Origin of the sequence: Streptomyces sp. NPDC057617 (assembly GCF_042800555.1) — a bacterium.
Classification (GTDB): Bacteria; Actinomycetota; Actinomycetes; order Streptomycetales; family Streptomycetaceae; genus Streptomyces.
In genome coordinates this window covers 406626-463620 of sequence record NZ_JBHVGV010000008.1, presented here as the reverse complement: position 1 = coordinate 463620, position 56995 = coordinate 406626, and the positions used below count along the sequence as shown (strand labels likewise).

Annotated in this window: 48 protein-coding genes and 1 riboswitch (1 of these 49 running past the window's edge); of the genes, 17 read left to right on the top strand and 31 right to left on the bottom strand. The window is 71.9% G+C overall.

All coding sequences use genetic code 11. From position 1 onward, the window contains the following. Both ACFU9P_RS22290 and ACFU9P_RS22285 read right to left on the bottom strand, forming a co-directional pair. Positions 1-303, bottom strand: partial view of a hypothetical protein gene (locus ACFU9P_RS22290; RefSeq protein WP_376386109.1) — the beginning only. Its footprint begins 1212 nt before the window's first position; only the first 303 of its 1515 coding nucleotides appear in the window; the start codon lies at positions 301-303; its stop codon lies beyond the left edge, outside the window. A gap of 126 nt (positions 304-429) precedes the next feature. Further along, positions 430-1146 (bottom strand): GntR family transcriptional regulator, encoded by a 717-nt coding sequence (locus ACFU9P_RS22285; RefSeq protein ID WP_384083469.1) that lies wholly within the window; start codon positions 1144-1146, stop codon positions 430-432. Between the two features lie 155 nt (positions 1147-1301). Between ACFU9P_RS22285 and ACFU9P_RS22280 the strand changes: the two genes are divergently transcribed. Genes ACFU9P_RS22280 through ACFU9P_RS22265 form a run of 4 tightly spaced genes read left to right on the top strand, consistent with a single transcriptional unit; the run spans position 1302 to position 4870 of the window. After that, complete coding sequence (locus tag ACFU9P_RS22280; RefSeq protein WP_376386105.1) at positions 1302-2579, top strand: MFS transporter; 1278 nt, start codon at positions 1302-1304, stop codon at positions 2577-2579. Between the two features lie 34 nt (positions 2580-2613). Then, a complete protein-coding gene (locus ACFU9P_RS22275; protein WP_376386104.1) occupies positions 2614-3378 on the top strand; it encodes a LamB/YcsF family protein in 765 nt (254 codons plus the stop codon). Next, positions 3375-4007, top strand: a complete 633-nt coding sequence (gene pxpB / locus ACFU9P_RS22270; RefSeq protein ID WP_384083465.1) for a 5-oxoprolinase subunit PxpB — start codon at positions 3375-3377, stop codon at positions 4005-4007. Before ACFU9P_RS22275 ends, pxpB begins: the two co-directional genes overlap by 4 nt. Next, on the top strand, positions 4004-4870 hold the full coding sequence (locus tag ACFU9P_RS22265) for a biotin-dependent carboxyltransferase family protein (protein WP_384083462.1): 867 nt from the start codon (positions 4004-4006) through the stop codon (positions 4868-4870). Before pxpB ends, ACFU9P_RS22265 begins: the two co-directional genes overlap by 4 nt. Positions 4871-4932: 62 nt before the next feature. Here ACFU9P_RS22265 and ACFU9P_RS22260 read toward each other — a convergent pair whose 3' ends face one another. The 6 genes from ACFU9P_RS22260 to ACFU9P_RS22235 all read right to left on the bottom strand — a co-directional run bounded on the left by ACFU9P_RS22260 (position 4933) and on the right by ACFU9P_RS22235 (position 15218). Continuing rightward, positions 4933-8544, bottom strand: coding sequence for a hydantoinase B/oxoprolinase family protein (locus ACFU9P_RS22260; protein ID WP_384083459.1), 3612 nt, complete (start codon positions 8542-8544; stop codon positions 4933-4935). After that, positions 8541-10418: a GDSL-type esterase/lipase family protein gene (locus ACFU9P_RS22255; protein WP_384083456.1), complete on the bottom strand. Its 1878-nt coding sequence runs from the start codon at positions 10416-10418 to the stop codon at positions 8541-8543. Before ACFU9P_RS22255 ends, ACFU9P_RS22260 begins: the two co-directional genes overlap by 4 nt. Further along, a complete protein-coding gene (locus tag ACFU9P_RS22250; protein WP_376385288.1) occupies positions 10415-11587 on the bottom strand; it encodes a glycosyltransferase in 1173 nt (390 codons plus the stop codon). The genes ACFU9P_RS22255 and ACFU9P_RS22250 overlap by 4 nt, the downstream gene beginning before the upstream one ends. Then, the gene (locus tag ACFU9P_RS22245; protein ID WP_376385285.1) at positions 11584-12702 is read right to left on the bottom strand and encodes a glycosyltransferase family 4 protein; all 1119 of its coding nucleotides are present in this window, start codon (positions 12700-12702) and stop codon (positions 11584-11586) included. The genes ACFU9P_RS22250 and ACFU9P_RS22245 overlap by 4 nt, the downstream gene beginning before the upstream one ends. Before the next feature lie 440 nt (positions 12703-13142). Continuing rightward, positions 13143-14561, bottom strand: a complete 1419-nt coding sequence (locus ACFU9P_RS22240) for a HEAT repeat domain-containing protein (RefSeq protein WP_384083453.1) — start codon at positions 14559-14561, stop codon at positions 13143-13145. A gap of 264 nt (positions 14562-14825) precedes the next feature. Continuing rightward, on the bottom strand, positions 14826-15218 hold the full coding sequence (locus ACFU9P_RS22235) for an ankyrin repeat domain-containing protein (protein WP_384083450.1): 393 nt from the start codon (positions 15216-15218) through the stop codon (positions 14826-14828). Between the two features lie 214 nt (positions 15219-15432). On the opposite strand from ACFU9P_RS22235, the gene ACFU9P_RS22230 reads away from it, so the two are divergent. Then, positions 15433-15627 carry a hypothetical protein gene (locus ACFU9P_RS22230; RefSeq protein ID WP_046500734.1) on the top strand — a complete coding sequence of 65 codons (195 nt, stop codon included), beginning with the start codon at positions 15433-15435 and terminating at the stop codon, positions 15625-15627. Between the two features lie 40 nt (positions 15628-15667). Next, a complete protein-coding gene (locus tag ACFU9P_RS22225; RefSeq protein WP_384083447.1) occupies positions 15668-17341 on the top strand; it encodes a hypothetical protein in 1674 nt (557 codons plus the stop codon). Positions 17342-17363: 22 nt separating this feature from the next. On the opposite strand, the gene ACFU9P_RS22220 is transcribed toward ACFU9P_RS22225, so the two are convergent. Then, positions 17364-18863, bottom strand: a complete 1500-nt coding sequence (locus ACFU9P_RS22220) for a PLP-dependent aminotransferase family protein (RefSeq protein ID WP_384083445.1) — start codon at positions 18861-18863, stop codon at positions 17364-17366. A gap of 100 nt (positions 18864-18963) precedes the next feature. Between ACFU9P_RS22220 and ACFU9P_RS22215 the strand changes: the two genes are divergently transcribed. The 4 genes from ACFU9P_RS22215 (at position 18964) to ACFU9P_RS22200 (ending at position 22478) form a co-directional block, all read left to right on the top strand. After that, positions 18964-19659: a YitT family protein gene (locus tag ACFU9P_RS22215; protein WP_384083442.1), complete on the top strand. Its 696-nt coding sequence runs from the start codon at positions 18964-18966 to the stop codon at positions 19657-19659. Beyond that, on the top strand, positions 19656-20420 hold the full coding sequence (locus ACFU9P_RS22210) for a glycerophosphodiester phosphodiesterase (RefSeq protein ID WP_376385268.1): 765 nt from the start codon (positions 19656-19658) through the stop codon (positions 20418-20420). Before ACFU9P_RS22215 ends, ACFU9P_RS22210 begins: the two co-directional genes overlap by 4 nt. 53 nt (positions 20421-20473) lie before the next feature. Next, the gene (locus ACFU9P_RS22205) at positions 20474-21838 is read left to right on the top strand and encodes an MFS transporter (protein ID WP_384083438.1); all 1365 of its coding nucleotides are present in this window, start codon (positions 20474-20476) and stop codon (positions 21836-21838) included. Positions 21839-22103: 265 nt separating this feature from the next. Next, positions 22104-22478, top strand: a complete 375-nt coding sequence (locus tag ACFU9P_RS22200) for an RNA polymerase-binding protein RbpA (RefSeq protein WP_003959706.1) — start codon at positions 22104-22106, stop codon at positions 22476-22478. Positions 22479-22590: 112 nt separating this feature from the next. Here ACFU9P_RS22200 and fxsA read toward each other — a convergent pair whose 3' ends face one another. The 4 genes from fxsA to ACFU9P_RS22180 form a co-directional block, all read right to left on the bottom strand. Continuing rightward, complete coding sequence (gene fxsA / locus ACFU9P_RS22195) at positions 22591-23199, bottom strand: FxsA family membrane protein (protein ID WP_384083435.1); 609 nt, start codon at positions 23197-23199, stop codon at positions 22591-22593. 46 nt (positions 23200-23245) lie between these two features. Continuing rightward, positions 23246-24031 carry a polyprenol monophosphomannose synthase gene (locus ACFU9P_RS22190; protein WP_376385258.1) on the bottom strand — a complete coding sequence of 262 codons (786 nt, stop codon included), beginning with the start codon at positions 24029-24031 and terminating at the stop codon, positions 23246-23248. Positions 24032-24538: 507 nt separating this feature from the next. Beyond that, a complete protein-coding gene (locus tag ACFU9P_RS22185; RefSeq protein WP_384083432.1) occupies positions 24539-26155 on the bottom strand; it encodes an amidohydrolase in 1617 nt (538 codons plus the stop codon). Positions 26156-26308: 153 nt separating this feature from the next. Continuing rightward, on the bottom strand, positions 26309-26749 hold the full coding sequence (locus ACFU9P_RS22180) for an Lrp/AsnC family transcriptional regulator (protein ID WP_376385252.1): 441 nt from the start codon (positions 26747-26749) through the stop codon (positions 26309-26311). 204 nt (positions 26750-26953) lie between these two features. Here ACFU9P_RS22180 and ACFU9P_RS22175 point away from each other — a divergent pair, with 204 nt between their 5' ends. Next, a complete protein-coding gene (locus ACFU9P_RS22175) occupies positions 26954-27349 on the top strand; it encodes a hypothetical protein (RefSeq protein ID WP_384083430.1) in 396 nt (131 codons plus the stop codon). Positions 27350-27402: 53 nt separating this feature from the next. On the opposite strand, the gene ACFU9P_RS22170 is transcribed toward ACFU9P_RS22175, so the two are convergent. After that, on the bottom strand, positions 27403-28575 hold the full coding sequence (locus ACFU9P_RS22170) for an acyl-CoA dehydrogenase family protein (protein WP_384083427.1): 1173 nt from the start codon (positions 28573-28575) through the stop codon (positions 27403-27405). Positions 28576-28927: 352 nt separating this feature from the next. Here ACFU9P_RS22170 and ACFU9P_RS22165 point away from each other — a divergent pair, with 352 nt between their 5' ends. Beyond that, a complete protein-coding gene (locus ACFU9P_RS22165; RefSeq protein WP_384083424.1) occupies positions 28928-30175 on the top strand; it encodes a glycoside hydrolase family 18 protein in 1248 nt (415 codons plus the stop codon). 21 nt (positions 30176-30196) lie between these two features. Here the strand turns inward: ACFU9P_RS22165 and ACFU9P_RS22160 are convergent, their stop codons facing one another. After that, entirely contained in the window at positions 30197-30889 is a 693-nt protein-coding gene (locus ACFU9P_RS22160; protein ID WP_376385241.1) for a TetR/AcrR family transcriptional regulator, read from the bottom strand. Between the two features lie 143 nt (positions 30890-31032). After that, complete coding sequence (locus ACFU9P_RS22155) at positions 31033-32388, bottom strand: peptidase C39 family protein (RefSeq protein ID WP_384083421.1); 1356 nt, start codon at positions 32386-32388, stop codon at positions 31033-31035. A gap of 235 nt (positions 32389-32623) precedes the next feature. Here ACFU9P_RS22155 and ACFU9P_RS22150 point away from each other — a divergent pair, with 235 nt between their 5' ends. Both ACFU9P_RS22150 and ACFU9P_RS22145 read left to right on the top strand, forming a co-directional pair. Beyond that, entirely contained in the window at positions 32624-33253 is a 630-nt protein-coding gene (locus tag ACFU9P_RS22150; RefSeq protein ID WP_384083418.1) for a uridine kinase, read from the top strand. Positions 33254-33619: 366 nt separating this feature from the next. Then, positions 33620-35551, top strand: coding sequence for an AAA family ATPase (locus ACFU9P_RS22145; protein WP_384083415.1), 1932 nt, complete (start codon positions 33620-33622; stop codon positions 35549-35551). 104 nt (positions 35552-35655) lie between these two features. Here ACFU9P_RS22145 and ACFU9P_RS22140 read toward each other — a convergent pair whose 3' ends face one another. After that, on the bottom strand, positions 35656-38973 hold the full coding sequence (locus ACFU9P_RS22140) for a S8 family serine peptidase (protein WP_384083412.1): 3318 nt from the start codon (positions 38971-38973) through the stop codon (positions 35656-35658). 451 nt (positions 38974-39424) lie between these two features. Here ACFU9P_RS22140 and ACFU9P_RS22135 point away from each other — a divergent pair, with 451 nt between their 5' ends. Further along, on the top strand, positions 39425-40222 hold the full coding sequence (locus ACFU9P_RS22135) for a GPP34 family phosphoprotein (protein ID WP_384083410.1): 798 nt from the start codon (positions 39425-39427) through the stop codon (positions 40220-40222). 73 nt (positions 40223-40295) lie between these two features. Here the strand turns inward: ACFU9P_RS22135 and ACFU9P_RS22130 are convergent, their stop codons facing one another. The 11 genes from ACFU9P_RS22130 to ACFU9P_RS22080 form a co-directional block, all read right to left on the bottom strand. Next, entirely contained in the window at positions 40296-41396 is a 1101-nt protein-coding gene (locus tag ACFU9P_RS22130) for a hemolysin family protein (RefSeq protein ID WP_384083407.1), read from the bottom strand. Next, positions 41393-42937 (bottom strand): hemolysin family protein, encoded by a 1545-nt coding sequence (locus ACFU9P_RS22125; RefSeq protein ID WP_384083404.1) that lies wholly within the window; start codon positions 42935-42937, stop codon positions 41393-41395. The genes ACFU9P_RS22130 and ACFU9P_RS22125 overlap by 4 nt, the downstream gene beginning before the upstream one ends. Positions 42938-43180: 243 nt before the next feature. Continuing rightward, positions 43181-43654, bottom strand: a complete 474-nt coding sequence (locus ACFU9P_RS22120; RefSeq protein ID WP_384083401.1) for a PH domain-containing protein — start codon at positions 43652-43654, stop codon at positions 43181-43183. Positions 43655-43790: 136 nt separating this feature from the next. Then, the gene (gene hisG / locus ACFU9P_RS22115; protein WP_376385215.1) at positions 43791-44639 is read right to left on the bottom strand and encodes an ATP phosphoribosyltransferase; all 849 of its coding nucleotides are present in this window, start codon (positions 44637-44639) and stop codon (positions 43791-43793) included. 92 nt (positions 44640-44731) lie between these two features. Next, on the bottom strand, positions 44732-45004 hold the full coding sequence (locus ACFU9P_RS22110) for a phosphoribosyl-ATP diphosphatase (RefSeq protein WP_046501288.1): 273 nt from the start codon (positions 45002-45004) through the stop codon (positions 44732-44734). A gap of 34 nt (positions 45005-45038) precedes the next feature. Next, positions 45039-45524, bottom strand: a complete 486-nt coding sequence (gene ribH / locus ACFU9P_RS22105) for a 6,7-dimethyl-8-ribityllumazine synthase (protein WP_376385212.1) — start codon at positions 45522-45524, stop codon at positions 45039-45041. 64 nt (positions 45525-45588) lie between these two features. Beyond that, positions 45589-46905 carry a bifunctional 3,4-dihydroxy-2-butanone-4-phosphate synthase/GTP cyclohydrolase II gene (locus ACFU9P_RS22100; RefSeq protein WP_376385210.1) on the bottom strand — a complete coding sequence of 439 codons (1317 nt, stop codon included), beginning with the start codon at positions 46903-46905 and terminating at the stop codon, positions 45589-45591. Beyond that, the gene (locus tag ACFU9P_RS22095; protein WP_384083395.1) at positions 46902-47552 is read right to left on the bottom strand and encodes a nicotinamide riboside transporter PnuC; all 651 of its coding nucleotides are present in this window, start codon (positions 47550-47552) and stop codon (positions 46902-46904) included. Before ACFU9P_RS22095 ends, ACFU9P_RS22100 begins: the two co-directional genes overlap by 4 nt. After that, positions 47549-48211 carry a riboflavin synthase gene (locus ACFU9P_RS22090; RefSeq protein WP_384083392.1) on the bottom strand — a complete coding sequence of 221 codons (663 nt, stop codon included), beginning with the start codon at positions 48209-48211 and terminating at the stop codon, positions 47549-47551. The genes ACFU9P_RS22095 and ACFU9P_RS22090 overlap by 4 nt, the downstream gene beginning before the upstream one ends. After that, on the bottom strand, positions 48212-49357 hold the full coding sequence (ribD, locus tag ACFU9P_RS22085) for a bifunctional diaminohydroxyphosphoribosylaminopyrimidine deaminase/5-amino-6-(5-phosphoribosylamino)uracil reductase RibD (RefSeq protein WP_384083512.1): 1146 nt from the start codon (positions 49355-49357) through the stop codon (positions 48212-48214). 182 nt (positions 49358-49539) lie between these two features. Continuing rightward, positions 49540-49670, bottom strand: a riboswitch (FMN riboswitch). A gap of 86 nt (positions 49671-49756) precedes the next feature. Beyond that, a complete protein-coding gene (locus tag ACFU9P_RS22080; RefSeq protein ID WP_384083389.1) occupies positions 49757-50935 on the bottom strand; it encodes an ROK family transcriptional regulator in 1179 nt (392 codons plus the stop codon). Positions 50936-51072: 137 nt separating this feature from the next. Here ACFU9P_RS22080 and ACFU9P_RS22075 point away from each other — a divergent pair, with 137 nt between their 5' ends. Both ACFU9P_RS22075 and ACFU9P_RS22070 read left to right on the top strand, forming a co-directional pair. Then, a complete protein-coding gene (locus tag ACFU9P_RS22075; RefSeq protein ID WP_384083386.1) occupies positions 51073-52287 on the top strand; it encodes an MFS transporter in 1215 nt (404 codons plus the stop codon). A 186-nt stretch (positions 52288-52473) separates the two neighbouring features. Then, the gene (locus ACFU9P_RS22070) at positions 52474-53403 is read left to right on the top strand and encodes an LLM class F420-dependent oxidoreductase (protein ID WP_384083383.1); all 930 of its coding nucleotides are present in this window, start codon (positions 52474-52476) and stop codon (positions 53401-53403) included. A gap of 73 nt (positions 53404-53476) precedes the next feature. Here ACFU9P_RS22070 and ACFU9P_RS22065 read toward each other — a convergent pair whose 3' ends face one another. The 3 genes from ACFU9P_RS22065 to ACFU9P_RS22055 form a co-directional block, all read right to left on the bottom strand. Next, entirely contained in the window at positions 53477-55168 is a 1692-nt protein-coding gene (locus ACFU9P_RS22065) for a flavin monoamine oxidase family protein (protein WP_384083380.1), read from the bottom strand. A 58-nt stretch (positions 55169-55226) separates the two neighbouring features. Continuing rightward, positions 55227-56045 (bottom strand): carbon-nitrogen hydrolase family protein, encoded by an 819-nt coding sequence (locus tag ACFU9P_RS22060; protein WP_384083377.1) that lies wholly within the window; start codon positions 56043-56045, stop codon positions 55227-55229. A 203-nt stretch (positions 56046-56248) separates the two neighbouring features. After that, positions 56249-56710: an Lrp/AsnC family transcriptional regulator gene (locus tag ACFU9P_RS22055; RefSeq protein ID WP_384083374.1), complete on the bottom strand. Its 462-nt coding sequence runs from the start codon at positions 56708-56710 to the stop codon at positions 56249-56251. Positions 56711-56995 lie beyond the last annotated feature (285 nt).

The following is a 56995-nucleotide window of genomic DNA, read 5'->3' as shown; positions in this document are numbered from 1 at the left end:
CGGTGCCTGGGCGGCGATACGGGGCAGGAGCCTGCTCACTATCTGCTCGTGGTCGGCACCGGTGTCAAAGTCCATGTTCAGTGTGACCAGATCGATCGCGGCGAGCGCGACCTCCGCCATGCCGTATATCGCGTACTCCCCCGCGAGATTCGCCTTGCGGGTGTCCAGGTCGTGCAGCGGGGCGGTGCACGCGAGCGCGCGCAGCCGCCGCGCGAGCCCTTCGTCGGCGGCCGGGCCCTGCGCGGGCCGCGGCCCCGCGCTGAGCTGGGGCGGAACGGAGTCCGTCGAGGCGTGCGAAGTCACGTGGCACAGATTAGGTCCTCGCACTGACATCGGTCGAAACGGTGCGGAAGCGACCGCCGCCCGGGGTGCCGTAACCAGCCATACACCGGCCGCACGCACCAGCCACACGCACCGGCCACCCGCCCCCTAGCCGGACTCCGTCCCCTCGTCCGCCACCAGCCCCGCGTACACCGCCACCAGCCGTTCGCGCGAGTCGTCCAGATACTCCGCGAGCATCCGCTCCGTACCCTCCCTGTCCCCCGACTTGAGCGACTCCAGGAGCTGCCGGTTCCGTACGAGATACGGCTCGTGCAGGCCGCGCGGATCGTCCACCACGTGGAAGGCGAGCCGCAGTTCGGCCAGGACCCCGCGCATCAGCTCGTCCGTGCGCGCGCTGCCCGCCAGCGCGACCAGTTCGCGGTGGAAGTGGATGTTCGCCGTCGAGACGCCCTTCCAGATCTCCTCGCGCGCCGCCTGTTCGCCCTCGGAGACCGCCTTCTCCAGTCCGTCCACCGGGAACGGCGGCCCGTCCAGCCCCCGTACCACGGCGCATTCGATCAGCCGGCGGGTGCGGTAGATGTCCTCGACGTCCCCGACCGCGAGCACCCGGACGAAGACCCCGCGGTTGAGTTCGTGGACGAGCAGCCGCTCGTGCGTGAGCAGCCGGAACGCCTCGCGCAGGGTGTTGCGCGAAACGGCCAGGGCCTTGGCTATGGCGTCCTCGGAGAGCCGCTCCCCCGGCGGGAAGTAGCCCTCCGCGATCCGGGTCCGCAGGATGTCCGCGACCCGCTCCGCCGTGCTCGTACGGCCCAGCAGCGGGCGGTCGTCCGCCAGTTCGCCGAGTTCGGTCCCGCTCGTCCCCACAGCGCTCTCTCCCTGAGTCCGTCCGGTCTGGTCCCGTCCTGGACTCATCGTAGAAGCAAGAACGAAACAACATGAGTCTTGTCGGATCGTTGAACAATCCCCTACGGTGAAAACGGCTCACGGTCCCAGCACACTCACCCTCCTGCGAGGTGCAGATGAGCACGACCCAAGCACGTCTGGACAAGGACGAACTCCCCGACGACACCGGCGCGTTAGCGTGGCTGCGGGCTCTGGGACCGCAGGGGCGCCGCGCCTTCGCGGGCGCGTTCGGCGGCTACGGCCTGGACTCCTACGACTTCTTCACCCTGCCGCTGAGCATGGTGGCAATCGCCGCCTACTTCGGTCTCGACAGCGGCCAGACCGGACTTCTCACCACCGTCACGCTCGTGGTCTCCGCCGTGGGCGGCGCGGTCGCCGGGGTCCTCGCCGACCGGATCGGCCGGGTACGGGCCCTGATGATCACGGTCATCACCTACGCGGTCTTCACGGTCCTCTGCGGTTTCGCGCCCAACTACGAGACCCTGCTGGTCTTCCGCGCCCTCCAGGGCCTCGGCTTCGGCGGCGAGTGGGCCGTCGGCGCGATCCTGGTCGCCGAGTACGCCTCCGGCAAGCACCGCGGCCGTACGCTCGGCGCCGTCCAGAGCGCCTGGGCGGCCGGCTGGGCGCTCGCCGTCATCGTCTACACCCTGGTGTTCCAGTTCCTGGACGGGGACACGGCCTGGCGGGTGATGTTCTGGACGGGCGCGCTGCCCGCGCTGCTGATCGTGTACGTACGACGGAACGTCAGCGACGCCCCGGCGGCGGCCGAACAGCGCAGGACCAGCGCGGACAAGGGCTCGTTCGGCGCCATCTTCCGCGGGGACCTGCTCCGTACGACCTTCTTCGCGACCCTCCTGTCCACCGGTGTCCAGGGCGGTTATTACACGCTCGCCACCTGGGTGCCGACCTATCTGAAGTCCGAGCGGGGCCTCACGGTCATCGGCACCGGCGGCTATCTCACCTTCCTGATCACCGGTGCCTTCACCGGCTATCTGACCGGCGGGTATCTCACCGACCGGCTCGGCAGGAAGAAGAATGTCGCGATCTTCGCGGTGCTCTCCGGGCTCGCGATCCTCGCCTATGTCAATCTCCCGGCCACGGCGGACGGCTGGCTGCTGATCCTGGGATTCCCGCTCGGGTTCTGCATGTCGGCCATTTTCAGCGGCTTCGGCTCCTTCCTCAGTGAGCTGTATCCGACGGCGGTACGCGGTACGGGCCAGGGGTTCACGTACAACACGGGCCGGGCCGTGGGCGCGGTCTTCCCCACCGTGGTGGGTTTTCTGGCCACGAGCTGGGGTGTCGGCGGCGCGCTGGTCTTCGGCGCCGTCGGTTACGGTCTCGCCGTGGTCGCGCTGCTCGGACTGCCCGAGACGCGCGGACGCGAGCTGCTCTGACGAAACCGACTGGATCCGATCGGAAGGTGGCTTCATGACCTGGGCGTCCATCGATCTCAACGCCGACCTCGGCGAGGGCTTCGGCCGCTGGCGGCTGACCGAGGACGAGGCACTGCTCTCTGTCGTCACCAGCGCCAATGTGGCCTGCGGGTTCCACGCCGGGGACCCCGCGACCATGCGGCGGGTGTGCGACTGGGCGGTGGAGCGCGGGGTACGGATCGGCGCCCAGGTCTCGTACCGCGATCTGGCGGGGTTCGGCCGCCGGTCCATGGACGTGCCGGCGGACGAGCTGGCCGCCGAGGTCGCCTACCAGATCGGCGCGCTGGAGGTGTTCGCGAAGGCGGCGGGCGCCAGGGTCGCCTATGTCAAACCGCACGGCGCGCTCTACAACCGGGTCGTACGCGACGAGGAGCAGGCCGAGGCCGTCGTCGAGGGCGTCATGCTCAGCGGTGAGCGGCTGCCGGTGCTCGGGCTGCCGGGCTCGCGGCTGCACGAGCACGCGGAGAAGGCCGGACTGCCCGTCGTCACCGAGGCGTTCGCCGACCGGGCGTACACGCCGGAAGGCACGCTGGTGCCGCGCGGGCAGGACGGCGCGGTGATCACGGACGCCTCGGCCGTGGTCGAACGGTCCGTCTCCATGGCCCGGTTCGGGGTGGTCACCTCGCGGTGCGGGCAGTCCGTCGCGGTCCGGGCCCGGTCGCTGTGTCTGCACGGCGACACCCCGGGCGCGGTGGATCTGGCCCGGCGGGTGCGCGGCCAGCTGGAGGCCGCCGGCGTCCGGGTGGAGGCGTTCGTATGAGAGCGCTGCCGGTCGGCGAGCGGGCGCTGCTGGTCGAACTGGCCGACGGCGAGGCGACGGAGGCGTTCCACGCTGAGCTGCTGCGCCGCCGCGCCGAGGGCACCCTGCCGCCGGTCGGGGAGATAGTGCCCGCGGCCCGCACCGTCCTGCTCGACGGTCTCGACGATCCGGCCGGCTTCGCGGCGGGGCTCGACGGCTGGCGGAGCCGGGCACCGCTCGCGCGCGCGGGGGAGACCGTCGCGCTGCCGGTCCGGTACGACGGTCCCGATCTGGCGGATGTGGCGGCGCTGTGGGGGATGAAGGAGGACGAGGTCGTACGGATCCACTCGGCGGCCGAATTCCGGGTCGCCTTCTGCGGGTTCGCGCCCGGTTTCGGCTATCTGACCGGGCTCGGGGAGCGGTACGCCGTACCGCGCAGGGCCACGCCCCGTACGGCCGTGCCGGCGGGCTCCGTGGGGCTGGCGGGACCGTACACCGGGGTGTATCCGCGCTCGTCCCCCGGCGGCTGGCAGCTCATCGGTACGACGGACACGGTGCTGTGGGACCCGGAGCGCGCGCCCGCCGCGCTGCTCACGCCCGGGACCCGGGTCAGGTTCGTGCCGGTGGACCAGGACGTGGCGGCCCTGTGACGGACCGGGCCCTCGGGGTCGTGCGCGCCGGGGTGCTGACCACGGTGCAGGATCTGGGCCGGTACGGGCATGCCCATCTGGGCGTACCGCGCTCCGGGGCCCTCGATCTGCCCGCCCTGCGGCTGGCCAACCGGCTGGTCGGCAACCCCGCGGGCGCCGCCGCGCTGGAGACGACACTCACCGGATGCGCCGTACGGCCGCGCCGCCCGGCGGTCGTGGCGGTGACCGGCGCGCCGTGCGCGGTGTCCGTCGACGGGCGGCCGGTGGCCTGGGGCGTGGCCGTACGGGTCCCCGCGGGCGCGGTCCTCGACATCGGCCCCGCGGTCCAGGGGGTGCGCGCCTATGTGGCGTTCGGCGGCGGGATCGCGGTGGAACCGGTGCTGGGCAGCCGGTCCACGGATCTGCTGTCGGGCCTCGGACCGGCGCCGCTGCGGGACGGCGAGGCCGTACCGCTGGGTCCGCCGGCGGGCCGGGCGGTGCCGGTGGACTGGGCGCCCGCTCCGGCGCCGCCTGCCGAACTGGTCCTGCGGATACGGCTCGGCCCCCGCGACGACTGGTTCAGCCCCGGTGCGCTGCGCACCCTCGCCACCCGCGGCTACCGGGTGTCGTCCGCGAGCAACCGCATCGGGCTGCGCACGGAGGGCCCGCCGCTGGAGCGCGCCGTACCGGACGAACTGCCCAGCGAGGGCATGGTGACCGGGGCGGTGCAGGTCCCGCCGGACGGGCGTCCCGTGGTGTTCCTCGCCGACCATCCGACCACCGGCGGCTATCCGGTGGTCGCGGTCGTCCTGGAGCGGGACCTCCCGGCGGCGGCGCAGGCGGCGCCCGGCACGCCCGTACGGTTCGTTCCCGTACGGCGCTGAAGCGCGCGGCCGACAGCGGGCGCGGGTGACAGCGCCCGCCCCGAGCCATGCGGCCCGAACAGCTACGAGGACGCCGTCGCCGTACCGTAACCGCCGCCGCCCGGCGTCCTCATGACCAGCACATCACCGGGGCCGACCTCCACCGAGTCCACGCCCCGCAGCGGGGTGACCGTGCCGTCCGCGCGCTCCACCTCGTTGGCGCCGCGCGCGCCCGGTCCGCCGCCCGCCATGCCGTACGGGGGGACCCTGCGGTGCCCGGTCAGCAGTGCCACCGTCATGGGCTCCAGGAAGCGGATCCGGCGGACGACTCCGTTGCCGCCGCGCCACCGGCCCTGCCCGCCGCTGCCGTCCCGTACGGCGAAGGCGTCGACCCGTACCGGATAGCGCCACTCCAGCACCTCGGGGTCGGTGAGCCGGGAGTTGGTCATATGGGTCTGCACGGCGTCGGCGCCGTCGAAGCCGTCGCCCGCGCCGGAACCGCTGGCCACGGTCTCGTAGTACTGCACCCGGTCGTTGCCGAAGGTGAGGTTGTTCATGGTGCCCGAGCCCTCGGCCTGAACGCGCAGCGCCGCGTAGAGCGCGCCGGTTACGGCCTGCGAGGTCTCCACATTGCCCGCGACGGTCGCCGCTGGGTAGGCGGGCGCCAGCATCGAGCCGTCCGGCACACGGACCTCAAGTGGTTCGAGACAGCCGCTGTTGAGCGGGATGTCGTCGGCCACGAGCGTCCTGAAGACATAGAGCACGGCGGCCATCACCACGGACTTGGGCGCGTTGAAGTTGCCCGGGAGCTGCGGGGAGCTGCCGGTGAAGTCGAGGACGGCGCTCCTGGCCGCCCGGTCGACGCGGAGCGCGACCTCGATCACCGCGCCGCCGTCGGTCTCGTAACGGTACGAGCCGTCGCGCAGCCCGGCGAGGATGCGGCGTACGGACTCCTCGGCATTGCGCCGCACATGTCCCATATAGGCCTGGACGACGGGAAGCGAGAACTGGTCGACCATACGGGCCAGTTCGGCGATGCCCTTCTCGTTGGCCGCGATCTGGGCCCGCAGGTCGGCGAGATTGGTGTCGGGGTCGCGGGACGGATACCGCGCGGTGGTGAGCAGGTGCCTGGTCTCGGCCTCGCGGAACCGGCCGTCCCTGACGAGCAGCCAGTTGTCGAAGAGCACGCCCTCCTCCTGCACGGTCCTGCTGAAGGCGGGCATCGAGCCGGGGGTGATACCGCCGATCTCGGCGTGATGGCCGCGCGAGGCCACCAGGAAGTCCAGCCGCTCGCCGGCCGTGTCGAAGACCGGGGTCACGACGGTCACATCGGGCAGATGGGTGCCGCCGTGGTACGGATCGTTGATGGCGTACACATCGCCGGGCCGCAGGGTGCCCTCGTTGCGCCGCAGGACTTCTTTGATCGACTCGCCCATGGAGCCCAGGTGGACGGGGATGTGGGGTGCGTTGGCGATCAGGTTGCCCTCGGCGTCGAAGAGCGCGCAGGAGAAGTCGAGCCGCTCCTTGATGTTGACGGAATGGGCGGTGTTCTCTAGGCGTACGCCCATCTGCTCGGCGATCGCCATGAAGAGGTTGTTGAACACCTCAAGCAGCACGGGATCCACATCCGTGCCGACGGCGGTCCGCGAGGGGCGCGGCCGTACGCGCGTGAGCAGCAGATGCCCACGCTCGCCAGCGGTCGCCCGCCAGCCGGGTTCGACGACGGTCGTGGCGTCGGCCTCGGCGATCACGGCGGGTCCGGTCACGGTGTCGGAGGGACGCAGATCGTCCCTGCGGTGGAGCGGGGTGTCCTGGAGGCGGCCTTCGCTGAACATCCTTACGGAGGCGTACGGTTCGGTGCGACCGGGGCGGCCGCCGGTGGGGCGGGGGACGTACGGAGCGGACGGCCCCGAGGTCCCCACGGCCTCCACCGAGACCGCCTCCACGACCAGCGGCTTGTCCATGGTGAAGGCATAGCGCGCGCGGTGCTGGTCCTCGAACGCGCCCGCCATGGCCGCCACGCCGTCCAGCGCGACCGGCAGGCTCGCGTCCGTACCCGCGTACCGCAGCAGAATCCGCGCGTGCGTGCTGATCGCGGCGTCGGGGACGGAGTCGGCGCGCAGTTCGGCGCGGGTGCGTTCGGCGAGCGAGTCGCACAGCTCGCGCACCCGGCGCAGGGTCTCCTCGGTCAGCTCGGCCTCGACGGACTGTTCTCGCATGGCGGTGGCGTCGGCGAGGCCGATGCCGTACGCGGAGAGGACCCCGGCGAGCGGCGGCACGATCACGGTGTCCACCCCGAGGGCGTCGGCGACCGCGCAGGCGTGCTGTCCGCCGGCGCCGCCGAAGCTGGTGAGGGCGTAGCGGGTGATGTCGTGGCCGCGCTGCACGGAGATCTTCTTGACGGCGTTCGCCATGTTCAGGACGGCGATCTCCAGATAGCCGGCCGCGACCTCCTCGGGGGTACGGGCCACTCCGGTGGCCTTGCGTACCTCCTCGGCGCGCTCCTCGAAGCGCCGCCGTACCACCTCGGCGTCCAGGGGTTGGTCTCCGTGCGGGCCGAACACCGCGGGGAAGTGGGCGGGCTGGACCCGGCCGAGCATCACATTGGCGTCGGTGACGGTGAGCGGGCCGCCGCGCCGGTAGCAGGCGGGGCCCGGCACGGCCCCCGCGGAGTCGGGGCCTACCCGGTAGCGCTGGCCGTCGAAGTGCAGGACCGAGCCGCCGCCCGCCGCGACGGTGTGGATGTTCATCATGGGGGCGCGCATCCGGACCCCGGCGACCTGGGTGCCGAGTTCCCGCTCGAACTCGCCCGCGTAGTGCGAGACATCGGTGGAGGTGCCGCCCATGTCGAAGCCGATGACCCGGTCGAAGCCCGCCTGCCGTGCCGTACGGGCCATGCCGACGACTCCGCCAGCCGGGCCCGAGAGGACGGCGTCCTTGCCACGGAAGTGGGCGGCTTCCCGCAGGCCTCCGTTGGACTGCATGAACATCAGCCGGATTCCGCGGAGTTCCTGGGCGACCTCGTCGACGTAGCGGCGCAGGATCGGGGAGAGATAGGCGTCCACGACGGTGGTGTCGCCGCGCGGCACCAGCTTGATCAGCGGGCTGACCTCGTGCGAGCAGCTCACCTGCGTGAATCCCGCGGCGCGCGCGGCCTCGGCGACGGCGCTCTCGTGCGCGGGGTGGCGGTATCCGTGCATCAGGACGACGGCGGCGCTGCGGAAGCCGTCGCGGTGGGCCTCGCGGAGCCGCTCGGTGACGGTGCCGGTGTCGAGGGGCCGTACGGTCGCGCCGTGCGCGTCGACCCGCTCGGGGACCTCGATGACACGGCCGTACACCGCTTCGGGGAGCACGATCCTGCGGTCGAACAGCCGGGGCCGGTTCTGGTACGCGATCCGCAGGGCGTCCCGGAAGCCCTCGGTGATGAGGAGGACGGTCGGCTCACCACGTCTCTCAAGGAGCGCGTTCGTGGCGACGGTCGTCCCCATCTTCACGAGGGCGATCCGGCCGGCGGGGACCGGATCGCGCGGACCGAGACCGAGCAGCAGCCGGATACCGGCGACCGCCGCGTCCCGGTACCGCTCGGGGTGGTGCGAGAGCAGCTTCCTGGTGACCAGCTCTCCATCGGGGCGCCTGCCCACCACATCGGTGAAGGTGCCGCCCCGGTCGATCCAGAATTCCCAGCGCCCGGTCATTCCCCCATTCTCGCAAGCGGAACGCCTGGTGACAGCGGTGCGAGCGGGGAGGAGAGCGGGGAGGACAGGGTGGCGAGGGCCCGGGAGAGGGCCTGTTCGGCGTGGGCGTCGAGACGGGCGCTGGTGCCGCGGGCCCAGTGCCGTACCTCGTCGCCCGCGAGCCGCAGCAGCTCCGGCAGCAGGTCCTGGCAGCGGCGCGCCACCCAGCCCGCCCCCTTGGTGGCGAGCCACAGCATGACGGCGGCGCGGCTGGGCGGGGACTGGTCGGCCTCCAGGGACGGCGGGGGGCCGATGGCGAGACCGCGCGCGGCGAGCGGTGCGTGGAAGCGCGCGGCGATCATGCGGTGGCCGCGCTCTCCGGGGTGCAGCCGGTCGGCGCTCCACAGCGACCGGTCGCCGACCCAGGATGCGTCGGCCATATGGAGGTGGACGGTGTCGTAGCGGGCGGCCAGGGCGTGCACGACGGCGTTGAGCGCGCGCTGGCGGCGGGCGAGGGGACGGGCGAGCGGCAGGGGCAGTCCGAGCATGCTCCCGGGGTCGGGCAGACAGGTGGTCAGCAGGACGGCGCCGCGGGCGGCGAGGGCCGCGCAGGCGCGGTCGAGGCGCTGGGCGATGTCCTGTATGTCGAAGGCGCAGCGGAGCGTGTCGTTGACGCCGACGACGACGGAGGCGATGTCGGGGCCGAAGTCGAGGACGGCGGGGACCTGCTGCTCCTCGACATCGCGGGTCAGCGCGCCGCTGACGGCGAAGTTGTGGAACCGTACGGGACTCTCGCCCCCGGCCCCGGCCGCCCGGGCGGGCCCGAGCGCCCCACCGAGCAGCGCGGCCCACCCCCGCCACCCGCCGTCGACGGGGTCACCGACACCGGAGGTCAACGAGTCCCCCAACGCGGCGAACCGCAGCGCGCGCGGCGCCATGACAAGCCCCTTGACCCGCCGCTGCTCGCCCCGGCCGCCGCCCGTCTTGCCACCGACGACCGACGCGTCGACGCCAAGCGCGTCGCCCACGCCGGGCACCGTCTGCGCGGAAGCCCCGGCGGCACCCGCGACCGGCGTCTCGACGCCGTGCGCGGCACCAGCGCCGGGCGCTGTCTGCGGCGGTACGGTCCTGGCTGCCGCTTCGCCGATGCCGCCTGCGGCCGACGATCCGGCGTCGGGCCGAGCCCCGACGCCGTGCGTCGGCTGCGACGGTACGGATCCGGGGCTGCCGGAGCCGACTGCCGCCGCCCCGACGCCGCTGCCGGCCGACGGCCCGGCCGCCGTTTCACCGGCGACACTGTTCGTGATCGGCGCCTTGGCACCGGGCGCGGTGCCAAAGCCGTGCGTCGGCTGCGCGGGTGCCCCGGCGGCACCCGCGACCGGCGTCCCGGCGCCGTGCGCCGTCTGCGGCGGTACGGGCCCGGACGGGCCCGTACCGAATGCCGTCGCCCCTACGGCGCCGACGGCCGACGGCCCGGTCGCTCGGCCGCCGGAGCCGCCGTCGGAAGCCCACGCTTCCGTCGCACCCGGCCGGACGGCCGGGGCCACCGTCGTAGAACTGCCGGCGGGCATCGCCGGACCCGGCCCGCCGGGCCGACCGGCGGATGTCGTCTCCGCCGGGCCGTCGCCGAGGATCGGCACGTCGGCCGACTCTGCCCGATCCGACCGGGTCGTGCCGGCGGCACCGCCTGCGGCGGCCGGTACGGCCTGCTGAGCGGCCTCGCGTACGGCGTCGTCGCCGGCCGGGCGGCCCGGGGTCGCCGGGGCCGGCGTGGGCGGCTGGTCCCGTGGGTCCGGGAGGGAAGGCTGGTCGGCGCCCCGTACGAAGATGCGCGGCTGCGTACCCGCGCACTCTCCGTCCGGCACCGGGTCCGCGATGTCCGCGCCGCGGGTCATCTCTGGGCTCCGTCCGGGCGGCGGATCTGGGACGGGACCTTGTTCAGCATCGGGGCGTCGTGCGCGGCCAGGAAGCCGGCCACCGCGTTGTCCCAGCTGAAGAGTTCCGCGCGGGCGCGCGCCGCGGCGCGGCGGGCGTCCTCCGGGCGGGTCAGCAGCTCCTGGATCGCGTCGGCGAAGGACACCGCGCTGTCGATCGCGGCCACCCCCGCGTCCCCGATCACCTCGGGCAGCGCCGACGACGCGCTCGGCACGACCGGGGTACCGCAGGCCAGCGCCTCCAGCGCGGAAAGTCCGAAGGTCTCGGCCGGACCCGGCGCCAGGCAGATGTCCGCCGCCGCCTGTAGGTCCGCCATCGACTCGCGGTCGGCCACATGCCCCAGGAACAGCGCGGGCAGCCGCAGCGCCCGCGCCTTGCGGACCAGTCCGGCCCGCAGCGGGCCCTCGCCCGCGACGACCAGCACCGCCCGTACGCCCCGGTCGCGCAGCTCCACGAGCGCGTCCAGCGCCGCGCCGGGCCGCTTCTCCACCGAGAGCCGGGAGCCGAGCACCAGCAGTACGTCCGCGCCGCGCGCGTACCGGGCGCGCAGCGCCTCGCTGCGCCGCTCCGGCCTGCACCGCTTCAGATCGACCCCGAGCGGCGCGCGCACCACATTGCGGGCGCCGATCCGCAGGAACTCGCGCTCCGACCACTCCGTGGTGCACACGATCCGCGAATACGCCCACGCGCTGCGCATGTTGAGCCGGTCCGCGGTCCGCTCGGCGGCCATCCCCGGCACGCCCCAGGTCCGCAGCACTCCGTCCGCCGTCTCGTGCGAGACCATCACCGAGGGCACCCGGTGGCGCCGCGCCCACTCCCCCGTCCACCGCAGGGTGGTCCGGTCGGAGACTTCGAGCCGGTCGGGTCCGAGCGATTCGAGCACCTGCCGCAGCCGCCGGCGGGCCGTCAGCACCCGGTAGCCGCCGGTGCCGGGGATCACGGGCCCTGGCAGGGTGATCACCCTGCCCTGCACGGTGTCCTCGTCCGACTCCCGGTCCCCCGGCACGATCAGCACCGGCTCGTGCCCGGCCGCGAGATAGCCGCTGCCCAGCTCCTGGAGCGCGGTACGGAGCCCGCCCGAGGCCGGGGTGACGAAGTTGGCCAGCCGTACGATGCGCAAGCCGCTCACGCGACCACCGCCGTACGCGCGCCGATGACCTCGTGGTAGTGGTCGATGAGCTGGTCGCCGACGACGGCCCAGGTCCTGCCCTCGACGGTGGTCCGTGCCGCGCGCCCGTAGGCCTCGCGGAGCGCGGGCGCGTGCGCGAGGTCCTGTACCGCCTGGGTCACGGCACCCGCGTCGAGCGGCGCGACCAGCGTGCCGGTGCGTCCGTGGTCGACCAGGTCGAGCGGTCCGCCCGCGGCGGGCGCGATCACCGGCACCCCGCTGGCCATGGCCTCCTGCACGGTCTGGCAGAACGTCTCGTACGGCCCGGTGTGCGCGAACAGGTCGAACGAGGCGAAGGTACGCGCCAGCGCGTCACCGGTGGTGCGGCCCAGGAAGACCGCGCCGGGCAGCGTGCTCCGCAGCGAGGTCTCGCTGGGGCCGTCCCCGACGATCACGACCCGGACTCCCGGCAGTTCGCAGACGCCCGCGAGGAGTTCGACATGCTTCTCGGGCGCGAGCCGCCCGACGTACCCGACGATCAGCTCCCCGTTGGGCGCGAGCTGGCGGCGCAGTTCCTCGTCACGCAGTTCGGGCCGGAACCGTACGGTGTCCACGCCGCGCGGCCAGAGCCGTACCCGCGGGATGCCGTGCTCGGTGAGGTCGCGCAGGGCGGCGCTGGACGGCGCGAGAGTACGGTCGGCCGCGGTGTGCACGGCCCGGATCCGGCGCCAGGCCGCGGCCTCGCCCGCGCCCACGTACGTGCGGGCGTAGTGGGCCAGATCGGTCTGGTACACCGCGACGGCGGGCACCCCGAGCCGCGACGCGGCCGTCATGCCGCGGACACCGAGCACGAACGGCCCCGCGAGGTGGACCAGTTCGGCGCGGTGGGCGGCGATGGTCGCCGCGAGCCGCCGGCTGGGCAGCGCCACCCGCACCTGCGGATAGCCGGGCAGCGGCACGGAGGGCACGCGTACCACGGGGCACGGTGCGTCGATCTCGGCATCACCGGCGACGGACGGGGCGATGACGAGCGGGTCATGGCCGCGGGCGGCGAGATGCCGGGCGGTCTGGAGGGCGCAGTGGGCTACGCCGTTGACATCCGGTGGGAAGGACTCGGTAACTATGGCGACACGCATGTTCGTGTTCTCGTCCCACCGAACGTGTCCCTGCCAACGTGGATCTTGACGTGTGGGGAACGTCCCGTGAGCATTAAACGCGGGCAGCACTAAGCAAGCGATCACCATGCACAGAACGTGCCGGTTCCCTCACGGAGCGAGATCGTCGGGCCGCTCGGAACCTCGCGTCCGCAGCAGGCGGGCGACCGCCGGGCCCGCCCATCACCACGGTGAACGGCCGGGCTTCCGGGTTGGTTCCCGCCCCGGAATCGCCACCGGAATCGTCAAGAGGCGCGCCGGGCACGGCAGTCCACACCGCGCGGCCCGTACGAGTCCCGTGCGCGGGCCGACCACAAACGAACCGGCCCGAGGCCACAAGCGAGCCGACCCGGGGCTCTTCATGGGCTCTTCACGGGCGCTTCACGCGCGGACCGGGCTCGCGACCGCCCGGTCCGCGCCCCCTACCGCGTCGCCGCGTCCGGTCCGATCCGGCTGCGGACCGCCGTCTGGACCTCGGCCTCCTCGGCCGGATCCGCGGCCAGCCGCCGCAGCCGCTCCGCCACCCGCACATCGCCGGTCTCGGCGTGCAGCGCGGCGACCTCTCTCGTCGTCTCCTCGCAGTCCCACAGGCATTCGACGGCGAACCCGGTCGCGAAGGAGGGATCCGTGGCGGCGAGGGCGCGGGCCGTGCGGCCACGGAGCTGGGAGGAGGCGGTCTCCCGGTAGACATGGCGCAGCACCGGCGCCGCGCAGACGATCCCGAGGCGTCCCGCGCCGTCGACGAGCGTCCAGAGCCGGGGCGCGTCGGGCCCCTCGGCCCGTACGGTCTCGCGCAGCGCGCCCAGTACGAGCGGCGCGTCGCGCGTGCCGCCGCGGAAGGCGAGCACGCCCGCGGCGGACGCCCCGAGGGCGTCGGGCCGGTGCACCCAGCCTCTGGCCCGGTCGACCGCCTCCTCGCCGCACATCCGCTCGAAGGCGGAGACCGCCGCGTCGGAGACCGTACGGTCCGTGCTGACGGCGGCGGCCTCGATCAGGTCGAGTACGGCGGGGTCACCGGCCCCGGCGAGATAGTGGAGCGCCGTGCTGCGGGCGCCGTCCGGTCCGCCGCGCGCGGTCTCCACGATCAGCGGCCGGTCCTCGGGCCCGGCGACGGCGCTCAGGCAGCGGGCCGCGGGCACATGGAGCGCAGAGCCGCGCTCCAGGCCCTGCTGGGCCCAGTCGAACACGGCCGCCACGCTCCAGCCGGGCCGTGGGCCGCTCGGCCGGAGCTGGCGCTGCCAGCGGTCGAACGAGCCCTGTTCGCCGGCTGCCCTGACCCGGGCGCCGACCTCCTGCCGCGGATCGTCGGCCCACAGCCGCCACGGCCGGGGCTCGAACGCGTCCCGTACGGCGGAGGCCAGTTCGGTGTCGCCCTCGGGGGTGGCGGGGAAGCGCGCGAGGACCGGTACGGCGAGCGAGCGCAGCCCGCTGTCGTCGTCGCGCAGCGCCAGTTCGTCCAGCGCCCAGGCCCAGTTGGCGCCCGTCGCCGCGTACCGCCTCAGCAGATCCAGCGCGTCGCGCCTGCCGTACGAGGCGAGGTGGCCGAGGACGGCGAGGGCGAGCCCGGTCCGTGACTCCTCGGCGTCGAGCCGGTCCTCGGCATCGAAGAGATGGCGGTCGACGGCATCGAGCCCGCCGTGCAGATCCAGGAAAAGACGCGCGTAGTACAGCGACCTGTTCTCGACCTGCCAGTCGTGCCGGGGGTCGTTCAGTACGCAGTGGTTCAGGGCGGCTAGCGCCTCCGCGCGGGGCGCCGCGAGCGCGTGCAGCGTGCCGTCGCCGCGGCCCCTCTGCAACAGGCCGAGCAGCGTGCCGCTCGGCGCTATGACTGGATCGAACATGGGAGAAGCCTCACATCAAGCTGTTGACGCGACCGGGGGTGCGACGCGGCACCGCGACTCGGTGCCGGCCGTCTCGGGTCCGGGCCCTGCCCGCCGCGTACCATCCGGCGGACACGCCCTAGACCAAGCGGCAACATGCCCCGCCGCCCGTCGTCTCCCGCTCAGCGCAGACCATCTTCCCTGCCTCTCGTCGGTGGCCCACTGCGGGCCCGACGTCATGATGACCCAGCCATTTCGCCACCGCGACCACATTTACGACGTCTCTCACCTGGCTTCGAACAGCTCCAGAAGGTCCGTCTTCCCAAACATCCGCGCGGTATCCACGGCGGAGGGCGTCCCCTCCGCCGGATCGGCGCCGCCGGCGAGCAGGGTCCTGATGACCTCGTCCTCGCCCTTGAAGACCGCGCCGGCGAGCGGGGTCTGGCCACGGTCGTTGGGGCGGGAGGCATCGGCGCCGCGCTCAAGCAGGGCCGCCACCGCCTCGGCGTGACCGTGGTAGGCGGCGAGCATCAGCAGCGAGTCGCCCCGGTCGTTGGTGAGATTCGCGGGCACTCCGGCGTCGATGTACGCGGTGAGCGCTCCGGTCTCCCCGCGCCTGGCCAGATCGAAGATCTTCGTGGCCAGCTCCACCACCTCGGGATCCGGGGTTTCGCTCATCGGTGGACCGCTCCTCACGCTGTTGACCTGGTACATACGGCATCTGCGCCGTACGGGTGACGGACAGACTACTGCGGCGCCACATGGGGCACCGCGTCGACCAGTGCAGTGAAATACCCGATATTTCACTCATTTGCACCTTTTATCGCATAGATACTTTCCGTGATTCTGGAAGAACTCATGGTGACTGTCCCCATCAACCAGGAGAACTCTCATGATTCTGTCCGTGTCGGGTGTCGTGCTGCTCGGAATCATCGTCTTCCTCTTCTTCCGGAAGGACGGACTCAAGGCATCGCACGCGATGGTGTGCTCCCTCTTCGGCTTCTATCTCGCGGGCACCGCCATCGCCCCGAGCATCACGGCCGGGGGCGCCAGCCTCGCCGGTCTCCTGGGCGGGATCAAGTTCTGATTCCGGCCCGCTCCCCTTTCCGCACCCACAGGAGACCTTCGTGGCCCGGCGAGCACTCCCCCGCATTCTGAGCAGCGGCAGCGACCGGATCGCGCGCGGCCGTGAGCTGGCCCGTACGGCAGCCGACGGCGCCACCGACGTTCTCCATCCGCTGATCACCATCACCCGGGGTCTGCGGATGCTGGCCGCCGCGGGGCGCCAGAAGTGGGCCGACACCCCCAAGGACCGGCGCGGTCCCGCGCTGTTCCTGATCGCGGCCTCCGTGCTGGTGATCGCGTTCATTCCGTACGGGCCGATGCTGGCCCTGGTCACGGTGATGGGCGTGGCCGCCTGGCAGGGGCGCGACCGTACGCCGCCGGCGCGGACCGGGCCCGACGAAGCGGAGGCACGGCGGCTCCAGTCGCTGTACGAGGCGCTGGTGCCGTATCTCTCCGTTCCCGAGGACCCGAGTCCGCTCTTCGCCCATGGCGGCGAGTGGAGCAAGGCGTTCGGCGAGCACGCCTTCGACGCCCAGGGGCGGCTCACCCGGCTCCAGTTGGCCTATCCCGCGTACTTCACCGACGGCGAGCCCGAGGCGCGCGCCCGGATCGAGCAGGTGCTGTACGCCAAGTCCGGACGCGGACGCGAGTACCACTTCGACTGGCACGAAGAGGCCAACCAGCTTGTGATGACCGTGCTGCCGGCCCTCTCCACCTCGATCGCCGCCCAGCGTTTCGTCACCGCCCCCGGCGAGACGGTCCTCGGCTTCACCGACGACGGAGCGGTGCCGCGGACCGTGCCGGTCGTCGTGGGCGACGGGCACCGGAACGCTCCCCCGGTGCTCTGGCGGACCGGGCCGCGCTCGGCGGAGCCGCATCTGCTGGTCGCGGGACAGCCGGGCAGCGGTGTCACCAGCCTGCTGCGCTCCATCGCGCTCCAGGCCGTCCGGCACGGCGACGTCCTGATCGTGGAGGGCAGCGGTGCGGGCGAGTTCACGTGTCTGACCGGCCGCACCGGTGTGCTCGCTGTGGAGTACGGGCTGGCCGGCGCGCTGGCCGGGCTGGAGTGGGCCGCGCACGAGACGGAGCGGCGGCTGATCGCCGCCAACCAGGCCCGGCAGTCGGGCCGTCCCGCCCCCGAGGACATCAAGAGGCCGCTGTGGATCCTGGTGGACCGGCCGGGCGTCTTCGGGCAGCTCGCGGAGGCCGAGGGGCGGCCCGATCCGCAGGAGCTGCTCCATGTGCCGCTGCGCCATGGCAGGGCCGCCCATGTGACGGTGGTGGTCGCCGATCAGCTCGACGGTCTGGACGCGCTGAGCGAGACCGTACGGACGCACACCCGCGCCCGGGTGGTCCTGGGGGCGGTGGCGGCGCCGCAGGTGGAAGCGGTGCTCGGGGCGCCGCCGCACACCACGCCCACGCCGGACGTCCCGCCCGGCAGGGGGTACGCGCGGCTCGGTACGGGCCCGGTGCTCAGGATCCAGGTCCCGGCGACGCCCGATCCCTACGACGACGAGACGAGCGAGACGCACCGCCGCGCGGTCGTGGACCTCCTCCCGGAGCGGCAGGCGCCGTACGAGGAGACGGCGTCCGCGGCGCCGTCGCCTTCGCCTTCGCCGGAGCAGCGGGAGGAGCAGGAGCACCGGCAGCAGATCCAGGCGCACGAACCGGACCGGCCGCTCGGAACGGTCCACACACCCCGGCCGCCCGTCCGCCCGGTGCCCGCCGAGGGCTGACAGCAGCGAGCCGCCGCCGGCCTCAGGCGACAAAGGTGCGCGGTGCCTCCGTCCCGGTGCTCGCGCCCTTCGCCACCAGGCGCGCCGCGGCCGCCAGCCGGGCCGCCGCCTCGACGGCGACCGGCCCGCCCACGGTGAACGGCAGCCGTACGTACCCCTCGAACGCCCCGTCGACCCCGAAGCGGGGCCCCGACGGCACCCGTACCCCGACCCGTTCGCCCACCTCGGCCAGCCGGGAGCCGGAGAGCCCGCCGGTCCGTACCCACAGGGTCAGCCCACCGCGCGGCACCTCGAACTCCCACTCGGGCAGCCGCTCGCGCACCGCCGCCACCAGCGCGTCCCGGTTCTCCCGCGCCTGGGCCCTGCGCAGCGCGACCGCGTCCTCCCAGCCACCGGTCCGCATCAGCCAGTTGATGGCGAGCTGCTCCAGTACCGGGGTGCCGAGATCGGCGTACGCGCGTGCCGCCACCAGCGAGCGGATCACGTCCGGCGCGGCGCGCACCCAGCCGATCCGCATCCCCGCCCAGAAGGCCTTGCTGGCCGAGCCGACCGTGAGGACCGTGCTGCCCGCCGGATCGAAGGCGCAGACCGGCCTCGGCATCTCGACATCGGGGTCCAGGTGCAGTTCCGACATGGTCTCGTCGACGACCAGTACCGTGCCCGCCGAGCGTGCCGCGTCGACGAGCTGCCGCCGCTGGTCCTCGTCGGCCAGCGCGCCCGTCGGATTGTGGAAGTCGGCCACCACATAGGCGAGCCGGGGGGCGGCCTCCCGCAGCACCTGGCGCCAGCGCCCCAGGTCCCAGCCGGTCAGCCCCTCGGCCATGGCCACCGGCACCAGCCGGGCGCCCGCCTCGCGCATGAGCTGGAGGATGTTCGCGTACGAGGGGGACTCCACCGCGATCCGCTCGCCCCGGCCCGCGAAGAGATGGCAGATCGCGTCGATCGCGCCCATCGCTCCGGTGGTGACCATGATCTGCTCGGGCATGGTGGGGATGCCGCGCTCGGTGTAGCGGTCGGCGAGCATCCGCCGCAGCGCGGGCAGCCCGGCGGGATAGTCGCCATGGGTGTGCGCGTACGGCGGCAGCTCCTCCAGCGCGCCCTGGACAGCCCGGGTCAGCCAGGGCTCGGGGGCGGGCAGGGCGGCGGTGCCGAGGTCGATCATCGAGCCCAGCGACTCGGGCGGCAGGGGTTCGAGGCCGCGCGCGGGCAGCGGATTGCCCGCCGGTACGGCCGTCCAGCTTCCCGCGCCCCTGCGGGACTCCAGAAACCCTTCGGCGCGCAGCGCCTCGTACGCGGCGGCCACGGTCGTACGGCTCACCGACAGCGAGAGCGCCAGCTCGCGCTCCGCGGGCAGCCGGGCGGCGACGGGGACCCGCCCTTCGAGGACGAGCAGCCGGATGCCGTCGGCGAGGGCACGGTAGGCGGGCGGCCTGCGGGTGCCGGGCACGGTGGGCGCGGGCTGCTGGGTGGTGAGCTGCCGGGCGAGCTGAGCCGCGCCGACGGCCGAGGTCCACTGCGCCATGGAAATCAGTCCACCTTCATCGAATTGGCCATGGTTGGCGTCTACCAGCCAGCCACAGAGTGACACGCACCAGTCCACCATTGCACCAGGGGGCCCTTTCATGCCCATATTCGCCCGCTTTCGAGAGCGGTCCACCGGCCGGGGGCTCCATGACCGTCGGCTCCCCCGCAGGCTGACGCAGCTCTACGCCGGACTCGCGCTGTACGGGGCGAGCGCGGCGCTCCTGGTGCGCGGCGGTCTCGGCCTTGAGCCCTGGGGCGTGCTGCACCAGGGGCTCGCGGAGCTGACCGGGCTGACCATGGGGGTCGTCTCGATCATCGTCGGAGCGGTCGTGCTGCTGCTCTGGATCCCGATCCGGCAGCGCCCGGGGCTGGGCACGGTCTCCAATGTGTTCGTGGTGGGCCTCGCGATGGACGCCACACTCGCCGCCGTTCCCGCCGGTCACGGGCTGATGACCCGGGTCCCGCTGCTGATCGCCGGGATCGTCCTGAACGGACTGGCCACCGGTCTCTACATAGCCGCCCGCTTCGGCCCCGGCCCGCGCGACGGTCTGATGACCGGGCTGCACCGGCTCACCGGCCGTTCGGTACGGCTGGTCCGTACGGCCATCGAGGTCGCCGTCGTCGCCACCGGCTTCGCGCTCGGCGGCTCGGTGGGGATCGGCACCATCGCGTACGCCCTGGCCATCGGCCCGCTAGCCCAGCTCTTCCTGCGCGTCTTCGCCATCCCCCCGGCGGCCGGCGGCAGTACCGCCGTCGCCGCCGGGACACCGGCAGGGGCCATACTGCGGCGGTGACTCCCGTATCCCACCCCTATCTCGACCGGCCGACACCGATCCCGTTCGCCCATCGCGGCGGCGCGGCGGACGGGCTGGAGAACACCGCGGCCGCCTTCCGCCGCGCGGCCGGCCTCGGCTACCGCCATTTCGAGACCGATGTGCACGCCACGGCGGACGGGCGGCTCGTCGCCTTCCACGACGCGACCCTGGACCGGGTGACCGACTCCCGGGGCCGGATCGTCGATCTGCCCTGGGCCGAGGTGCGCCGGGCGAGGGTGGCGGGCAGCGAGCCGCTGCCGCTCTTCGAGGAGCTGCTCGAAGAGTTCCCCGAGGCGCGCTGGAATGTCGATATCAAGGCCGCGCCCGCACTTGAACCGCTGGTCGAGCTGATCCGCAGGACGGACTGCTGGGACCGGGTGTGTGTGGGCTCCTTCTCCGAGGACAGGGTGGCGCGCGCGGCCCGGCTCGCGGGCCCCCGGCTGGCCACCTCGTACGGGGTACGGGGCGTGCTGGGCCTGCGGCTGCGCTCGTACGGCATCCCCTTCCCGGTCCGTCCCGGCGCGGTGTGCGCGCAGGTTCCCGAGACGCAGAACGGGATCCGGGTGGTGGACGAGCGCTTCATACGCATGGCGCACGCCCGCGGTCTCCAGGTCCATGTCTGGACGGTCAACGAGCCGGATCGCATGGAGGCGCTGCTGGATCTCGGCGTGGATGGCATCATGACGGATCAACTGGAAGCGCTGCGCACGGTGTTGACCGCGCGGGGAGTCTGGCATTGACCGGGCCGGGCGCCGGCACGGCAAGAAACTCAGAGGAATCGGGGGAGCACGGGGTGAGCGCTGACACCGCCGTGGACCGGGCCGACGGAGCGGCGGACCGCGCACGCGAGCAACGCGGCTGGTATTTCTACGACTTCGCGTGCTCGGTCTACTCGACGAGCGTGCTCACGGTCTTTCTCGGCCCCTACCTGACCTCGGTGGCGAAGGCGGCGGCCGACGCGGACGGCTTTGTCCATCCACTGGGCATCCCGGTGCGCGCGGGCTCGGTCTTCGCGTACGCCGTGTCCGTCTCGGTGGTGGTGGCGGTGCTGGTGATGCCGCTGGCGGGCGCGGTGGCCGACCGTACGGGACGCAAGAAGCCGCTGCTGGCCGCGGCCGCGTATGTAGGCGCGACCGCCACGGCCTGCATGTTCTTCCTGGACGGCGACCGCTATCTGCTGGGCGCGCTGCTGCTGATCGTGGCGAACGCCTCGATCTCGGTGTCGATGGTGCTCTACAACGCGTATCTGCCACAGATAGCGGAGCCCGAGGAGCGCGACGCGGTCTCCTCGCGGGGCTGGGCCTTCGGCTACACCTCCGGGGCGCTGGTCCTCGTCCTCAATCTGGTGCTCTACACCGGCCACGATTCCTTCGGGCTCTCGGAGTCGGCGGCGGTAAGGATCTGTCTGGCCTCGGCCGGGGTCTGGTGGGGCGCGTTCACGATCGTGCCGCTGCGCAGGCTGCGCGACCGCAAGGTGGCGCGCGACGGTGCGGACGGTATCGGCGCGGGCGCGGTGGGCGCGGGCTGGCGTCAACTCGTGGCCACGCTGCGGGACATGCGGCGCCATCCGCTGACGCTCTCCTTCCTGCTCGCCTATCTCGTCTACAACGACGGCATCCAGACGGTGATCTCACAGGCCTCGATCTACGGTTCCGAGGAACTCGGCCTGGACCAGACGACACTGATCACCGCCGTGCTGCTGGTACAGGTGCTGGCGGTCGGGGGCGCGCTGGGCATGGGCCGGCTGGCCAGGTCGTACGGCGCCAAGCGGACGATCCTGTGGTCGCTGGCGGTCTGGACGCTGATCCTCACCGCCGGTTACTTCCTGCCCGCCGGGGCTCCGGTCGCGTTCTACGTACTGGCCTCGGCGATCGGTCTGGTCCTGGGCGGCAGCCAGGCGCTGTCCCGGTCGCTGTTCTCGCATCTCGTGCCGCACGGCAAGGAGGCCGAGTACTTCTCGGCGTACGAGATGAGCGACCGGGGGCTGAGCTGGCTGGGGCCGCTGGTGTTCGGTCTGGCATACCAGCTCACGGGCAGCTACCGGGACGCGATCATCTCGCTTGTGGTCTTCTTCGTGCTCGGCTTCGGACTGCTGGCGAGGGTCCCGGTCGGCCGGGCGATCGCGGCGGCGGGCAATCCCGTACCGGAGCGGATTTAGACGTTGAAGTGAAAGGGCGGTAGTGTACGCGTTTGGCCTGCCAGGCGGACCGTTACTGCGTAACCGGGAAGTAGATTGAAAGCGGAATCGCTGGGTGACATCTCCTGTTAGATGTGACAAACCGGGCGCTGGTGGGTACAACAAGGGCGGCACGACGGGCGACGCATGACCCGGAACGGGAATCTTTACCGCCGACCGGACGTTGACCGGATGACGACGACAGCGACACCTGTCCTGTGGGCGACAAGCCCGGGAGGCACGATTCATGAGTGAGCGAGCTCTCCGCGGCACGCGACTCGTGGTTACCAGCTACGAGACGGACCGCGGCATCGATCTGGCCCCGCGCCAGGCGGTGGAGTACGCATGCCAGAACGGCCATCGATTTGAGATGCCGTTCTCGGTAGAGGCGGAAATTCCGCCGGAGTGGGAGTGCAAGGCGTGCGGCGCCCAGGCACTCCTGGTGGACGGGGATGGTCCCGAAGAGAAGAAGGGCAAGCCTGCGCGTACGCACTGGGACATGCTCATGGAGCGGCGCACTCGTGAGGAGCTGGAGGAAGTGCTGGCCGAGAGGCTGGCCGTCCTGCGCTCCGGCGCCATGAACATCGCCGTGCATCCGCGGGACAGCCGGAAGTCCGCCTGACCGAGCAGCGAGACACAACAGCACAGAGCCGCGGGCTGCGTCACACCGAGTGTGTGTGCCGCAGCCCGCGGCTCGTTGTATGCCGCTCGTTGTATGCCGGGGGGTACGGGCTTCAGGGGGTCAGCGGCGGGCGTGGGCCGTCCTTCTCGTCGTCGGGGTGGCGCGGGCCGTGCTCGTCGTGCCGGATGACCTCGCCCTGCACCACCTTGCCGTCCGGCCGCCGCATCCGGGCCTGCTGGAAGGCGTCACCGAGGCTGCCGGGCGGGGCCGCCGTGGCCATGCGCCGCTCCAGCGAACGCTCCGCGTACCGGCCGAGGGCCGTCCGTACGGGCGGTACGAGCAGCAGCAGACCCGCCACGTCGGTGATCAGCCCCGGCAGCATGATCAGCAGGCCGCCCAGCATCAGAAAGCCATTGCCCGTGGTCCCGTTGGCGGGCTCCGGGACGAGGGGCTCCCCGGGGTGCTCCTGCTGCTGCTTCTGGGCCTTCTGCAGGGTCTCGGTGAGGTTGCGGAAGGCACGGCGGCCGGCCCGCTTGATCACCACCGAGCCGAGGACGACCGCGCCCACCAGCAGCAACAGAACGGTGAGCCCGCCCGCCGCGTCGGCCACGAGGATCAGCAGCCAGATCTCCAGCACCAGCCAGGCGGCGATGCCCAGCGGGAGGAGAGTGCGGGCACGGGAGCGCTTGGGAACGGTCCGGGACGGATGCGCGGTCGTCATGGTTCCAGTGTGCCTGGGCACGGGCCGGGATGGCGTATGGGGGCAGTCAGGAAGGCCGGTTCTGTCCGGCGGGCCCGCGGCCCAGCAGCCGGTTGGCGCGCGCCCCGACCCCCCACGCGGTGACCCGCCAGAGCGCCTCGACCACGATGTCGCGGCTCATCTTCGAGTCGCCCAGCTCGCGTTCGACGAAGGTGATCGGCACCTCGACCACATGGCAGCCCGCCTCGACCGCGCGCCGGGCCAGGTCGACCTGGAAGCAGTAGCCCTGCGAGGCGACGGCGTCGAGGCCGATCCGGTCCAGGGTCTCCTTGCGGAACGCCCGGTAGCCGCCGGTGACATCACGGATCGGCACCCCGAGCAGAACCCGCGAATAGGTGCTGCCGCCGCGCGAGAGCACCTTGCGGGTGGTGGGCCAGTTGACGACGCGTCCGCCGGGGACCCAGCGCGAGCCGAGGACGAGATCGGCGCCCTTCAGGGCGGTCAGCAGCCGGGGCAGTTCCTCGGGCTGGTGGGAGCCGTCGGCGTCCATCTCGACGAGTACGCCGTAGTCGCGTTCGATGCCCCAGCGGAATCCCGCCAGATAGGCGGCGCCGAGGCCTTCCTTGCCCCTGCGGTGCAGCACCCGGACCTTGGTGTCCTCGGCGGCCAGTACGTCGGCGATCTTGCCGGTGCCGTCGGGGCTGTTGTCGTCGGCGATGAGGATGTCGGCCTCCGGCACCGCGGCGCGGACCCGGGAGACGATCGACCTGATGTTCTCCGCCTCGTTGAAGGTCGGGATGATCACCAAGGCCGTGCCGAGCGGGCCGTACCGCCTCTGACCGCCGTCGTTCACTACTGCCCCTTAATTGCCGTACGCAGGGGCACCACCATAGCGAGCACGCGGAGGGCGGCGGCCCCGGGTGCTGGGTGTCGGGGCGGGCGGGGGCGATGTCCGGAGATGCCGTAGGGAACCCGGCGTCCTTCGGGCCGACCTGGAACCCGCTGGCTGCGGGTCGACCGAAAGCCGTTGTCTACTGAACGCCGGGGCCCCGCCCGGGTCGCACCCGCCGGCCGGCTGAAACCTTCCCTCGCCGCCGGACGCGGATGCTGGACCTGGCTCCCAGTGGTGGTGCGCCGGTGCGGCACACCTCCCCATGGCCCAGCGGCGTTCGACGACTGCGCGGAGCTTGCCGGACGGACGTCCTGTGGTGGACTCGGCCGAACCTACCCGCCGGTGGAGGCTTACTGTCAATAGCCGTTTGACCTGCGATTTCAGCCCGAATCACCAGGTCAGTGGGGAAGATCCGCAGGTCGCGACCGAGACCGGGAACATCGGTCGGCGGTACGAAATGTCCGCACGTCACTCGTTCGGTCGCACGAACACCGTCTGTCCGGCGACAACGGTCCGCAGACAGACCGGCAGCGGCCTGCCCGGAGTGAGATCCGGCAGGCCCGGAGTGCCCGAACGCGGGTCGGTCGACCAGCGGGCCACCCGGTCGTCCGGGGCCTGGACCACCAGCTCCTCGGTGCGCCAGACCGCGTAGTCGGCGGGGGCGCCGGGGACGAGCGTCCCGGCGTCGTCGCGGCCGACGGCGCGCCAGCCGCCGCGGGTGTGGGCGGTGAATCCGGCCCGTACGGAGATACGGTGCTCCGGCGTCCGGTGGAAGGCGGCGGCGCGGACCGTGCCCCAGGGGTCGAGCGGGGTGACCGGGCTGTCGGAGCCGAAGGCCAGGGGGACGCCGGCGCGCAGCAGGGCGGCGTACGGGTTGAGCGTACGGGCGCGGGCGGCGCCGAGCCGGCGTGCGTACATCCCCTCCTCGCCGCCCCAGGCCGCGTCGAAGGCGGGCTGGACGGAGGCGGTGAGGCCCAGTTCGGCGAAGGCGGCGATGGTGTCGGGGGTCAGCATCTCGGCGTGCTCGACGCGGTGCCTGGCGGCGCGGACCCGGGGCAGGCCCACGCGCTCGGCGGCGGCCCGTACCCCCTCGACGACCGTGGTGATCGCGGCGTCGCCGATGGCGTGGAAACCGGCCTGGAGCCCGGCCTCGGTGCAGACGGCGACATGGGCGGCGACCGCGGCGGCGTCGAGATGCGCGGTGCCGGTGTGGGGCGCGTCGTCGTACGGGTCGTGCAGCGCGGCGGTGTGGGAGCCGAGGGATCCGTCGACGAAGAGGTCCCCCGCGGCGCCCGCCGCGCCCAGCTCACGGACGCGCCGGGCGCCCTTCTCGTCGGTGACCGCCTCGGCCCAGTAGCCGTGGATCCGGGGGCCCGGCTCCTCGTCCGCGAGTCTCAGCAGCGCGGCGAAGTCGTCCTCGTCGGAGATGTCGGGGCCCGCGCACTCGTGGAGGGTGCCGATACCGAGCGCGGCGGCGCGCTCGCGCGCGGCACGCTGTGCCTCCGTGCGCTGGCGTGCGCTGACGGCGCCATGGGCGGCCGCCCGTACGGCGTGGTGCGCGGCGGCGGTCAGAGGGGCGTCCGGGTGGTAGCCGGTGAGGGAGGTGACACCGGGGACGAGGTCGAGCAGGGCGGTGGTCACGACGGCGGAGTGCACGTCGATACGCGGCAGATAGAGCGGCCGGCCGCCGGCGGCCTCGTCGAGTTCGGCACGGGAGGGCGGCCGCTGCTCGGGCCACCGCGCGGAGTCCCAGCCGTGGCCGAGCAGGATCCGGCTGTCGGGGTGGGCGGTGCGGTATGCCCGTACGAGCGAGAGCGCCTCGGCGAGGGTGCGGGCGGCGGAGAGATCGAGACCGGTGAGGGCGAGGCCGGTGGCGGTGGTGTGGACATGCGCGTCGGTGAACGCGGGGGTGACGAGCGCGCCTTCGAGATCGACGACCTCATCCGCACCGGCGACGAACGAGTCCGCGGCGCCTTCCGACCCGACCCAGGAGATGTGCCCGCCCTCGACGAGGAGGGCGGTGGCGAAGGGGTCGGCGGGGCTGTGGACTTCGCCGTTGCGGAGGAGGGTGGTGCGCGAGTTCATGCGACCAGTGTGGCGGGTCGTCGCCGGGCGGGGGCGCGGGGGTTCGGACCAGGCACCCGGCGCCGGGGCGGGCGGTTCCGTCCTCAATCGCCGGACGGGCTGGATTTCGCAGCCCGCGCGGGAACAAGCCCGTCCGGCGATTGAGGACCGGGGTCAGAACGACGGGGGGCGGGACTCGTAAGGCGTGGAGAGGACCACCGTCGTGCGGGTGGAGACTCCGGCCAGGGAGCGGATCCGGGTCAGGAGGTGTTCCAGCTCCAGCGGCGACGGGACCCGCACCTTGAGGATGTAGTTCTCGTCCCCCGCCACGCTGTGGCACGCCTCGATCTCCGGAATCCCCGCCAGCCTCTCCGCGATGTCGTCCGGCGCGCTCGGATCGAACGGTTTCACCGAGATGAACGCGGTGAGCGGCAGGCCGACCGCCACCGGGTCGACGACGGCCGCGTAACCGCGGATGACCCCGCGCTGCTCCAGTCTGCGCACGCGCTGATGTACGGCCGAGGTGGACAGGCCCGTGGCCTTGCCCAGGTCGGTGTAGCTCATGCGGCCGTCGTTGACGAGCAACTCCACGATCTGACGATCCAGCTCCTCCATACGGATCAACCTATTGCCCCAGGTCACCTCAGGCACAGTCGGCAACTCGGCCAAGAGGCGTCCGTAAGGGGCATGTGATGAAGACCACAGGTATATGACAGGGTCCATCGAGACCTTACGGTTACCTGGCTCGCGCGACGGGAATTCCTTGCTGTGGTCGAGACCACAAGTGCCTGGTCGGCCCACCCGAGGGGGAATGTCTCCATGCAGAGCCTGAAGCGCGCCGGACGTACGGAACCGGAGCCGGTCGATCTTGTCGACGCCGACGACATCGACTCCTATGACACCTTTGAGATGTACCGGGTCGTCTGCCCCGACTGTGCGCAGCCGATCGCGCTGCTGGCGGACGAGGACGTCCTGCCGGAACACGCGCTGTGCCCCACCCCGTGGAACCCGTTCGTGCTCGCAGTCTGCGCCGGTACGGGCCGTCCCGCGGCGGACGCCCGCCCCGCCGACGCGTCGTACGAGGTCCAGGAGCAGGACACCGCACTGCTGCTGACGCTTCCTCAGGGACTCAACTGGCGGACCCAGCCGTTCTCGCACGTCGGCGGTCCCGGCTCGCGCCCGTTCAAGGTTCCCACCCTGCGCCACGCCGCCTGAGGTGCCCCGGCACCGCCGCTGACGGTTCGTCAGAGGGCGGGCCGGGGACCGGTTCAGCGGGTTTCCGGGCCCGCGAGATGGCGGGCGATCACCATGCGCTGGATCTGGTTGGTGCCCTCGACGATCTGGAGCACCTTCGCCTCGCGCATATAGCGCTCCACCGGGAAGTCGGTGGTGTAGCCGTAGCCGCCGAGCACCTGCACGGCGTCGGTGGTGACCTGCATAGCGGTGTCCGTGCAGAACAGCTTGGCCATGGCGGCCTGTTGGGAGAACGGCAGACCCGCGTCGCGCAGCCGCGCCGCGGCGAGATAGAGCGCGCGGCCCGCCTCGATCCGGGTCGCCATGTCGGCGAGCAGGAAGCGCAGTCCCTGGAAGTCCGCGATGGGTCTGCCGAACTGCCGTCTGCCGGTGGCGTATTCGACGGCTTCGTCGAGCGCCGCCTGCGCGACGCCGATCGCGCAGGCGGCGATGCCGAGCCGGCCCGAGTCGAGCGCGGACAGGGCGATCGCGAAGCCCTGGCCCTCCTCGCCGATCCGCCGGCTGTCGGCCACCCGTACGCCGTCGAAGTGGAGTTGGGCAGTGGGCGAGCCCTTCATGCCCATCTTCTTCTCGGGCGCCGCCGCGTTCAGACCGGGCGCGTCGCCCGGTACGAGGAAGGCGGTGATGCCCCGCGCGCCCTCCTCGCCGGTGCGGGCCAGCACGGTGTAGAAGTCCGCGATACCGCCGTGGGTGATCCAGGCCTTGGTGCCGGTGATCACCCAGTCGTCGCCGTCCCGTACCGCCTTGGTACGGAGTGAGGCCGCGTCCGAGCCGGAGGCCGGCTCGGAGAGGCAGTAGGCCCCGAGCAGCCCGCCGCCCAGCATCGCGGGCAGGAACTCGGTCTGCTGGGTCTTGGTGCCGTAGCCGGCCAGGGAGTGACAGGCCAGGGAGTGCACACTGACGCCGAGGCCGACGGTGAGGCGGGCGGAGCCCAGTTCTTCGAGGACCTGGAGATAGACCTCGTACGGCTGGTCCCCGCCGCCATGGGCGGAGTCGTAGGGGAGGCCGAGCAGGCCGGAAGCCGAGAGCAGGGTGAAGAGCCCGCGCGGGAAGTGCCCCGCCGCCTCCTCCTCGGCCGCCCCGGGGGCGATCTCCCGCTCGATGATGTCGCGTACGAGGGCGATGAGGTCCTGGGACTCCTCGGTGGGCAGTTGCCGGTCCACCGGTCGCGGGGCGCGGTCGGGCATGGCGGCGCTCTCCTCCCTGTCGGGCGCTACGGCGGTCGCACGCGCGGGGTGTGAGCGGCGCCGCCGGCTGGTGTCCGGGGAGTGCCCCCGGACGGCGGTTCTGCCCAACCGATGCTGCCTTCCCGGATCACGGAAGCGGCTGACCAGCGGTTGTGGCGCGTCGAGTATGCCCGATCGGCGCCCCTCCGTCACGGGCAGGACAAGGTCCCTCCCGTACGACGGAAGATGGTCCGCACCATTGACCCCAGTGGTCTAGTCCTTCTAACGTTCGCTCTCAACGCGTTCATGTCACTTCGCGTTCATGTCACACCGTTCCCCCCACTCACTTCTTCCTCCCCCACGAGGAGATGCCATGCGCATGCTTCGCACTTCGCGCGCCCGTTTCCGGGCGCTGATCGCCGCCGCCTGTACGGCCGCGCTCGGCGTGACCCTGCTCTCCGGAGCGGGCAGCGCCTCGGCCGGTGAGACCGTCACCACCGTCTCCGCCGCCCCCAAGGCCGGCAGCAAGGTGGTCGGTTACTTCACCAACTGGGGTGTCTACGACCGCAATTACCATGTCAAGAACATCGAGACGTCCGGCTCGGCGGACAAACTCACCCACATCAACTACGCGTTCGGCAATGTGACCGGCGGAAAGTGCGTGATCGGCGACTCGTACGCCGACTACGAGAAGGCGTACACCGCCGACCAGAGTGTCGACGGCGTCGCCGACACCTGGGACCAGCCGCTGCGGGGCAACTTCAACCAGCTCCGCAAGCTCAAGGCCCGCCACCCCGGTCTCAAGGTCATCTGGTCCTTCGGCGGCTGGTCCTGGTCCGGCGGCTTCGGCGAGGCGGCCAGGAACCCGGCCGCGTTCGCCCAGTCCTGCCGCGCGCTGGTGGAGGACCCCCGGTGGGCCGATGTCTTCGACGGCATCGACATCGACTGGGAGTACCCCAACGCCTGCGGTCTGACCTGTGACACCAGTGGCCGCGACGCGTTCAGGAACCTCGCGGCCGCGCTGCGCGCCGAGTTCGGTCCGAGCAACCTGGTGACCGCGGCCATCACGGCCGACGGTTCGGACGGCGGGAAGATCGACGCCGCCGACTACGCGGGCGCCGCCCAGTACCTCGACTGGTACAACCCGATGACCTACGACTTCTTCGGTGCCTTCGCGGCGCAGGGCCCCACCGCCCCGCACTCCCCGCTCACCTCGTACCCCGGCATCCCGCAGGAGGGCTTCAACTCCGACGCGGCGATCAGCAAGCTCAAGGGCCTCGGCGTCCCGTCCGACAAGCTGCTGCTCGGTATCGGCTTCTACGGGCGCGGCTGGAGCGGAGTGACGCAGAAGGAGCCGGGCGGTACGGCGACGGGCGCGGCGCCCGGCAAGTACGAGGCCGGTATCGAGGACTACAAGATCCTCAAGAACTCCTGCCCGGCCAACGGCACGGTCGGCGGCACGGCGTACGCCTTCTGCGGCAACCAGTGGTGGAGCTACGACACGCCCGCGACGATCGCCGGGAAGATGGCCTACAAGAACCAGCAGAATCTGGGCGGCACGTTCTTCTGGGAGCTGAGCGGCGACACCACCAACGGTGAGCTGATCAAGTCCATCAGCTAGTACGCCTGCTGCATGTCATTCTCAGTCGCCGGACGGGCCCGTCGTCAGCCCGTCCGGCGACTGTCCCGTGTACGGGCGCCAGTTGAGGTCCGGCGGCGGCGCGGGGCAGTCCGGCGCGAACTCCTCGATCGTGTTGAGGGTGTGGCGCAGCATCCGTACCAGCAGATCGCGCGGGATCTCCAGGGTCAGTTCCTGGTGGCCCAGCCACTCCAGCGTGAGCCACTCGACACTGCTCAGCCAGCCCAGCAGCGCGAGCCGGGCGATCGCCGGGATGTCGCTCCTGCCGTAGGCGCCCTCGGCGAGGGTGGAGACCAGACCGGTCCGTACGGCGTCGCGGATGGCCTGTACCTGGGTGTCGAAGCCGACGCCGCCGGTGATGATGGTGCGGTACGCGGCCTCGTTCTGCTGCGCGAAGCGGAGGTACGCCTCGACCGTGCGCTGGATCCGTTCCGTACGCGGCAGTTCGGCTTGGCCCGCGGCGGCGAGGGTGACCAGTTCGGTGACGGAGTCCTCGACGATGGCGAGGTAATAGCCGCGCTTGTTCTTGAAGTAGTAGTAGATCAGGCCCTTGGCGACCCCGGCGTGCTGGGCGATGTCGTCCATCGAGAGCGCGTCGTACGAGGTGTTGGCGAACAGTTTCCGCCCGGTCGCGATGAGTTCGGAGCGCCGCACCTGGGATCGCTGTGAGGTGCCACGCTGTTGACTACGATTCACATTCGCGTCCTGGTCTCCGGCTGCCACGGGACTCCCGCAAGAGTTCCCGCAGTATTGCAGAGACAGTACACAGACCCGGTGAGCGGCCGCGCGGGCCCGGGAGGGCCTGACGGAATCCCCCCGGGCCCGGCCGCCGCACTCGATCAGAGCAGGCCCACGGCCCGCAGGGCGCGCCGCTGGGCCGCGGACGGAGTGGCGGGCCAGTAGACGTAACAGACACCGCCGGTGCCCGACGCGACATTGCCGGACGCGTTGTACCGCTTGGTGCGCAGCCAGATGTTCTCCCACTCCGCGCGCCGGTAGACCCGGCGTACGGCCGGATTGCTCGGCGAGGCGGGGTCGTTGGCGATCACATCGCCGTCGGCCGTGAAGCCGATCACGGTCATGAGATGGCCCGAGGTGCCGTAACCGGCGCCCGTCAGCTCCTCCTTGAGGAAGGACTGCGAGGTGATGACCGGAATGCCCGCGTGGATCAGGGTCTCCACCTCGGTGAGCGAGCCCAGCCGGGTCACCGCGGAGCTCATGTCCCGGTAGGTGGCGGCGTAGGCGGCGTTGAAGGGCCAGTTGCCGCAGCCCTCGTACTGGTAGTCATAGGTGAACCGGGCCGCGTGGCAGACCTGCGGATCGGCGAACTCCGGGTTCACCCAGGCCAGTTCCCCGGCGCTGGGCCTGCGCCCCCAGTACTCGATGATCATCTGTGAGGAGGTGGGGCTGCACCAGGCCTCGCCGCCGTTGTCGTACTCCGGGTACTGCCCGGCGTGGATGTTCTGCGAGTAGCGCGGCACGGTCAGCTCACGGGCGAGCCCCGGCACGGAGACGGGGACGGTGAACCGGTCGGGGATGTCCGAGGCCATCACGCCGACCCGGTGCACCACCGGGGTGAGCCCGCTGCCGGGCGTCCGGTAGAGGGTGAGCCGCAGCCGGTACGAGACGAGGCGCAGCCCGCTCGCCGGGTCGTCCACCGAGAAGGTGTCGGTCCAGATGGTGCTGCGCCCGTCGGTCTGGTCGTCGACGGAGGTGCGCCGGATGCCGTCGTCGCCGTCCCCGGCGGTCCAGCGGCCCATCACGTACCAGGGGGTGTCGGTGCCGTCGGAGTACCGGCCGCGCAGCTCGATCTGGAGCCAGGTGCCGGCCGGGGTGGCGGCGTTCCAGGAGGCGATCACCTCGGTGGCGGGGACCTTCGAGCGGTACGAGGGTGACGTCCAGGCCGCGTACTCCCAGGTGCTGGTCCTCCCGGTGTGCGGATCGAGATAGTCGGTACGGCCGGCCGGCGCGGCGATCGTCAGGGTCGGCCGGGCGCCCGGCACGGCCCGGGTGCCCGCGTGGCCGCCGGAGCGCCAGTCCTCGTACGAGGTCCAGAACGCGTTGTCCACGAGGGGCGTGGACCGGCCGGGCCCGGCCGGGGCGGCGGCTGCCGCCGGGACGGCGGAGACCGCTCCGGCGCCGGCTGCGGCGAGAGCGGCGGCGAGGACGGAGCGGCGCGAGGGGGAGCTGGTCACGGGACCTCCGGTCGGGGGCACAGAGATGTCGGGGGAGACACGGACGGGCGCGAGCGGGTACGCGATGGGGCCGGTAGTCGCCACTATCGCGGTTCGCGGCGGGCTTCGGCCAGCGATTCGTCCCGCGTCGTCGCACCAATATTGGTCTCCACCAGTGGCGTGACCTGGGACCTCGCCGCCCTCGCGGACGCAGACGGGACACGGTGGGCAGGGCGGGCCTCGTAGGGTGGGCGGAATGGACGACCTGACCGAAGCCGCCGCGGCCCTGCGCGCGCTGCCGCCCTCCTGCGGCCCCGTCCGGCTGATCGCGGTCGACGGGCACGCGGGCTCCGGCAAGAGCACCTTCGCGGCGCGGCTCGCGGCGGCGCTCGGCGGCGCGCCCGTCCTCCGTATAGACGACATGGCGTCGCACGCGGAGCTGTTCGCGTGGACGGAGCGGCTCGCGCGCCGGATCATCGAACCCCTCTCCCGGGGCGCGACGGCGCGCTACGAGGCGTACGACTGGACACTGCGGCGCTTCACCGAGCCGCGCGCCCTGCCCGTCGCCCCCGTCGTCCTGATCGAGGGCGTCGGAGCGGGCCGGCGGGCGCTGCGGCCGTATCTGGCCCGGCTGCTCTGGATGGACCGGGGCGCGGAGGAGTCGTGGGAGCGGGGGCGGCGGCGCGACGGACCCGGTCTGTCCGGTTTCTGGGACGGCTGGACAACGGCGGAGACTCGCCATTTCTCGGCCGACCCGTCCCGCCCGTTCGCGGACGCCCTGATACGGGAGGTGCGCGAGGGGTATGTGATGCTCCCGGGCCCCCGTTCGGGAGCGTTGCAGGATCAAATCATCACCGACGGTGATCAGTTTCGGCCTCCATACTGAGCAGTCGGAAATCGGTTGCGCACGAGTGCCCAACTCGGCTTGACCGAGGGGCGGGACAGGTCTTACGTTCTCAATGTGCGGCTTTTCGGAGCCGTCGCGGACGCGAAGCCCCCGATTGTTCCCCCGTGATCGGGGGCTTCGTTCTGCCCTCTTCGCCGGTTTTCCCCGGCCGCGCCACCTCTCCCGCTCACCCTGGGTCACCACTGTGACCTCTGTGTGGTGCCCTTAGTCGCACACCCTCTGCGCAGGTACGATGCCTTTCGGTGCGGTCAATTCCCGTCCGCCAGAGGGTGGTTCAGCACGCTGCCGACGGGCGCCCGCCCGGCGGGACAATCCGGGGGCACGGTTTGTTGTGGGGGAAGGCTGATGGAGAGCGGCAGCGGCATCGGCACACAGGGCGGCACCGGAGCCCCCGCCGACCTCGCCTGGGTGCGCGGAGTGGACGCGTACACGATGGGGGCGTACCCCCAGGCCGAGGAGGAGTTCAGGGCCGCGGTACGGCTCGATCCCGGGATGGCCGACGGCTGGCTCGGGCTGCACGCGCTGCGCGTCGACACCACCCCCGCCCTGCTGCACATGTACCGCCACCGCGACCGCTTCGGTGAGCAGCGCGCCCGCCACCGCCGTACCCTCAACTCCTGGTACTGGCTGGGCTGGTGGGTGCAGCCGGTGCTGGAGAGCGGGCGTGATCTGCTGCTCGCGCACGCCTCGCACTGGCTGGACGGCCGGCATGTGCCGGAGCTGGACCGGGCACTGGCGGGGCTGCCGCCGGTCGACGCCGACCCGCAGGTCCGCTTCCTGCACGCCTGCCGCGCGTATCTGGTCAAGGACTGGGACCAGCTCGTACGGCACACCGAGCCGCTGGTCAACGATCCGCTGCTGGGTATCGAGGCCGGGCTCTTCGGCGGGATGGCCCGGGTCAGACTGGAGATGTACGGGCAGGCCCTGCCGCTGCTGTCCACGGCGCTGATGCGCTGCCGCAGCGAGCAGCCCCAGCGCAAGGAGCTGCGGTACTGGCTGGCGCGCGCCCATGAGGGCACCGGGCGCAGCGCCGCCGCGTTACCGCTGTACCGGGCCGTGCACCGGCTCGATCCCGCGTTCATGGACACCGCCGCCCGGCTGGCCGCGATCACCGACTCCGACTCGGACGGCTACGAGGGGCCGGACGACCCGGCGGGGCTGGCCTCGGTGGCGCTGGCGGGCCTCGGCCAGGACACGGCGGACGCGATGGACACGCAGCAGGGCGAGAGCGAGGGGCCGCTGGGCTCCGACGTACTGCTCGGCCGGGAGAGCCAGCCGCAGATGGGCGGCGGGGGCACGGTGCCGGCGCGTGACGACGTACGGGAGAAGGTGCCGCCACCACCCGCGCAGCCGGCCCAGCCCCGGTTCCCGGAGGGCCCGACCGATCCGGCGCTGCTGGCCGAGGCACTGGCCGAGCTGGAGCGGATGGTCGGTCTGGAACCGGTGAAGCGCCAGGTCAAGGCCATCTCCGCGCAGCTCAACATGGCCCGGCTGCGGGCCGGCGAAGGGCTGCCCGTACAGCCGCCGAAACGTCACTTTGTTTTCTCGGGCCCCTCCGGCACCGGCAAGACCACCGTCGCGCGCATCCTCGGGCGGATCTTCTATGCCCTCGGGCTGCTGGGCGGCGATCATCTCGTGGAGGCCCAGCGTGCCGATCTGGTGGGCGAGTTCCTGGGGCAGACCGCGGTCAAGGCGAACGAGCTGATCGACTCCGCGATCGGCGGGGTGCTCTTCGTCGACGAGGCGTACAGCCTGTCCAACTCCGGCTACACCAAGGGCGATGCGTACGGCGACGAGGCGCTCCAGGTGCTGCTCAAGCGCGCCGAGGACAACCGGGACCATCTCGTGGTCATCCTGGCCGGCTACCCGGAGGGCATGGACCGGCTGCTCGCCACCAATCCCGGTCTGTCCTCCCGCTTCACCAGCCGGGTCGACTTCCCCAGCTACCGGCCGCTGGAGCTGACCGCGATCGGCGGGGTGCTGGCCGCGGAGAACGGCGACGTCTGGGACGAGGAGTCCGCGGACGAACTGCTGTCGATCAGCGGCCATGTCGTCGACCAGGGATGGATCGACGAGCTGGGCAACGGCCGCTTCGTACGGACCCTGTACGAGAAGAGCTGCGCGTACCGCGATCTGCGGCTGTCCGGCTACAGCGGTACGCCCACCCGCGACGATCTGGCGACACTGCGGCTGCCGGATCTGATGCAGGCGTACGGCGAGGTGCTCTCGGGGCGCGGCCCGGCGACGCGGGGATCGCAGGAACCTCCGGCCTCCTGAAGGTCTCCGCGCGTCACATCGGCCGCTGCCGACGCGACGACCCGTGCCGCCCGCCCCCTGTACGGGGACGGACGGCACGGTCGTACAGGTCGTACAGAAGCGCGCTACTTCGTGAGATACGCGTCCAGCACGGTCTGTGAGAAGGCGTTGCCCGCGCGGTCCCTGACCTCGGCCTTGAAGGAGACCGAGCCGCCCGCCGCCGGGTTCACCACCTTGACCCGCCCGTCGCGCACCGCCGTCTTCGACCAGGTCGTACCGCGGTCGTACGAGACGTACACCGTCAGCGCCTTGAGGTTCCGGCCGGACGCCGAGCCCTGGACGGTGACCGGGACGCTCTGTGCGGCGCCCGCCACGGCCCGGGCGTCCAATCCGAGCCGGGGCGTGTAGCGCACCACGCTCGCGGGCAGCGCGGTGGGCTCCGTGGTGTGTCCCGAGGTGAACTCGGCCGACCAGGTCACCTCTGTGGACACCGCCGAGACGCCCGTGGTGGCCCGGCTGACGGTGGTGACCAGCCGGTACGTGGCCCGCTCCTTCGGCAGGTCGAAGCCGACCGTGTCGAGGATGCCGCCGGCCGTGGCGTACTCCTTGCCGTTGCGGTACAGCGTGGTGGACGCGGTGGCCGTGTCGTACAGACTCGTCCCGTCGTGTCCGGCGCCGTCGGCGAACGGCCGTACCGCACCGGTGAGCCGGTCGCCGTCACGCGTCAGTCCGCCGCCCTCGACGAGCGCGGGTCCGAAGACCGCGGTGTTGAAGTCCTCGGTGTACGACTTGCCGCCGCGGTAGACCCGGGACGGTTCGGTGTACCGGACCTCGGCCGCCCCGCCGCGCTGCTGCTGGAAGGTCCGCTGCCAGGCGTACCCGCCCTGGAGGTAGGTGGTGGTCGTGGTCGCCAGATCCGCGAAGGTGGTCGGCGGGGAGGTCGGGAAGTCGGGCGTCGAGGAGATCTGGGCCCAGCGTCCGCCGGTGACGGAACCGCCCGCGTTGACTGTGACCTTCGCCAGGTCCTTCGCCTTGGTGTGCTGGGTGTGACCGGTGTAGAAGCCGTCCTCAAGGGTGTCGGCGAGCAGATAGTCCGTCCCGTCGCCCGCCCAGGTGGAGATCAGATACGAACTGACCGAGCCGGGCTTGGGCGCGGGGCCGACCTGCTGGGTGCGGAAGCCCTCCGGCAGATGGCCCATGTAGAGCATGATCGGGCCCGGCGCCTCCTTCGGCGAGATCGTCAGGAAGCCGATCTGGTACGAGGCGTCCGGATCCGGCGGTGTCATGTCGATCAGCTCGGTGGCGCGCGCGTCGACCGCCAGCTCGGTGTCCTGTGTCAGGTCGAGCCGGGGCGCGGCGACCCAGTCGTCCCCGATGTAGACGAGGTCGGGGCTGAGCAGCGGGATCTCGCCGAGGATCGTGTAGATGCCGCGCGGTAGCCGGACCTGGGCCGAGCCCTCGTCGCCGGACACCCTGACCATGGTCTGCGCGCCCAGGTCGTAGATGAACGCCGTCCAGTCGCCGTCCGCCGGTGCGGAGCCGTCGCGGGCGGTGGCCTTGAGGGTGAGGTTGTACATCTCGCCCTCGCGGTTCAGCGCGCCCGCGGTACGGACGCTCCGGCCGTCGCCGGTCGCGGTGACGGCGAGGCTGTAGACACCTTCGGTGTCGCCGCCGAGCGTCGGGTCGGCGGTGATGTCGACGGACGCGGTGCCGCCGGCCGGGACGGTGACCTGCGAGGCCCCGAGGGTGAAGAAGCCGGGGGGAGCGTCCGCGCCGGTCGGGTCTGTGGCGGTCGCCGCGAGATCGAGGGTGAGCGGCACGGCGCCGGTGTTGCGGTAGGTCAGGGTCCTGGTGATGGGCTGGTCGTCGTCGTGCGGCCAGGCCGGGGCGCCGAAGCTCAGCGAGGCGGGCTCGGTGACCACGCTCTGGGTGAGGGCGTGGGCCGAGTCGACCCGGCCGCTGCCCTGTTCGACCGCGCCGTACGGGCCGGGCTTCGCGGAGCCGACCAGCGCGGCCTTGATCCGGGGGCCGTCCCAGTCGGGGTGCTGCTGGGCGAGGAGCGCCGCCGCGCCGGCCACATGCGGGGTGGCCATGGAGGTGCCGTCGATGGTGAGGTAGCCGGGCGCGGGGTGCGGTATGCCCGGATTCTGGTCGATGACACTGCCCTTGGCGGCGGCCGCCGTGATGGCGACGCCCGGCGCGGTGATGTCGGGCTTGAGGGCGCCGTCGCCGACACGCGGGCCGCGCGAGGAGAAGTCGGCGAGCACGTCCTGCTTGTCGACGGCGCCGACGGTGAGCGCGGCGTCGGCGGTGCCCGGGGTGCCCACGGTGGAGGCGCCGGGCCCGGAGTTGCCGGCCGCGATCACGAACAGGGCCCGGTCCGAGAGCCTGTTGACGGTCTCCTCGACCGGGTCGACTCCGGGGGTGTCGGGGCCGCCGATGGAGAGGTTGACGACCTTCGCGCCCTCCTCGACCGCCCACTCCATGCCGGACATGATCGAGGACTCGGTGGCCGCGCCCCGGTCGTTCGCCACCTTGCCGATGAGGAGCTGTGCGGCGGGGGCGACGCCCTTGTAGGTGCCCTTGGACTGGGCACCGGTCCCGGCGAGGATCGAGGCGACATGGGTGCCGTGACCGTAGCGGTCCATGATGTCGGTGGTGTCGGCCGAGGTGAAGTTCTTGCCGGCGACGACCTGGCCCGCCAGATCCGGGTGGCCGGTGTCGATCCCGGTGTCCAGGACGGCGACCTTCACGCCCTTGCCGTCGTATCCGGCGGCCCAGGCGCTCGGTGCGCCGATCTGCGGGACGCTGACGTCGAGGGTTGTCCTGAGCAGGCCGTCGAGCCGTACGGAACGGACCCCGGGGGCGAGCCGCAGGCCCCGTTCGGAGCGCGCGGTCAGCGAGCCCCACACCCCGGCCGCCGCGCTCCCCCGTACGGTCAGCGCCTCGCTGCTCACGGCACCGATCTCGGCGCGTACGGTCGTACCGGCCTGCTCCCGCAGCCCCTCGCGCGCCGATTGACGCGCCTTCACGCCGGGGGCGTACGCGACGATCAGCGGCACGCCGTCGCCGGTGAGCGTCCGGTATTCGGGGCGGCTCAGCTCGGTGACGTCGAAGAGCCGGATGTCGAGTTTGTCGGTGGCGATCAGCCCGGCGGCGTCGGCCGGGAGTACGTACGAGTGGCCCTTGACCTCGCGCATCTGGACCGGCACAGAGGCGCGTCCCGGGGCGGGGCGCAGTCCGACGGTCTTTCCGCGCGCGTCGACGAGGACCCGGTCACCGGTGATCAGGGTGATCTCGCGCGAGGCTCCGGCGTCCGCGGTCTTGGACGCGGTCTCCGACGCGGCCTGCCCGGCCCGCGTGACCTGTCCCTGTGCGGAATCCGGGGCCGGGCGGGCCGCCGCCGTACCCGCGGTGGCCGTGGCCGCCATGGCGAGCGCCACCGCTCCCGCGAGGAAGGCGGCGGCGGTTGTGCTTCCTGGTCTCCGTGTGCTGCGTGTGCTGCGTGGTGCTGTCCGCAACGTGCCCCCTTGCCCAGCCGGGGCAGCCTGGTGCGCCCCGGACGAAGGTGCCCCGGGCCGGTGTCCCACCCTTGGCGCGGACACGCTAAGAGCGCCCCGATCGGCCAGTCAATCGGCCGATTACACGCATACGAGGGCAGGTGAGCGCGATTGGTATAGACCCTTTACGGAAAATATGGCGCCAGGGTGCGACGGACACCCGGAAGGCCCGTTCCGTACCGCGGAACGGGCCTTCGAAATCTGTGCCGTACCGGACAGGTGACGAAAGCGACGGAACCGTACCGGAGGGGAGCGAAGCGCAACCGCGGTGCCCGGCGCGGGCGTTGTCATGTGTAGTCCGAAGCGTTCAGTACCGCGACCAGGGAGTATCGCGATGTACGACCGGCCGTTCCGCACTCTGCCCGAGGAACTTCTGCTGGCCTGCACGGATCCGGGAACCGGGGTGATCAGCCGTCCCGAGTTCTTCAACCGGGTCCTGTCCGGAGCCGTCTTCGCCGAACTGGAGCTGTGCGGCGCGATCACCATCGAAAAACTGCGGATCGTCGAACTGCGACCGGTCACGCTGGGAGAGCCGGTCATCGACTCCATCTCCGAGCAATTCGTGAGTTACATAAGACGCGGCCAGCCGAACACCGGGCAGACCAGGCTCGTCGGCCCACGGGAGAGCCTGGACGCTCTGCGCCCCGAACTGCCCCGTGGCGTCGTGTCCCGCCTGATCGCGGGGGCACGCATCGGCATCTCCGCCGCGTCGACGAGGTTGGAGCTCCAGGGCTGGATCAGCGGCTGGCCCGGATTCCGTGACATCGAACCGCGCTATCTGGAGGCGTTGGAGGCCCGTGGACTGCTGAGCTCCCACCGGCGCCGCGTTCTGGGCATCGTTCCCCGTACCACCTGGAGCGTCGTGTCCCCCGAGGACGCCCGGCGGTCCGCGGCCGGGATCGACGAGGCGGTCCGCGCGGTCGTGTACGGAGCCGGGCCCGGCGCGCCGTCCCCGCGCGCGGTCTGTCTGGTCGCCCTGGTCGGGGCCGCCGGCCTCACCACGCGCTTCTACCCGGGCCCCGAGCATCACGCCCTCCGCAACCGTATCGAGCAGATCACCGAGGGCCATCCGATCGGCGCCGCCGTGAGCGCCGCCAGAGAAGCCGACTGGAAGGCGCGGCAGGCCGACTGAACGCGCGCCGGACTCCAGGACCTCATGACCTCGCCCGGCGGCCGGAAGGCGGACGCCGGGCGAGGGGGTGCTGTCAGCGGGTCAGGACCTGGCCCGCCTGGTCCGCGCGCTGTTCGCCGACCTTGGGTGCCCCGGGTACACGCTCCCGGTGGGAGGGGTCCCGTACCTCCCCCACCAGCATTTCCAGTACGTCCTCCAGCGCCACCAGTCCGAGCACCCGCCCGGACGCGTCCGCGACCTGCGCGAGATGCGTGGCCGCGCGGCGCATCACGGTGAGCGCGTCGTCCAGCGGGAGTTCGGCCCGCAGCGTCGCCATCGGCCACCACACATGCTGCGGTACGGCCCGCTCCCCGGCCTCCAGGTCGAGGACGTCCTTCACATGCAGATAGCCCATGAAGACCCCGCCGCTCTCCGCGCACACCGGAAAGCGCGAGTAACCGGTCCGTACGGTCAGCTCCTCGATCTGGCGCGGAGTCACCGCGGGAGTGACCGTCACGAGGGAGGCGTGCGGAATCAGCACATCGGTGACCGGGCGGCTGCCCAGTTCGAGGGCGTCCTCCAGCCGTTCCTGCGCCTCCGGTTCGAGCAGTCCCGCCTGGCCCGAGTCCTCGACGAGCCTGTTGAGCTGCTCACTTGTGAAGACCGCCTCCACCTCGTCCTTGGGCTCGACCCGGAAGGCCCGCAGCACCAGCCGCGCACAGGCGCCGAGCCCGGCGGTGACCGGACGGCAGAGCCGGGCGAAGCCGACCAGACCGGGGCTGAACCAGAGCGCGGTCTTCTCCGGCGCGGCCATGGCGAGGTTCTTGGGAACCATCTCACCGATGACCAGATGCAGTGAGACGACCAGCGCCAGGGCGATCACATAGCCCACGGGATGGATCAGGCCCTCGGGCATATGGACCGCGTGGAAGAGGGGCTCCAGCAGCCGCGCCACGGTCGGTTCCGCGACCGCGCCGAGCGTCAGGGAGCAGACGGTGATACCGAACTGCGCGGCCGCCATCATCTGCGGCAGATTCTCCAGGCCGTGCAGCACCTGGCGGGCGCGGGCCGAGCCGCGCGCGGCATGCGGTTCGATCTGGCTGCGGCGTACGGAGACGAGGGCGAACTCCGCGCCGACGAAGAAGCCGTTGGCCAGGACCAGCAGCAGGGCGAAGACGAGTTGCAGGGCGCTCATCGGGCGCCCTCCGCCATCGCGGGGGCGCCGGCCGGTATACCGGGCGCGGTTTCCGGCAGGGCATCCGCCGTGGTGACGGGGGTGCCGCCGGCCGGTACTTCATCGGGCACGTCGGCCGTCCCGCCGGGCGGACCGTCCGCCGCGGTCAGGTGGGTGGCACCGACCGCCGTTCTGTCCGGTTCGCAGGCCGCTGCCTCGTCCGGACCGCCTGCCACCGCGCCGGGCGGGGTGCCGGTGGTGCGTACCAGCCTGACCCGCTCCGCCCGGTAGTGGTCGACCTGGCGTACCGACAGCCGCCAGCCGGGCAGTTCCGCCTTGTCGCCGGGGGCCGGGATCCGCCCCAGCAGATCGGCGACCAGCCCCGCCAGGGTCTCGTACGGACCGTCGGGTACGTCGAGTCCGATCCGCCGCAGGGTGAGGACCCGGGCGCTGCCGTCCGCGTCCCAGGCCGGGCGGCCGTCCTCGGCCGCGACCGGCGCCAGTTCGGGCCGTCCGTCGCCCTCGGCGTCGTGCTCGTCGCGCACCTCGCCGACCAGCTCCTCGATGATGTCCTCCAGGGTGACGACTCCGGCCGTACCGCCGTACTCGTCCACCACCACGGCTATGGGCTGCTCGCTGCGCAGCCGTTCGAGGAGCTGCTGTACGGGCAGGGTCTCGGGCACCAGCAGCGCCGGTACGGCGATCCGGCCCGCCGGGGTGCGCAGCCGCTCCCGTACCGGCACGGCGAGCGCGTCCTTGAGATGCACCATGCCGACGATCTCGTCGATGCGCTCCCGGTAGACCGGAAAGCGCGAGAGACCGGTGGCCCGGGTGAGGTTGAGGACATCGGCAGCGGTGGCGTCGGACTGGAGGGCGCTGACCTTCACCCGGGGCGTCATCACATGCTGCGCGGTGAGCCGGCCGAGCGAGAGGGTCCGTACGAACAGGTCCGCGGTGTCCTGTTCGAGGGTGCCCGCGCGGGCGGAGTGGCGGGCCAGCGAGACGAGTTCACCGGGGGTACGGGCCGATGCCAGCTCCTCGGTCGGCTCCACGCCCAGCAGCCGGACCAGCTGGTTGGCGACGGTGTTGAGCAGGGAGATCACCGGCCGGAACACGGTGGCGAAGATGTACTGCGGGCCCGCCACGAACCGCGCGACCTGGAGCGGCCTGGAGACCGCCCAGTTCTTGGGGACGAGTTCGCCGATCACCATCTGGACGGCGGAGGCGAGCAGCATCCCGATCACCACCGCCACCCCGGAGACGGCCCCTTCGGGCAGTCCGGTCGCGGAGAGCGGCCCGTCGAGCAACTGGGCGAGCGCCGGCTCGGCCAGCATGCCCACGACGAGGGAGGTGATGGTGATGCCGAGCTGGGTGCCGGAGAGCTGGAAGGACAGCTCCCGCAGGGATCTGACGACCGTACGGGCGCGGCGGTCGCCCTCGGCGGCGGCGCGCTCGGCGTCGGGGCGGTCCACCGTGACCAGGCCGAACTCGGCGGCCACGAAGAACCCGTTGGCGAGGATCAGAAGGAACGCTGCGGCGAGCAGCAGAAGGGGGATGGTCATGCCGCCGCCTCGTCGAAGGGGGCGGCGCAGGTACTACCGGACGATCCGTCCATTGCTGGAGGGAGTCACTCCTCGGGTCGCAGGTGCCCCACGGGCCGGTCTCGGCCATTGCCGGCCGCGGCCGTTGGATGCGGGGCGGGGCGCACTCGGCGCCACCGGCACAAGAGTAATCAAGAGTGGGCGGGTCGGGGCAGTGCCGTACGCGACGGCGGCGCCCCCATGGACGCCCGGTCGGGCTCGCGGCTACGACTCCGTACCGGTGCCATGGGTTTCGGTCAGGGCGCGCAGGGCGCGCGCGTCCCGGATGGCGTGCGCCTTGGCGACACCTGGCTGGATGCCCAGTACGGGCAGGCTGCTGCCGTCGCTCAGATCGAGAAAGACCCAGGGGTCGCCGGGCCGCAGATTGACCCGGAGGATCTCGGCCCACTCCAGGCGGCGCGTCCGGGTGAGATTGACCACGGTCACCCCGGTTTCGTCGGCGACGACCTTGGGGCGGCTGAGGATGGCGAGGACACCGAGGAAGAGCAGCGCGGTGAAGATGAAGCTGACCCGCTCCCCCGGCCCCAGCTTCTCCAGCACCAGGGCGACGGCCGTGATCACAGCGAACATGACCACGCCGACGGTCAGCAGGACGATCCGGGTCCTGGTCGGCCGGAAGGTCACCGGCAGGGCGGGCGCGTCGGACCGCGGCGGCCCCGGCTGCGGTGGAATCGCCACCGATGGGCCGGACGAGTCGGGCGAACCGCCGGGGCCGGAAGGGCTGGAAGAGCTGGAAGGATCAGAGGGGTCGGACGGGTCGGGCTGGGGCGCGGGCATCGGCTCTCGGTCTTTTCGGGTTCGCGGCGGAGTGGCGTCAGAGGCGGCAGGCGTGAATGGCCGTCGTCAGGATGGCACGGGCGCCGATCTCGTACAGATCGTCCATGATCCGCTGCGCCTCCTTGGCCGGCACCATCGCACGGACGGCGACCCAGCCCTCGTTGTGCAGCGGGGACACGGTCGGCGACTCCAGGCCCGGGGTGAGGGCGACGGCGCGCTCCAGGTCCTCGGCGCGGCAGTCGTAGTCCATCATCACGTACGAGCGGGCCACCAGGACGCCCTGGAGCCTGCGCAGGAACTGCTGGACCTTGGGCTCATCGGTGTCCGCGCCGGTACGCCGGACGACGATCGCCTCGGAGGTCATGATCGGCTCGCCGATGACTTCGAGGCCCGCGTTCCGCAGCGAGGTGCCGGTCTCCACCACATCGGCGATGACCTGGGCGACCCCCAGTTCGATGGCGGTCTCGACCGCGCCGTCGAGGTGGACGACCGAGGCGTCGACGCCGTGGTCCGCGAGGTGCTTGGCGACGATGCCCTCGTACGAGGTGGCCACCGTCATCCCGCCGAACTCCTCGACTCCGGCCGCCGTGCCCGGCTTGGTCGCGTACCGGAAGGTGGAGCGTGCGAAGCCGAGCGGAAGGATCTCCTCCGCACTGGCGCCGGAGTCCAGCAGCAGATCGCGTCCGGTGATGCCGATGTCGAGCCGGCCTGAACTCACATAGATCGCGATGTCGCGGGGGCGGAGGTAGAAGAACTCGACCTGGTTGTCCGGGTCGACCAGGACGAGTTCCTTCGACTCCTTGCGCTGCTGGTAGCCGGCCTCATGGAGCATCGCCGACGCAGGCCCGGACAGTGAACCCTTGTTGGGGACGGCGATGCGCAGCATGAGGACGGCTTCCTTTGTACGAGGGGGCTGATGCTGTACGAGCGGGGGCGGGTGCGGGAGGTACGAGGCTGTGCCGGCCGGGAGTGCCCGGCTCAGAGATGGGCGTAGACGTCGTCGAGGGAGATCCCGCGCGCGACCATCATCACCTGGACGTGGTAGAGGAGCTGCGAGATCTCCTCCGCGGCGGCTTCCTTGCCCTCGTACTCGGCGGCCATCCACACCTCGGCCGCCTCTTCGACGACCTTCTTGCCGATGGCATGGACGCCCTTGTCCACCAGCTCGGCGGTACGGGAGGTCGCGGGGTCGCCGGTGGCGGCCTTCTGCTGAAGCTCGGTGAAGAGCTCCTCGAACGTCTTCTTGGACATGGTGAGTGTCACTTTACGCGGCCCGGTCGGGGGGTCAGCGCCAGGGTTCGGCGAGGCTCCGCAGGCCGGCCGCGGTCGCGACCGCGGCGGTGACCGCCTCATGGCCCTTGTCCTCGTGCGAGCCCTCCAGTCCGGCCCGGTCCAGTGCCTGTTCCTCGGTGTCGCAGGTCAGTACGCCGAAGCCGACCGGCACTCCGGTGTCGACCGAGACCTGGGTGAGCCCCTGGGTGACGCCCTGGCACACATAGTCGAAGTGGGGGGTGCCGCCCCGGATGACGACACCGAGGGCGACGACCGCGTCGTAACCGCGCCCGGCCAGCGCCTTGGCGGCGACCGGCAGTTCGAAGCTGCCGGGGACGCGCAGCAGGGTCGGCTCGTCGATGCCGAGTTCCCCGAGGGCGCGCAGGGCGCCGTCGACGAGACCGTCCATGATCTTCTCGTGCCACTGTGCCGCGATCACCGCGACCCGGAGGTCTTCGCAGTTCTTCACACTCAGTTCGGGTGCGCCCTTGCCGCTCACGTCTCTCCTTGAAGCTGTTGTCGTCTTGATCTGTTGTGTGTGGAGCCGTTACTGATTGCGGCTGTTACTGATTGCCGCAGGCGGACGCGCCCGCCGCCGGGTCCAGCCACGGCAGGTCGTGGCCCATCCGGTCGCGCTTGGTGCGCAGATAGCGGAGGTTGTGCTCGCCCGCCTGTACGGGCATCGGTTCGCGCCCGGTGACCCGGAGCCCGTGCCGTACCAGCGCGGCCGTCTTGTCGGGGTTGTTGGTCATCAGGCGGAGGCTGTGGACGCCGAGGTCGTCGAGGATCCGCGCGCCCGCCGCGTAGTCGCGGGCGTCGGCGGGCAGACCGAGTTCCAGATTGGCGTCGAGGGTGTCGTGACCGCGCTCCTGGAGTTCGTACGCGCGCAGCTTGGAGAGCAGCCCGATGCCGCGGCCCTCATGGCCGCGCAGATAGACGATGACGCCGCGCCCGGCCTCGGTGACGCGTTCCATGGAGGCCTGGAGCTGGGGTCCGCAGTCGCAGCGCAGCGAGGCGAAGATATCGCCGGTGAGGCACTCCGAGTGGACCCGTACGAGTACGTCCTCGCCGTCCCCGATGTCCCCGTGGACGAGCGCCACATGCTCGACGCCGTCGGCCGTGGAGCGGTAGCCGTACGCCCTGAACTCGCCGAAGGCGGTGGGCAGCCGGACCTCGGCCTCGCGGCGTACGTCCGGCTCGGAGGTGCGGCGGTAGGCGACCAGGTCCTCGATCGAGATGATCGTCAGGCCGTGCTTGCGCGCGAACGGGATCAGCTCGGGCAGCCGCAGCATCACCCCGTCCTCACCGGCGATCTCCACGATCGCCCCGGCCGGGCGCAGCCCCGCGAGCCTGGCCAGATCGACGGCCGCCTCGGTGTGCCCGTTCCGTACGAGTACTCCGCCGGGCTTGGCGCGGAGCGGGAAGACATGGCCCGGCCTGACGAATTCGCCGGGCTCCGTGTCGCCCGCGGCCAGCAGCCGCAGGGTGGTGGCGCGGTCGGCGGCGGAGATCCCGGTGGTGACGCCATGGGCGGGCGCCGCGTCGACGGAGACCGTGAAGGCCGTGCGCATCGACTCGGTGTTGTGATCGACCATCTGCGGCAGTTGGAGCCGGTCCAGCTCCGCGCCCTCCATCGGGGCGCAGATCAGTCCGCGGCACTCGCTCATCATGAAGGCGACGATCTCGGGGGTGGCCATCTCGGCCGCGATGACGAGGTCGCCCTCGTTCTCGCGGTCCTCGTCGTCCACGACTACGACGGGCCGGCCGGCCGCTATGTCGGCGATGGCCTGCTCGACGGGGTCGAGGGAGAGGTCCTCGGCGTTGTCCGTCGAGTACCAGGTGATGTCCGGGGCGGCGGTGGGTGAGGCGGAGGATGTCATGCTGCTGCTCCTTCCAGGGACGGGGCGCCGGCGCGGGAGCGCAGCCACCAGTCGCGCATTCCCCAGAGGACGAGGACGAGGTAGTTCAGGTAGACGAAACCGGAGAAGGCGAGTCCGCTGCTGAACGCGAGCGGTACGCCGACGATGTCGACGAGCAGCCAGGCGAACCAGAACTCGACCAGTCCGCGCGCCTGGGCGACCATCGCGGCGAGGGTGCCGACGAAGATGTACGCGTCGGGCCAGGGGTTCCAGGACAGTTCGGGGACGGCGACGAACAGTCCGCCGACGGCGAGGGTGCCCACCGCCGTACCGCCGAGGAGCACTCCGCGCTCGGGCCAGCTGGCGAACCGTACGGCGATCGAGCCGTCCTGGGCCTGCCTGCTGCCGCGCTGCCACTGGCGCCAGCCCCACAGCGCGACCCCGATGACCAGGAGCTGCTTGCCGACACCGCCGCTGAGCTGGGCGGAGGCATAGGCGCCGACGAGGATGGCGCCGGACAGCAACTGGGCGGGCCAGGTCCAGATCGAGCGCCGCCAGCCGAGGGCGAGCGCGGCCAGCCCGATGGTGTTGCCGATCATGTCGGACCAGAGGATGTGCTGGCCGACGGCGGTGAAGGCCTCCCCGTTCAGCCATGACAGGGCGCTCACAGGACGGGCTCCCCGGCTCCCGTACCAGCACCGGCACCGGCACCGGCACCGGTCGCGATACCGGGATCGGCTCCCGCTCCGAGCAGCCGCTCGACGTACTTCGCGATCACATCGACTTCGAGGTTGACCGGGTCGCCGGGGCCCTTGATGCCGAGGGTCGTCAGCGCGAGGGTGGTGGGGATGAGGCTGATGGTGAAGTAGTCGGGCCCGGCGTCGACGACCGTCAGGCTGACGCCGTCGACGGTGATCGAGCCCTTCTCCACGACGTAGCGGGTCAGTTGGGCGGGCAGCGAGATCTTGACGATCTCCCAGTGCTCGGACGTCTTGCGCTCGACGATGCTGCCGGTGCCGTCCACATGGCCCTGGACGATATGCCCGCCGAGCCGGCCGCCGACCGCCATGGGCCGCTCCAGATTGACCCGGGAGCCCGGCTCCAGCGCGCCGAGGCTGGAGCGGTCGAGTGTCTCGGCCATCACATCCGCGGTGAACTCGCCGTCGCCGAGGTCCACGACCGTGAGGCAGACCCCGTTGACGGCGATCGAGTCGCCGTGCTTGGCGTTCTCGGTGACGACGGGTCCGCGGAGGCGGAAGCGTGAGGAGTCGCCGAGGTTCTCGACGGCAGTGACCTCACCCAGTTCTTCGACGATTCCGGTGAACACTCAACGCTCCTTCGTGGTGGTGGCTGATACGGGTACAGGTGCGGGTGCGACCGCCGCTTCCGCGGGTACGGGCGCGGGCGCCGCGGCTTCGGCGGCTTCCGGGACGGCGGTGATCCGCAGATCCGCGCCGATCCGTACGGTCTCCGTCATCCGGAGTCGCAACGCCCCGGCGAGGGTGGTGATTCCGGCGTCCGCGAGGGCGGCGGGGCCCGCGCCGAGGAGGACGGGCGCGAGATATGCGACGACCTTGTCGACGGCTCCGGCGGCGACGAAGGAGCCGGCCAGGACCGGGCCGCCTTCGAGGAGTACGGAGCGGACGCCCCGCTCGTACAGCGCCCCCAGCAGGGCCGGGATGTCCAGACCCCGGCCGGCCCTGGGCAGCCTTACGACATCGGTGAGATGGCCGCGCCCGCTCAGATCGGCGTCCTCGGCCACGGCGATCAGAGTCGGCGCGCTGCCGTCCAGGATCCGGGCGCCGGGCCGTACGGCGGTGGCCTCGGTGTCCACCACCACGCGCAGCGGCTGTACGGCGCCCTCGACACCCCGTACCGCGAGATGCGGATCGTCGGTACGCGCGGTGCCCGAGCCGACGACGACCGCGTCGGCCTCGGCGCGCAGCCGGTGGACATCGGCGCGGGCCTCGGCGGAGGTGATCCAGCGGCTGGTGGAGTCGGCGGCGGCGATCCGGCCGTCGAGGGTGGCCGCGTACTTCCACAGGACATGGGGGCGGCCCCGCCGTACGGAGGTGAGCCAGGCGGTGTTGCCTTCCTCGGCCTCCGCCGCGAGCAGCCCCTGATCGACGGTGACCCCGGCCGCGCGCAGGGTGTGCGCGCCGCCGGTGGCCTTGGGGTTGGGATCGGCGACCGCGTAACTGACCCGGGCGACACCGGCGTCGATGAGCGCGCGGGAGCAGGGTCCGGTACGGCCGGTGTGGTCGCAGGGTTCGAGCGTGACGTACGCCGTGCCGCCCCGGGCCCGTTCGCCGGCGGCGCGCAGGGCGTGGATCTCGGCGTGCGGCCCGCCGGCGCGGCGGTGGAATCCCTCGCCGGCGAGGTGTCCGGCGGCGTCGAGGATCACACATCCGACAACCGGGTTGGGGCTGGTCGATCCGAGTCCGCGGGCGGCGAGCGCGATGGCCCGGCGCATGGCGTCCGCGTCGGTCACGGTCTCGGCCTGGGTGGCCACCGGGTCCTCCTGCCTCTTCGGGCACGGACTCCGGGGCCTGTCGATGACGACAGAGAAGCGGGAACGCACACGGGGACGCCGAGGCCGAAGAAACGGATCGTCCAAGGACGACCCATCGACGGCGGCGTACCGGTGACGGCCCGCCGCGCACTGCCTCCCATCCGGACTTTCACCGTCGGTCCAGGAATTTCACCTGGTCAACCGGCCGCTGGCTGCGGACGGGTCGCGGACTGTAACCGCCGGTTCGGAATTGCACCGACCCCGGAGTGCGCTGCTTCTGGTACGCGACCAGTGTGCCACGCCTGATCGTCGGCCATCCGGGTGATATCTGTGGGCTGGCTCACACGCTGCCCCTGAGGTTCAGGGCGCGAAGAGGTCGTCCTGGGCGGCGTCGCGGGCCGTCAGCAGGGCGCCGCGCAGGACGGCCGTACCGCCGAGCGCCCCGGCCCTGACCTCCGTACGCAACGGGGACATGGCGGCCAGCCGCTCCTCGACGCGGGCGGCCAGTGCCGCGCCGCCCGCGTGGCCGACCTCGCCCGCGAGGACGATCCAGCCGGGGTCCAGCACCGCGCTGACCGCCGCCGCGCCGATGGCCAGCCGGTCGGCGAGCACCCGCAGAAACGCGTCGGCCGAGCTGTCGCCCGGCGCGTCCACGGCGGCGCGCACGAGGGCGGCGGCGGGCGGTTCCTGGGCGGCGGCGACCGCCGAGATGCCGTACTCCCCGGCGAGTTCGGCGATGCCCGCCGAGCCCGCGAGGGTGTGGAAGCCGCCGTCGCAGCCGAGTGCGGAGGGGAGCTGCGAGGTGCCGGGCACGGGCAGGAAGCCGATCTCGCCCGCACCGCCCGACGCGCCCCGGCGCAGCTTGCCGTCGAGTATGACGGCCGCGCCGACGCCATGGCCGAGCCAGAGCAGGACGAAGGTGTCCTGGCCGCGGGCCGCTCCCAGGCGCTGTTCGGCGAGTGCGGCGAGATTGGTCTCGTTCTCCACCAGGACGGTGGCGGGCAGCCGCTCGTGGAGGGCGGCGACGAGTCTTCGGTGCCAGGCGGGCAGACCGGTGGTGACCCGTAGTTCGCCCGCGACCGGATCGACCAGTCCGGGGGCGCCGATGCCGACGCTGTGCAGCCGTACCGCGCCGGCTTTCTCGGCCGTTCGTTCCAGCAGGGCCGCGGCCTGTTCGACGGCGGCTTCGGTGGCCGTGTCGCTGCCGATGGGCAGGACGGCCTCGGCGAGGGTGGCGCCCAGCAGGTCGGCGACGACGACGGAGACACTGTGGGTCCGTACGTCCAGGGCGGCGAGATGGGCGCGGTCCGCGACGATCCCGTACAGCCGGGCGTTGGGTCCGCGGCGCCGGTCACCGGTCTCCCCCACGACCCGTACCAGCCCCGAGCCCTGAAGCCGTTCCACCAGATCGGCGACGCTGGGGCGGGAGAGTCCGGTCAGCGTCTTGAGCTGTCCTGCCGTCAACGGGCCTTCCTGCTGGAGGAATCGCAGGGCGAGGCGGTCGTTGATGGCCCGGGCGGTTCTCGGGGATGCGGCCATGCCGGAATCCTTCCAGATCGCTGGACCCTAAATTCATTTTTATCAGGCAGGGTTCCTGATAGTTTACTCCGGCACCACGGAAGGGTGCGTCCACGGTGCGTCGGAGGATGGCACCTCGCAGGGGAGGGTGGAACAGGATGTCGGCTAAATCGGTCGAAACGGTCTATGACAGAGACAGGCTGCGGCGCGCCAGGATCGCCGTCGCCGCCGTCTTCTGTGTGCATGGGGCGGTCACCGGCAGCTTCGCCACCCGGATCCCCTGGATCCAGGACCACGCCGGGGTCAGTGCGGGGCAGCTCGGTCTCGCGCTCGCCTTCCCGGCGATCGGCGCGTCGGTCGCGATGCCGCTCGCGGGTACGGTCAGCCACCGCTTCGGGGCACGGACCGCGCTGCGGGGGCTGCTCGCGCTGTGGACGCTGGCGCTGACACTGCCGGCGCTGGCGCCGAATCTGATCACCCTGTGCCTGGTGCTGTTCGTGTTCGGCGCGACGGCGGGCATGTCGGACGTGGCGATGAACGCGCTCGGGGTGGAGGTCGAGAACCGGCTCGACAAGTCGATCATGTCCGGCCTGCACGGCATGTGGAGTACGGGCGCGCTGATCGGATCGGCCGCCGGTACGCTCGCCGCGCACCTCGGCACCGACGCGCGGCTGCACCATGTGATCGCGGCGGGCGTTCTCACACTGCTGGGGCTGATCGCGTGCCAGGGCGTACTCGACCTGCGCAGCGCGCCCGACGAGGACCCGCCGCCGCGGTTCGCGCTGCCGCCGAAGTCGGCGCTGCTCATCGGGGCGATCGGGTTCTGCGCGGTGTTCGCGGAGGGGGCGAGCATGGACTGGTCGGCGGTGTACCTCCGGGACGTACTGGACACCTCGCCCGGTCTCGCGGCCGCCTCGACCACCGCCTTCGCCCTGACCATGGCGGTGGCGCGGCTCGCGGGCGACAAGGTGATCGACCGCTTCGGCGCGGTACGGACGGTCAGGACGGGCGGCGTCCTGGCCGCTGCCGGCGGCCTCCTGGTCGTCGTCGCGCCCCATCCGGCCCTCGCGATGGGCGGGTTCGGGCTGCTGGGGCTCGGCGTCGCGGTCGTCGTACCACTCGCCTTCGCGGCGGCGGGCCGTTCGGGCCCGAACCCGAGCCAGGCGATCGCGGGCGTCGCGACGATCACCTACACATCGGGCCTGATCGCCCCGTCAGCGATAGGCGCGGTGGCCGACGCGACGTCGCTGGTGGTGTCGTTCGGGCTGGTGACGGCGCTGGCGTGCGGACTGATGGCAGGAGCGGGGGTGCTCCGGACGGGGGACCGACGAGCGTCGGAGGCGGGCGCGGCGACGGTGGCGCCGGAGGCGTAGGGGGCGCCGGGGGCGCAGAATCCAGCCCGTCCGGCGATTGAGGACAAAACCCTCAGCCGGCGACGGGCGCCGCGTGGCCGCGGCCCTGATGGCCGGCCGCGGCCGAGAACGCGGTCGGGTCCCGAACCGGGTCCACCCCGTGCCCTACGGTGGATCACCTCACCGTCCGCACGAAGGAGTGCACGCATGCCGGTCGAACTCGGCCTCGGTCTTCCGCAGATGAAGCAGTACGACATCGGCCGCGATGTGACCACCGTGGCGCGCGCCGCGGAGGAGGCCGGATACGCCAGTCTGTGGGTCTTCGAGCGTGTGCTCTTCCCCGAGCCCGCGACCCAGGGCCTCTACGGCATTCCCGGGCTCCCCTGGCCCGACCACTACCGCAGTGTCGCCGACCCGCTGGTCACACTGACCCTGGCCGCGGCGGCCACGGAGCGGGCCAGGCTCGGCACCAGCGTGCTGGTCGCGCCCCTGCACGTACCGTTCCAGCTCGCGCGTACGCTCGCCTCGCTCGACGCGGCGAGCGGCGGCCGGGTGGTCGCGGGACTCGGCACGGGCTGGTCGCTCGACGAGTACGCCGCAGCCGCCGTCGCCCCGTTCGAAAAGCGCGGGGCGGTCCTGGACGAGCTGCTGGACGTGTGCGCGGCCGTCTGGGGGCCGGACCCCGTCTCGTACGAGGGCGAGCTGACCACCATCGCCCCGTCCGAGGTCGGTCCCAAGCCGGCCCGCCCCATCCCGGTCTACCTCCCGGCGAACAGCCCGCGCGCCACCCGTCGGCTGGTGGAGCGCGCGGACGGCTGGATGCCCGTCGCCATGGGGGTCGCCCAGCTCGCCGAGCAGTGGGAGAAGGTACGGGAGGCCGCCGACGCGAGCGGCCGTGAGCGGCCGCTCGCGGTCTGCGCCCGCGCCAACGCGCAGTACAGCGCCAAGCCGTACGAGGGTGAGGGCCGCCGCCCCTTCCAGGGCAGCGTGGCGCAGATCGTCGAGGACCTGGCGGCGCACGCCGAGACCGGAGTGCCGGAGTTCCTGCTGGACCTCCAGACCACCGCGCGCGACGCGGCCGAACTGGCCGACATCGCAGCCGAGGTGTACGTGGCGGCACGCGCCGCCGGAGTCTGACCGTACGGGGGCGGGTGCTCGTACGGGCCCCGCCCCCGGGGCCTGTCTCCCGGACCTTGCCGGGCCCGCCCCTTCAGTCCTCCGGGAGTTCCACCGGCGCGATCTCGTCGTACACATCACCCGGCCCCGGGTTCCCGCCGTCCGTCGCGCCGCCGAAGTGGTTCATCACGCCCCACACCGCGTTGAGCGCGGTCTGCACGGCGCCCTCGGCCCATCCCGCCGTCCACGAGATGTCGTCGCCCGCCAGGAAGATCCCGCGCTTGTCCGCCGGGAGCCGGTCCTGCATGAAGTGCGTGAAGAGCCGCCGCTGATAGCGGTAGTGACCGGGCAGATTCGCCTTGAACGCCCCCATGAAACAAGGCTCGTTCTCCCAGGACACGGTCACCGGACTGCCGATGATGTGGCGGCGGATGTCGACCCCCGGATAGATCTCACGCAGCGAGTTGAGCATCACCTCCATCCGCTCCCCCGCCGACAGCGGCAGCCATTTGAGGCTGTCGTCGCACCACGTATACGAGAGACAGATCACCGCGGGCCGGTCCGGGCCGTTGTCCAGCAGATACGTGCCCCGGGTCATCCGGTCGGTGAGCGTCATCGACATCATGTCGCGCCCGGTCCGCTCGTCCTTGTCCAGCCAGAACGGCCGGTCCACCGGCACGAACAGCTTGGACGACTCCATGTAGTGGGTGCGCTCCATCGCCGTCCAGTGGTCGATCGGGAAGAGCGACTCGTCACAGGCGATCTTGGACAGCAGCAGCCAGGACTGGGCGGTGAAGACCGCCGCGCGGTAGGTACGGATACGGCCCGAGGCGTCCGTGACGGTGATCCGGTCGCCCGCCGTGCGGTGCAGCCGTACCACCGCGGGCAGTGGCTCACCGCCGTGCAGCGACCGCAGCGAGGTCCCGGCCGGCCAGTGGGTGATCTTCGCGGGCTCATGTGCCCAGAGCCGCAGCGGCAGTTGCTGGCTGCCGCCGACGATCGAGCGGTGGTGGTCGTCGGCCTCGGTGTAGACGACCCGCAGGATCTCCAGGATGGAGTTGGGGAAGTCGGTGTCCCAGCCGCCCGTACCGAAGCCGACCTGCCCGAAGATCTCCCGGTGCCGGAAGGACGCGAAGGCCGGGGAGTCGCAGAGGAAGCCGTAGAAGGTCTGGTTGTCGAGCTTCTCGACGAGCCGCGCCCAGATCTCCCGTACGCGCGGCACATCGCGCTCACGCAGGGCGCGGTTCATCGCGGAGAAGTCGGCACCCTCCTCCAGACAGGCGTTCCAGGCGGCCATCACATCGCGGTAGACCTGAGGCAGATCGTCGATCGTCCGCGCGTAGTGGGACTCGCCCTTGAGGTCGACGACCGTCGAAGGGGTCACGGCGGACAGGGGGTTGGGGAACGGCCGGGTCTCCAGGCCCACCAGATCGATGTAGTGGCGGAGCGCGGTGGAGGAGGGCGGGAAGCGCATGGCGCCCATTTCCGCGGTCAGTTCGGGGTCGCAGCCGTCGAAACCGACCGTACGGAGCCGGCCGCCGATCCGGTCCGCCTCGTACACCACGGGCTTGAGGCCCATCTTCATCAGCTCGTACGCCGTGACGATCCCGGAGAGCCCGCCGCCGATGACGGCGACCTCCGCGCCGTGCTCGGTCGCGGGGATCTGGCCGAGCCCGGCGGGATGCGCCAGGAAGTCGTCGTACGCGTACGGGAAGTCCGGCCCGGACATGGTGATCGGCGGCTGCTCGCCGGTGTGCGGGACGGCGGTGGGCACCGTGGACGTCATGGGGTACGGGCTCCTTGCGGTGGTACGGCGGAACAGGCCGAGCGGGATGGCGGAACGGTCAGAGCAGTGAGGTGTACAGGTCCGGGCGGCGGTCGCGCAGATACGGATTGGCCTCGCGCGAGGCGTCCAGCAGCCCCCGGTCGACGTCGCCGACGATCAGCTCCTCACCGCGTCCGGCGCGCGCCACGGCGGCGCCGTCGGGACCCGCGAGACAGCTCAGCCCGGTGAAGTCGAACTCGCCTTCCTCGCCCGTCCTGTTGGCGTACGCGACATACATCTGGCTCTCGAAGGCCCGTACCGGCACCAGGGATTCGGCGACGAATTCGTACGGGCGCATCAGCGCGGTCGGCACCAGCAGCAGATCGGTGCCCGCGAGTGCGTGCGCCCGGACGCTCTCCGGGAACTCGACGTCGTAACAGATCACGATCCCGAGCCGCAGCCCGCCCAACTCGGCCTGGACGACGGGCCGCTCCCCCGGTGTGAACCACTTCTGCTCGAAGGGGCCGAAGAGATGCGTCTTGCGGTAGTTGGCGAGCCGCGCGCCGTCTGGGCCGATCAACTGCGCGGCATTGAAGATCCGTTCGCCCGCTTCACCCGCTTCGCCGGATTCGCGCTCCGGATAGCCGTACAGCACCGCGAGTCCGTGCCGTACGGCGATCTCCGCCACGGCCATGGCCCCCGGGCCGTCGGCGGGCTCGGCCAGCCGGGGCACCTCGTCACCGATGGCATAGCCGGTCAGAAACATCTCGGGGCAGACCAACAGTCCGGCCCCGGCATCCGCGGCGCGGCCCGCCGCGCCGTCGAGCGCCGACAGATTCCCGGCGACGGAGCCCGGCCGGCCGGAGGTCTGGAGCAGGGCGGTGCGCAGCGACGGCATGGGTGACCTCGAACGATACGAAGGGGATGCCCCGGATCGCGGGGTTCGCACCGACGGTACGGTCCGGCCGGCACCCCGTACAAGACACGACCGTTGCGCACCCGCCATCGATCCATTGCGTGACCGGCGGCCGTCCCGGCGATTCGTTGCGCGGCCCGTTTCCGCAGGTCCGCGCCGGGCCGCCAGGCCGTGTCGGACGCGGCCTACGGTCTGTCCGGCGGGCCCGAGGAGTAGCGCCTGAGCAGCGGCGACAGTACGAGCACCGACTTCGTACGCTCCACATAGGGCTGGCCCGCGATCCGTTCAAGCACCTGCTCGAAGTGGCGCATATCGGCCGCGAAGACCTGTGCGATCGCGTCCGCGTCCCCGGTGACGGTGGACGCGGCCACCACCTCGGGCAGCCGTTCCAGGCCCCGGTGGATGGCCTCGGGCGAGGTGTTGCGGCGGCAGTAGAGCTCGATGAAGCCCTCGGTGTGCCAGCCCAGCGCCGCGGGGTCCACCCGTACCGTGAAGCCGGTGATCGCTCCCCCGGCCCGCAGCCGGTCGACCCGCCGCTTCACCGCGGGGGCGGACAGGCCGACGAGCGAGCCGATGTCGGCGTAGGAGCGGCGGGCGTCCTCGGCGAGGGCGTGGACGATGCGTTCGTCGAGATCATTGAGTCGCACGGCTGGTGGTTCACTTCTCTGCGATGACCGGTCGGGCACGGCGGGGTCAGGCCCTGTCCGTACGGGAAGTAGAACACGGCCCCGGCCGTCCCCGGACGCGCCAGGGGCGTCCGGGGCCTGGGGCATCGTCCGGCCTGGTCCGGCTCGTACAGATGGCGGAGGGGGGGGGGGGCGTCTTTTTTTTCCCCCCCCCCCCCCCCCCCCCCCCCCCCCCCCCCCCCCCCCCCCCCCCCCCCCCCCACCCCCCCCCCCCCCCCCCCCCCCCCCTCCTCCCCCCCCCTAACA

Excerpts from the sequence above, each read along its gene's own strand:
- ACFU9P_RS22230 (WP_046500734.1), top strand. The coding sequence starts at position 15,433 with ATGATTCTGTCCGTGTCGGGTGTCGTGCTGCTCGGAATCATCGTCTTC.
- ACFU9P_RS22070 (WP_384083383.1), top strand. The coding sequence starts at position 52,474 with ATGCCGGTCGAACTCGGCCTCGGTCTTCCGCAGATGAAGCAGTACGAC.
- ACFU9P_RS22215 (WP_384083442.1), top strand. The coding sequence starts at position 18,964 with ATGCCCATATTCGCCCGCTTTCGAGAGCGGTCCACCGGCCGGGGGCTC.
- ACFU9P_RS22065 (WP_384083380.1), bottom strand. The coding sequence starts at position 55,168 with ATGACGTCCACGGTGCCCACCGCCGTCCCGCACACCGGCGAGCAGCCG.
- ACFU9P_RS22135 (WP_384083410.1), top strand. The coding sequence starts at position 39,425 with ATGTACGACCGGCCGTTCCGCACTCTGCCCGAGGAACTTCTGCTGGCC.
- ACFU9P_RS22145 (WP_384083415.1), top strand. The coding sequence starts at position 33,620 with ATGGAGAGCGGCAGCGGCATCGGCACACAGGGCGGCACCGGAGCCCCC.
- ACFU9P_RS22170 (WP_384083427.1), bottom strand. The coding sequence starts at position 28,575 with ATGCCCGACCGCGCCCCGCGACCGGTGGACCGGCAACTGCCCACCGAG.
- ACFU9P_RS22220 (WP_384083445.1), bottom strand. The coding sequence starts at position 18,863 with ATGGCGCAGTGGACCTCGGCCGTCGGCGCGGCTCAGCTCGCCCGGCAG.
- hisG (WP_376385215.1), bottom strand. The coding sequence starts at position 44,639 with ATGCTGCGCATCGCCGTCCCCAACAAGGGTTCACTGTCCGGGCCTGCG.
- ACFU9P_RS22200 (WP_003959706.1), top strand. The coding sequence starts at position 22,104 with ATGAGTGAGCGAGCTCTCCGCGGCACGCGACTCGTGGTTACCAGCTAC.
- ACFU9P_RS22175 (WP_384083430.1), top strand. The coding sequence starts at position 26,954 with ATGCAGAGCCTGAAGCGCGCCGGACGTACGGAACCGGAGCCGGTCGAT.
- ACFU9P_RS22245 (WP_376385285.1), bottom strand. The coding sequence starts at position 12,702 with ATGCGTGTCGCCATAGTTACCGAGTCCTTCCCACCGGATGTCAACGGC.
- ACFU9P_RS22150 (WP_384083418.1), top strand. The coding sequence starts at position 32,624 with ATGGACGACCTGACCGAAGCCGCCGCGGCCCTGCGCGCGCTGCCGCCC.
- fxsA (WP_384083435.1), bottom strand. The coding sequence starts at position 23,199 with ATGACGACCGCGCATCCGTCCCGGACCGTTCCCAAGCGCTCCCGTGCC.
- ACFU9P_RS22255 (WP_384083456.1), bottom strand. The coding sequence starts at position 10,418 with ATGACCCGCGGCGCGGACATCGCGGACCCGGTGCCGGACGGAGAGTGC.
- ACFU9P_RS22100 (WP_376385210.1), bottom strand. The coding sequence starts at position 46,905 with ATGACATCCTCCGCCTCACCCACCGCCGCCCCGGACATCACCTGGTAC.
- ACFU9P_RS22110 (WP_046501288.1), bottom strand. The coding sequence starts at position 45,004 with ATGTCCAAGAAGACGTTCGAGGAGCTCTTCACCGAGCTTCAGCAGAAG.
- ribD (WP_384083512.1), bottom strand. The coding sequence starts at position 49,357 with ATGCGCCGGGCCATCGCGCTCGCCGCCCGCGGACTCGGATCGACCAGC.
- ACFU9P_RS22235 (WP_384083450.1), bottom strand. The coding sequence starts at position 15,218 with ATGAGCGAAACCCCGGATCCCGAGGTGGTGGAGCTGGCCACGAAGATC.
- ACFU9P_RS22260 (WP_384083459.1), bottom strand. The coding sequence starts at position 8,544 with ATGACCGGGCGCTGGGAATTCTGGATCGACCGGGGCGGCACCTTCACC.
- ACFU9P_RS22080 (WP_384083389.1), bottom strand. The coding sequence starts at position 50,935 with ATGGCCGCATCCCCGAGAACCGCCCGGGCCATCAACGACCGCCTCGCC.
- ACFU9P_RS22165 (WP_384083424.1), top strand. The coding sequence starts at position 28,928 with ATGCGCATGCTTCGCACTTCGCGCGCCCGTTTCCGGGCGCTGATCGCC.
- ACFU9P_RS22180 (WP_376385252.1), bottom strand. The coding sequence starts at position 26,749 with ATGGAGGAGCTGGATCGTCAGATCGTGGAGTTGCTCGTCAACGACGGC.
- pxpB (WP_384083465.1), top strand. The coding sequence starts at position 3,375 with ATGAGAGCGCTGCCGGTCGGCGAGCGGGCGCTGCTGGTCGAACTGGCC.
- ACFU9P_RS22125 (WP_384083404.1), bottom strand. The coding sequence starts at position 42,937 with ATGACCATCCCCCTTCTGCTGCTCGCCGCAGCGTTCCTTCTGATCCTC.
- ACFU9P_RS22275 (WP_376386104.1), top strand. The coding sequence starts at position 2,614 with ATGACCTGGGCGTCCATCGATCTCAACGCCGACCTCGGCGAGGGCTTC.
- ACFU9P_RS22240 (WP_384083453.1), bottom strand. The coding sequence starts at position 14,561 with ATGTTCGATCCAGTCATAGCGCCGAGCGGCACGCTGCTCGGCCTGTTG.
- ACFU9P_RS22075 (WP_384083386.1), top strand. The coding sequence starts at position 51,073 with ATGTCGGCTAAATCGGTCGAAACGGTCTATGACAGAGACAGGCTGCGG.
- ACFU9P_RS22130 (WP_384083407.1), bottom strand. The coding sequence starts at position 41,396 with ATGAGCGCCCTGCAACTCGTCTTCGCCCTGCTGCTGGTCCTGGCCAAC.
- ACFU9P_RS22280 (WP_376386105.1), top strand. The coding sequence starts at position 1,302 with ATGAGCACGACCCAAGCACGTCTGGACAAGGACGAACTCCCCGACGAC.
- ACFU9P_RS22185 (WP_384083432.1), bottom strand. The coding sequence starts at position 26,155 with ATGAACTCGCGCACCACCCTCCTCCGCAACGGCGAAGTCCACAGCCCC.
- ACFU9P_RS22060 (WP_384083377.1), bottom strand. The coding sequence starts at position 56,045 with ATGCCGTCGCTGCGCACCGCCCTGCTCCAGACCTCCGGCCGGCCGGGC.